At 43.1% G+C, this 57,671-nt stretch carries 59 protein-coding genes (2 of these 59 only partly in view); 37 read left to right on the top strand and 22 right to left on the bottom strand.

The window, feature by feature from the left end; genetic code table 11:
* The 6 genes from C1A47_RS01695 to C1A47_RS01670 form a co-directional block, all read right to left on the bottom strand.
* On the bottom strand, positions 1-677 hold the 5' portion of the coding sequence (locus C1A47_RS01695) for a CysB family HTH-type transcriptional regulator (RefSeq protein ID WP_111891787.1). Its footprint begins 247 nt before the window's first position; 677 of the gene's 924 nt are visible here — the first part of the coding sequence; the start codon lies at positions 675-677; its stop codon lies off the left edge, out of view.
* 39 nt (positions 678-716) lie between these two features.
* Complete coding sequence (locus C1A47_RS01690; RefSeq protein ID WP_111891785.1) at positions 717-1,772, bottom strand: sulfate/molybdate ABC transporter ATP-binding protein; 1,056 nt, start codon at positions 1,770-1,772, stop codon at positions 717-719.
* A gap of 15 nt (positions 1,773-1,787) precedes the next feature.
* Positions 1,788-2,675 carry a sulfate ABC transporter permease subunit CysW gene (gene cysW / locus C1A47_RS01685; RefSeq protein ID WP_111891783.1) on the bottom strand — a complete coding sequence of 296 codons (888 nt, stop codon included), beginning with the start codon at positions 2,673-2,675 and terminating at the stop codon, positions 1,788-1,790.
* Positions 2,672-3,505: a sulfate ABC transporter permease subunit CysT gene (gene cysT / locus C1A47_RS01680; protein WP_111891781.1), complete on the bottom strand. Its 834-nt coding sequence runs from the start codon at positions 3,503-3,505 to the stop codon at positions 2,672-2,674. The genes cysW and cysT overlap by 4 nt, the downstream gene beginning before the upstream one ends.
* Positions 3,506-3,569: 64 nt before the next feature.
* Positions 3,570-4,163 carry an RBBP9/YdeN family alpha/beta hydrolase gene (locus C1A47_RS01675; RefSeq protein WP_111891779.1) on the bottom strand — a complete coding sequence of 198 codons (594 nt, stop codon included), beginning with the start codon at positions 4,161-4,163 and terminating at the stop codon, positions 3,570-3,572.
* A gap of 27 nt (positions 4,164-4,190) precedes the next feature.
* Positions 4,191-5,204 carry a sulfate ABC transporter substrate-binding protein gene (locus tag C1A47_RS01670; protein WP_111891777.1) on the bottom strand — a complete coding sequence of 338 codons (1,014 nt, stop codon included), beginning with the start codon at positions 5,202-5,204 and terminating at the stop codon, positions 4,191-4,193.
* Between the two features lie 168 nt (positions 5,205-5,372).
* Between C1A47_RS01670 and pabC the strand changes: the two genes are divergently transcribed.
* The 7 genes from pabC (at position 5,373) to C1A47_RS01635 (ending at position 11,441) form a co-directional block, all read left to right on the top strand.
* A complete protein-coding gene (gene pabC / locus C1A47_RS01665; RefSeq protein ID WP_111891776.1) occupies positions 5,373-6,188 on the top strand; it encodes an aminodeoxychorismate lyase in 816 nt (271 codons plus the stop codon).
* A gap of 3 nt (positions 6,189-6,191) precedes the next feature.
* Positions 6,192-7,259 carry an endolytic transglycosylase MltG gene (mltG, locus tag C1A47_RS01660; protein ID WP_111891775.1) on the top strand — a complete coding sequence of 356 codons (1,068 nt, stop codon included), beginning with the start codon at positions 6,192-6,194 and terminating at the stop codon, positions 7,257-7,259.
* Entirely contained in the window at positions 7,259-7,864 is a 606-nt protein-coding gene (gene tmk / locus C1A47_RS01655) for a dTMP kinase (RefSeq protein WP_111891774.1), read from the top strand. The genes mltG and tmk overlap by 1 nt, the downstream gene beginning before the upstream one ends.
* Before the next feature lie 326 nt (positions 7,865-8,190).
* Positions 8,191-9,084 (top strand): amino acid ABC transporter substrate-binding protein, encoded by an 894-nt coding sequence (locus C1A47_RS01650; protein WP_111891773.1) that lies wholly within the window; start codon positions 8,191-8,193, stop codon positions 9,082-9,084.
* 75 nt (positions 9,085-9,159) lie between these two features.
* Positions 9,160-10,002 (top strand): amino acid ABC transporter permease, encoded by an 843-nt coding sequence (locus C1A47_RS01645; protein ID WP_111891772.1) that lies wholly within the window; start codon positions 9,160-9,162, stop codon positions 10,000-10,002.
* Position 10,003: 1 nt separating this feature from the next.
* On the top strand, positions 10,004-10,681 hold the full coding sequence (locus C1A47_RS01640) for an amino acid ABC transporter permease (protein WP_111891771.1): 678 nt from the start codon (positions 10,004-10,006) through the stop codon (positions 10,679-10,681).
* A 16-nt stretch (positions 10,682-10,697) separates the two neighbouring features.
* Positions 10,698-11,441 carry an amino acid ABC transporter ATP-binding protein gene (locus tag C1A47_RS01635; RefSeq protein ID WP_111891770.1) on the top strand — a complete coding sequence of 248 codons (744 nt, stop codon included), beginning with the start codon at positions 10,698-10,700 and terminating at the stop codon, positions 11,439-11,441.
* A gap of 70 nt (positions 11,442-11,511) precedes the next feature.
* Here C1A47_RS01635 and C1A47_RS01630 read toward each other — a convergent pair whose 3' ends face one another.
* Positions 11,512-12,102 (bottom strand): uracil-DNA glycosylase family protein, encoded by a 591-nt coding sequence (locus C1A47_RS01630; RefSeq protein WP_111891769.1) that lies wholly within the window; start codon positions 12,100-12,102, stop codon positions 11,512-11,514.
* 77 nt (positions 12,103-12,179) lie between these two features.
* Here C1A47_RS01630 and C1A47_RS01625 point away from each other — a divergent pair, with 77 nt between their 5' ends.
* The 10 genes from C1A47_RS01625 to C1A47_RS01580 all read left to right on the top strand — a co-directional run bounded on the left by C1A47_RS01625 (position 12,180) and on the right by C1A47_RS01580 (position 19,945).
* Entirely contained in the window at positions 12,180-12,635 is a 456-nt protein-coding gene (locus tag C1A47_RS01625; RefSeq protein ID WP_111891768.1) for an acyl-CoA thioesterase, read from the top strand.
* 148 nt (positions 12,636-12,783) lie between these two features.
* On the top strand, positions 12,784-14,604 hold the full coding sequence (gene lepA / locus C1A47_RS01620) for a translation elongation factor 4 (RefSeq protein ID WP_111891766.1): 1,821 nt from the start codon (positions 12,784-12,786) through the stop codon (positions 14,602-14,604).
* Between the two features lie 19 nt (positions 14,605-14,623).
* Positions 14,624-15,487 carry a signal peptidase I gene (gene lepB, locus C1A47_RS01615; protein ID WP_111891764.1) on the top strand — a complete coding sequence of 288 codons (864 nt, stop codon included), beginning with the start codon at positions 14,624-14,626 and terminating at the stop codon, positions 15,485-15,487.
* Between the two features lie 21 nt (positions 15,488-15,508).
* Complete coding sequence (locus C1A47_RS01610) at positions 15,509-15,883, top strand: DUF4845 domain-containing protein (RefSeq protein WP_111891762.1); 375 nt, start codon at positions 15,509-15,511, stop codon at positions 15,881-15,883.
* Positions 15,855-16,556 (top strand): ribonuclease III, encoded by a 702-nt coding sequence (gene rnc, locus C1A47_RS01605; protein WP_111891760.1) that lies wholly within the window; start codon positions 15,855-15,857, stop codon positions 16,554-16,556. The genes C1A47_RS01610 and rnc overlap by 29 nt, the downstream gene beginning before the upstream one ends.
* A gap of 2 nt (positions 16,557-16,558) precedes the next feature.
* Positions 16,559-17,578, top strand: a complete 1,020-nt coding sequence (era, locus tag C1A47_RS01600; RefSeq protein ID WP_171294319.1) for a GTPase Era — start codon at positions 16,559-16,561, stop codon at positions 17,576-17,578.
* A 24-nt stretch (positions 17,579-17,602) separates the two neighbouring features.
* Positions 17,603-17,821 carry an NF038104 family lipoprotein gene (locus C1A47_RS01595; protein WP_111891756.1) on the top strand — a complete coding sequence of 73 codons (219 nt, stop codon included), beginning with the start codon at positions 17,603-17,605 and terminating at the stop codon, positions 17,819-17,821.
* Positions 17,822-17,829: 8 nt separating this feature from the next.
* A complete protein-coding gene (gene recO, locus C1A47_RS01590) occupies positions 17,830-18,546 on the top strand; it encodes a DNA repair protein RecO (RefSeq protein WP_111891754.1) in 717 nt (238 codons plus the stop codon).
* A gap of 14 nt (positions 18,547-18,560) precedes the next feature.
* Positions 18,561-19,289, top strand: a complete 729-nt coding sequence (pdxJ, locus tag C1A47_RS01585) for a pyridoxine 5'-phosphate synthase (protein ID WP_111891752.1) — start codon at positions 18,561-18,563, stop codon at positions 19,287-19,289.
* Positions 19,289-19,945 carry a tRNA-(ms[2]io[6]A)-hydroxylase gene (locus C1A47_RS01580; protein WP_111891750.1) on the top strand — a complete coding sequence of 219 codons (657 nt, stop codon included), beginning with the start codon at positions 19,289-19,291 and terminating at the stop codon, positions 19,943-19,945. Before pdxJ ends, C1A47_RS01580 begins: the two co-directional genes overlap by 1 nt.
* 87 nt (positions 19,946-20,032) lie before the next feature.
* Here the strand turns inward: C1A47_RS01580 and C1A47_RS01575 are convergent, their stop codons facing one another.
* From C1A47_RS01575 to C1A47_RS01565, 3 genes are all read right to left on the bottom strand, one after another.
* Complete coding sequence (locus C1A47_RS01575) at positions 20,033-21,349, bottom strand: ammonium transporter (protein WP_111891748.1); 1,317 nt, start codon at positions 21,347-21,349, stop codon at positions 20,033-20,035.
* Between the two features lie 307 nt (positions 21,350-21,656).
* Positions 21,657-22,973, bottom strand: coding sequence for an ammonium transporter (locus tag C1A47_RS01570; RefSeq protein WP_111891746.1), 1,317 nt, complete (start codon positions 22,971-22,973; stop codon positions 21,657-21,659).
* A gap of 109 nt (positions 22,974-23,082) precedes the next feature.
* Complete coding sequence (locus tag C1A47_RS01565; protein ID WP_264756252.1) at positions 23,083-25,488, bottom strand: DUF1989 domain-containing protein; 2,406 nt, start codon at positions 25,486-25,488, stop codon at positions 23,083-23,085.
* 174 nt (positions 25,489-25,662) lie between these two features.
* Here C1A47_RS01565 and C1A47_RS01560 point away from each other — a divergent pair, with 174 nt between their 5' ends.
* The 13 genes from C1A47_RS01560 (at position 25,663) to C1A47_RS01500 (ending at position 37,869) form a co-directional block, all read left to right on the top strand.
* Positions 25,663-26,838 carry a sensor histidine kinase gene (locus C1A47_RS01560; protein ID WP_111891744.1) on the top strand — a complete coding sequence of 392 codons (1,176 nt, stop codon included), beginning with the start codon at positions 25,663-25,665 and terminating at the stop codon, positions 26,836-26,838.
* Positions 26,839-26,850: 12 nt separating this feature from the next.
* Complete coding sequence (locus C1A47_RS01555) at positions 26,851-27,531, top strand: response regulator (protein WP_111891742.1); 681 nt, start codon at positions 26,851-26,853, stop codon at positions 27,529-27,531.
* A gap of 7 nt (positions 27,532-27,538) precedes the next feature.
* The gene (locus tag C1A47_RS01550) at positions 27,539-28,312 is read left to right on the top strand and encodes a PAS domain-containing protein (RefSeq protein ID WP_111891740.1); all 774 of its coding nucleotides are present in this window, start codon (positions 27,539-27,541) and stop codon (positions 28,310-28,312) included.
* Positions 28,313-28,431: 119 nt separating this feature from the next.
* A complete protein-coding gene (locus tag C1A47_RS01545) occupies positions 28,432-28,929 on the top strand; it encodes a cytochrome b (RefSeq protein ID WP_111891738.1) in 498 nt (165 codons plus the stop codon).
* A 239-nt stretch (positions 28,930-29,168) separates the two neighbouring features.
* Entirely contained in the window at positions 29,169-29,912 is a 744-nt protein-coding gene (locus C1A47_RS01540; protein ID WP_111891736.1) for a hypothetical protein, read from the top strand.
* A 25-nt stretch (positions 29,913-29,937) separates the two neighbouring features.
* Positions 29,938-30,222 (top strand): hypothetical protein, encoded by a 285-nt coding sequence (locus tag C1A47_RS01535; RefSeq protein ID WP_111891734.1) that lies wholly within the window; start codon positions 29,938-29,940, stop codon positions 30,220-30,222.
* Between the two features lie 209 nt (positions 30,223-30,431).
* On the top strand, positions 30,432-31,799 hold the full coding sequence (locus tag C1A47_RS01530; protein ID WP_111891732.1) for an NAD(P)-binding domain-containing protein: 1,368 nt from the start codon (positions 30,432-30,434) through the stop codon (positions 31,797-31,799).
* A 790-nt stretch (positions 31,800-32,589) separates the two neighbouring features.
* Positions 32,590-33,102: a dimethylamine monooxygenase subunit DmmA family protein gene (locus C1A47_RS01525; RefSeq protein ID WP_111891730.1), complete on the top strand. Its 513-nt coding sequence runs from the start codon at positions 32,590-32,592 to the stop codon at positions 33,100-33,102.
* Positions 33,090-34,031, top strand: coding sequence for a PDR/VanB family oxidoreductase (locus C1A47_RS01520; RefSeq protein ID WP_111891728.1), 942 nt, complete (start codon positions 33,090-33,092; stop codon positions 34,029-34,031). The genes C1A47_RS01525 and C1A47_RS01520 overlap by 13 nt, the downstream gene beginning before the upstream one ends.
* A 10-nt stretch (positions 34,032-34,041) precedes the next feature.
* Positions 34,042-35,055, top strand: coding sequence for a heme-dependent oxidative N-demethylase family protein (locus C1A47_RS01515; RefSeq protein ID WP_111891726.1), 1,014 nt, complete (start codon positions 34,042-34,044; stop codon positions 35,053-35,055).
* A 55-nt stretch (positions 35,056-35,110) separates the two neighbouring features.
* On the top strand, positions 35,111-36,241 hold the full coding sequence (locus tag C1A47_RS01510; protein ID WP_111891724.1) for an aminomethyltransferase family protein: 1,131 nt from the start codon (positions 35,111-35,113) through the stop codon (positions 36,239-36,241).
* A 483-nt stretch (positions 36,242-36,724) separates the two neighbouring features.
* On the top strand, positions 36,725-37,303 hold the full coding sequence (locus C1A47_RS01505) for a helix-turn-helix domain-containing protein (protein ID WP_111891722.1): 579 nt from the start codon (positions 36,725-36,727) through the stop codon (positions 37,301-37,303).
* A 20-nt stretch (positions 37,304-37,323) separates the two neighbouring features.
* Positions 37,324-37,869, top strand: a complete 546-nt coding sequence (locus C1A47_RS01500; RefSeq protein WP_111891720.1) for a GNAT family N-acetyltransferase — start codon at positions 37,324-37,326, stop codon at positions 37,867-37,869.
* 50 nt (positions 37,870-37,919) lie between these two features.
* Here C1A47_RS01500 and C1A47_RS01495 read toward each other — a convergent pair whose 3' ends face one another.
* From C1A47_RS01495 to purU, 8 genes are all read right to left on the bottom strand, one after another.
* The gene (locus tag C1A47_RS01495; protein ID WP_111891718.1) at positions 37,920-38,474 is read right to left on the bottom strand and encodes a GNAT family N-acetyltransferase; all 555 of its coding nucleotides are present in this window, start codon (positions 38,472-38,474) and stop codon (positions 37,920-37,922) included.
* A gap of 225 nt (positions 38,475-38,699) precedes the next feature.
* A complete protein-coding gene (locus C1A47_RS01490; RefSeq protein ID WP_111891716.1) occupies positions 38,700-39,038 on the bottom strand; it encodes a P-II family nitrogen regulator in 339 nt (112 codons plus the stop codon).
* A gap of 64 nt (positions 39,039-39,102) precedes the next feature.
* A complete protein-coding gene (locus tag C1A47_RS01485) occupies positions 39,103-39,768 on the bottom strand; it encodes a sarcosine oxidase subunit gamma (protein WP_111891714.1) in 666 nt (221 codons plus the stop codon).
* The gene (locus C1A47_RS01480; protein WP_111891712.1) at positions 39,768-42,668 is read right to left on the bottom strand and encodes a glycine cleavage T C-terminal barrel domain-containing protein; all 2,901 of its coding nucleotides are present in this window, start codon (positions 42,666-42,668) and stop codon (positions 39,768-39,770) included. The genes C1A47_RS01485 and C1A47_RS01480 overlap by 1 nt, the downstream gene beginning before the upstream one ends.
* Positions 42,665-42,982, bottom strand: a complete 318-nt coding sequence (locus tag C1A47_RS01475) for a sarcosine oxidase subunit delta (protein ID WP_111891710.1) — start codon at positions 42,980-42,982, stop codon at positions 42,665-42,667. Before C1A47_RS01475 ends, C1A47_RS01480 begins: the two co-directional genes overlap by 4 nt.
* A 10-nt stretch (positions 42,983-42,992) precedes the next feature.
* Positions 42,993-44,231, bottom strand: a complete 1,239-nt coding sequence (locus tag C1A47_RS01470) for an FAD-dependent oxidoreductase (protein WP_111891708.1) — start codon at positions 44,229-44,231, stop codon at positions 42,993-42,995.
* Between the two features lie 27 nt (positions 44,232-44,258).
* A complete protein-coding gene (gene folD, locus C1A47_RS01465; protein WP_111891706.1) occupies positions 44,259-45,167 on the bottom strand; it encodes a bifunctional methylenetetrahydrofolate dehydrogenase/methenyltetrahydrofolate cyclohydrolase FolD in 909 nt (302 codons plus the stop codon).
* The gene (purU, locus tag C1A47_RS01460) at positions 45,164-46,033 is read right to left on the bottom strand and encodes a formyltetrahydrofolate deformylase (RefSeq protein ID WP_111891704.1); all 870 of its coding nucleotides are present in this window, start codon (positions 46,031-46,033) and stop codon (positions 45,164-45,166) included. The genes folD and purU overlap by 4 nt, the downstream gene beginning before the upstream one ends.
* A gap of 323 nt (positions 46,034-46,356) precedes the next feature.
* Between purU and C1A47_RS01455 the strand changes: the two genes are divergently transcribed.
* Both C1A47_RS01455 and C1A47_RS01450 read left to right on the top strand, forming a co-directional pair.
* Positions 46,357-47,208 carry a 3'(2'),5'-bisphosphate nucleotidase CysQ gene (locus tag C1A47_RS01455; protein ID WP_111891702.1) on the top strand — a complete coding sequence of 284 codons (852 nt, stop codon included), beginning with the start codon at positions 46,357-46,359 and terminating at the stop codon, positions 47,206-47,208.
* A gap of 56 nt (positions 47,209-47,264) precedes the next feature.
* Complete coding sequence (locus tag C1A47_RS01450; protein ID WP_111891700.1) at positions 47,265-48,008, top strand: histidine phosphatase family protein; 744 nt, start codon at positions 47,265-47,267, stop codon at positions 48,006-48,008.
* Between the two features lie 44 nt (positions 48,009-48,052).
* Here the strand turns inward: C1A47_RS01450 and rpsT are convergent, their stop codons facing one another.
* Positions 48,053-48,319 carry a 30S ribosomal protein S20 gene (rpsT, locus tag C1A47_RS01445; protein ID WP_004900852.1) on the bottom strand — a complete coding sequence of 89 codons (267 nt, stop codon included), beginning with the start codon at positions 48,317-48,319 and terminating at the stop codon, positions 48,053-48,055.
* A gap of 203 nt (positions 48,320-48,522) precedes the next feature.
* Here rpsT and C1A47_RS01440 point away from each other — a divergent pair, with 203 nt between their 5' ends.
* The 5 genes from C1A47_RS01440 to C1A47_RS01420 all read left to right on the top strand — a co-directional run bounded on the left by C1A47_RS01440 (position 48,523) and on the right by C1A47_RS01420 (position 55,386).
* Positions 48,523-49,203 carry an NAD-dependent epimerase/dehydratase family protein gene (locus C1A47_RS01440; RefSeq protein ID WP_111891698.1) on the top strand — a complete coding sequence of 227 codons (681 nt, stop codon included), beginning with the start codon at positions 48,523-48,525 and terminating at the stop codon, positions 49,201-49,203.
* Positions 49,200-49,706, top strand: a complete 507-nt coding sequence (rraA, locus tag C1A47_RS01435; protein ID WP_111891696.1) for a ribonuclease E activity regulator RraA — start codon at positions 49,200-49,202, stop codon at positions 49,704-49,706. The genes C1A47_RS01440 and rraA overlap by 4 nt, the downstream gene beginning before the upstream one ends.
* A 117-nt stretch (positions 49,707-49,823) precedes the next feature.
* A complete protein-coding gene (mfd, locus tag C1A47_RS01430; RefSeq protein WP_111892177.1) occupies positions 49,824-53,288 on the top strand; it encodes a transcription-repair coupling factor in 3,465 nt (1,154 codons plus the stop codon).
* A gap of 143 nt (positions 53,289-53,431) precedes the next feature.
* Positions 53,432-53,866 (top strand): HIT domain-containing protein, encoded by a 435-nt coding sequence (locus C1A47_RS01425; RefSeq protein ID WP_111891694.1) that lies wholly within the window; start codon positions 53,432-53,434, stop codon positions 53,864-53,866.
* A gap of 41 nt (positions 53,867-53,907) precedes the next feature.
* Positions 53,908-55,386, top strand: a complete 1,479-nt coding sequence (locus tag C1A47_RS01420; RefSeq protein ID WP_171294314.1) for an adenylate/guanylate cyclase domain-containing protein — start codon at positions 53,908-53,910, stop codon at positions 55,384-55,386.
* Between the two features lie 3 nt (positions 55,387-55,389).
* On the opposite strand, the gene fdx is transcribed toward C1A47_RS01420, so the two are convergent.
* The 3 genes in view from fdx to hscB are tightly spaced (at most 25 nt apart) and all read right to left on the bottom strand, a layout consistent with a single transcriptional unit that may run on beyond the window.
* Positions 55,390-55,728: an ISC system 2Fe-2S type ferredoxin gene (gene fdx / locus C1A47_RS01415; protein WP_111891692.1), complete on the bottom strand. Its 339-nt coding sequence runs from the start codon at positions 55,726-55,728 to the stop codon at positions 55,390-55,392.
* A 9-nt stretch (positions 55,729-55,737) separates the two neighbouring features.
* Positions 55,738-57,603 (bottom strand): Fe-S protein assembly chaperone HscA, encoded by a 1,866-nt coding sequence (gene hscA, locus C1A47_RS01410; RefSeq protein WP_111891690.1) that lies wholly within the window; start codon positions 57,601-57,603, stop codon positions 55,738-55,740.
* Between the two features lie 25 nt (positions 57,604-57,628).
* On the bottom strand, positions 57,629-57,671 hold the final stretch of the coding sequence (hscB, locus tag C1A47_RS01405; RefSeq protein ID WP_111891688.1) for a Fe-S protein assembly co-chaperone HscB. Its footprint extends 473 nt past the window's final position; only the last 43 of its 516 coding nucleotides appear in the window; the start codon falls outside the window, past its right edge; its stop codon occupies positions 57,629-57,631.

Below are 57,671 nucleotides of genomic sequence, written 5' to 3'. Positions count from 1 at the left end.
TCGAGAGCAGACATCACAATATCCACATCAACTTGAGCAGCCTCGAAAGCTTGGTCAATTTTGGAACGACCTGTAAAACCGCCATGATAGGTAATCACAGGGTATTGTGCTACATCTTGCAGCGTGACTTCTTTGAGTTGAGTCAAAGGATGGTCAAAGGGCGTAATCAGACTGTGTTGCCAGTTATAGTAAGGCACGCTGGACAAATTATCTTCGGCAGTCAGGGATTCGGTTGCAATCCCGATATCTGCTTCACCCTGTAGCAGCATGTCGGCAATTTCCGCAGGGCTGGCCTGTTGCAGAACCAAGTGAACCTTGGGAAATTCCTGCTTAAATAGGTTCACAATCGGTGGTAATACATAACGCGCTTGTGTATGGGTTGTTGCAATGGTGAGTGTACCTTCATCGACTTTGTTGAAGTCGTCAGCAAGGCGTTTGATATTTTCAGCGTCAATCAACATGCGTTCGACAATGCCAAGTAACGCCTGACCTGGTTCAGTGAGGCCAAGCAAGCGTTTGCCTTTACGAATAAAAAGTTGAACGCCAAGCTCATCTTCCAAATCTTTAATATGTTTACTGACACCTGACTGGGAGGTGTACAGTGCTGCGGAAGCTTCCGTCAGGTTAAAGTCTTGACGGACTGTTTCACGAATAATGCGTAATTGTTGAAAATTCATAATTGCTAACCACTAAAAAATCTTAAATTGGGCAAATTGTTATGCCGCATGATGCTCAAATAAATGTAAATGGTGGGCTTTCACCCAAACAGTTTGATTGGCTTGGAAATTCTGAAGCTTGGCTTGTTCGGCTGTTAATACTGCTTCAATAATCTTGCCTTGTCGATCCTGTAGTTCAAGAAAAACTTTACCTGCAACCCAAACTTCACGGACAAATGTTGCCTGAATAGCATTATCGACAGGATGTTGATAGACACTCAATTCATGGGGGCGAGCAAAAGCAATCAATGAACCTTGTGGATGATGCGCTGCTAAATCCAAATGATCTTCACCCAAGATCAGTTTGCCTTGTTGATGCTCACCTTCAAAGCGGTTGGCATGTCCCAAGAAATCAAACACAAAAGGCGTTGCGGGTTTTTCATACACTTCGCGTGGTGAACCAATCTGCTCGATATTGCCCTTATTCATTACCACGATTTGATCGGCAACTTCTAAAGCTTCTTCTTGGTCATGGGTCACAAAAATCGAGGTGATATGCAGTTCATCATGTAAATGACGTAACCAGCGACGTAACTCTTTACGTACTTTAGCATCGAGTGCGCCAAAAGGTTCATCGAGCAGTAATACGCGGGGTTCAACTGCCAGTGCGCGGGCAAGAGCAATACGCTGACGCTGCCCCCCTGAAAGCTGCGCAGGATAGCGGTCTGCCAAGAAGCCAAGTTGTACCAAGTCGAGCAGGGCATCGACCCGTTTTTTAATTTCACTTTCCGATGGACGTGTTGCACGTGGGCGGACATGCAGACCAAAGGCAACATTGTCAAACACACTCATGTGACGAAACAGTGCGTAATGTTGAAATACGAAACCAACTTGGCGTTCGCGCACATGGGTGTTGGTGGCATCTTCGCCTTCTAAAATCACCTGACCTGAGTCAGCACTTTCCAGTCCAGCAATAATGCGTAGCAAGGTGGTTTTACCGCAGCCCGATGGGCCGAGTAAGGCCACCAGTTGACCTTCGGGGAAGTCGAGGCTGATATTGTTGAGTGCATGAAATGCACCAAAGTTTTTTTCAATATTTTTAACTTGAATACTCATGAGGGCACTCCAAAATTAGTTCGATTTGTTGAGCTCAGCGTTTTGTTTTTCTTGGCGTAATTCGACCCATGTTTTAATGATCAGGGTGATAATCGCCAGAAATGCCAGTAACGATGCCACGGCAAAGGCTGCACTATAACTGTATTCGTTGTAGAGAATTTCAACATGTAACGGCAGGGTATTGGTCTCACCACGGATATGCCCAGACACCACCGACACCGCACCAAACTCGCCCATTGCACGGGCATTACACAAAATCACACCGTAGAGCAGACCCCATTTAATATTTGGCAGGGTGATTTTCCAAAAGGTTTGCCAACCTGATGCACCAAGTAAAATGGCGGCTTCTTCCTCTTCAGTGCCTTGAGCTTGCATTAATGGAATCAGTTCACGGGCAACAAATGGCACAGTAATAAATACAGTGGCTAACACGATTGCAGGAACGGCATATAAAATTTTAATATCATGGTCGAGTAACCATTCACCTGCCCAACCTTGTGTCCCAAAAATCAGCACCAGCATTAAACCCGCAATCACAGGCGATACCGAAAATGGCATATCAATAATAGTGGTTAAAATGGTTTTGCCTTTAAACTGGAACTTCGCCACCGTCCACGCTGCTGCTACTCCGAACACGACATTGAGTGGGACGGCAATTGCCGCGGTCAGTAAGGTCAGTTTGGCTGCTGACAATGTATCTGGATCGACCAAGGCTTGTAGATAAACCTGAACCCCTTGGTGGAATGCCTCAACAAACACCAAAATCAGCGGTAAAATCAGTAAACCTAAAAAGCTGATCAGGGCAATACTCAATAACAGGTAACGTACCCAAGTCGGTTCACGTGTTGCATCGCGTTTTTGCAGTTGTGCAGCATAATCTTGACTATTGGCTAAACTACTCATGATGCCACTCTCCCTGTGCGACGTGTTGCCCACGCTTGTAAAATGTTAATCAAAAATAAGATGGCAAAGGAGATCAACAGCATAATCACGGCAATGGTGGTTGCAGCAGCATAATCATATTCTTCCAAACGGGAAATGATCATCAGTGGTGCAATTTCGGTTTTAAAAGGTTGATTTCCTGCAATAAAAATCACTGAACCATATTCACCCACACCACGCGCAAAGGCTAAAGCAAAACCTGTAAAGATCGCAGGGAGAACAATCGGGAAAATCACATGCCGAATGGTTTGCCAACGGTTTGCACCGAGTGCTGAAGCCACTTCTTCGAGTTCGGTTTCCAAGTCGCTAAGTACAGGTTGTACGGTACGTACCACAAAAGGTAGACCAATAAAAATCAGGGCAAGCGTAATCCCAAGTGGGGTGTAGGCAACCTTAATTCCCAAGGATTCTAAATATTGACCCAGCCAACCTGTTGAGGCATACAGCGAAGTCAGTGCAATCCCTGCCACTGCTGTCGGTAAGGCAAAGGGTAAATCAATCAAGGCATCGACCACACGCTTACCAAAAAACTGATAACGCACCAGACACCATGCCAACAGTAAGCCCAGAAAGACATTGATGAGCGCAGCAACCAGTGCAGTGGTAAAGCTCAGTTGTAAGGCTTTCAAGATTCGTGCTGAACTGAGGATGTCCCAAAGACCGCTCCAGTCAATGCCCATAGATTTAATAAACACTGCCGATAATGGCACAAGCACAATGATGGATAGATACAGCAGGGTAAACCCCAAAGAAAGTCCAAAGCCGGGCAATACCCGTTTACCGTGTGACATGGAATACCTCAATGATGATGAATCATCATCACAAAAAAAATCAGATCAGATATAAAGTGCAGAATTAATGTGACAAAGCCTGAGTTGAGCAACGCATTCGCGTACAAGGACTGAAATAAGGCTGTTCAATAAAAGGTAAAATTTGTGGGAAAGCCCCAAAACCAGAAGCGACATTGATATGTCCAACCTGACCCATATTGAGATAAGGAAATTTCCAGAGTTCTGCCAAATGCAGTGCATCATCCAATGCCAACCAAGGGTCATTTTCACTAATCAACATCAGGCTAGACAATTCGAGTCGAAGCTGTTCAAAGTATTGCAAATATGAAGCTTGCTCTGCCTGAGCAAAGCCTGTTGAGCTAAAACGTGCTGGATTGGCAGGTGCAACCAAAATCAGATTATTGATTTTTTCTTGCAATGCAGGATATTGCACCAATGCAGCTAAACTGGTCAGGCAACCAAAACTATGCGCAATCACCTGAATCGGTTCCTGAATTTGCTCGACGTGAGCGACCCATTGTTCAATCCATTCTTGCAAAATCGGTTGCTGCCAATCTTGTTCTACACGAGAGCTGTTGGGTAACTGGCGTTGCAGCCAAGATTGCCAATGTTGTTCGTCACTTCCACCGACACCCGGTACGATTAAATGATGAATCATGTGCTTACTCCCGTGTAGCTGTACCGATTATTTCTTCGCGTTATTGCTTTGAACGATTTGGTCGAATACACCACTATTTTCAAAGTGTTCTTTTTGAACCTTTTTCCAGCCGCCAAATTCCTGATCAATGGTTACCAGTTTCAGTGGCTTAAACACATTGCTGTATTTTTTCAATACTTCAGGGCTACGTGGACGATAGAAATGACGTGCAATAATGTTTTGTCCTACAGGTGAATATAAAAAGTTCAGGTAGCCTTTTGCGACATAATAATTGCCATCTTTCTGAACATTTTTCTCAACAATCGCAACAGGCGGTTCAGTCAAGATTGATAGAGATGGTGTGATAATCTCAAATTTCCCCGGTTGTTCACGCACAGCGAGGTAGGCTTCATTTTCCCAAGCCAGCAATACATCGCCAATGCCACGTTCAGCAAACGTTGTGGTTGCACCTCGCGCACCTGAATCGAGGACTTTGGTGTGCTGATAAATCTTGGCAACAAAATCACGTGCTGTTTTGTCATTGCCATTGGGTTGATGTTTTGCCCATGCCCAAGCCGCAAGATAGTTCCAACGTGCGCCACCTGAAGTTTTCGGGTTCGGGGTAATGATATCGACATCTGGTTTCACTAAGTCATTCCAGTCTTTGATGTGTTTCGGGTTGCCTTTACGTACTAAAAATACAATTGTTGAGGTATAAGGCGTTGAGTTTTGTGGTAGTTTCTTTTGCCAGTCTGGTGGTAAAAGTTTGGCTTTATTAGCAATCACGTCAATATCCGCAGCCAGCGCCAAAGTCACTACATCTGCATCCAAACCATCAATCACCGATCGAGCCTGTTTACCTGAACCACCATGAGATTGACGGAAATTAATATCTTCACCTGTACGTTTTTTCCAGTACGCGCCAAATTGTTTGTTGATATCGACGTACAATTCGCGTGTTGGGTCATACGATACATTTAAGAAATCTTTTGCGGCAAAGCTGACTGATGAAAACGAGAGGAGTGCTGCTAATAACCCCAGTTTTAATTGATTTCGTTGCATTTTCTTTTCCTTCATATTCGGTGCATCTTTCATGCAAAAAAGAATACGCTGAGTCTAAAATCTAAAAAAATAATAAAAACAGAATTTGATATGAATAAAAAAGAATTAGAATTTGGATATTCGTTCTTAAACTAAGCCACAAAATCAATTATCTAGCAGACTCATTTCATGCAATGCTTTAAAAATGCACAAGCTCAACCACAAATTTCTTTGCTAGATCGCGCACTTCATTATGGGGATGGTTGCTTTACCACAGCCCAAATTGTTAAAAATAAAATTCAATTGTGGAACAGACATTTACAACGGTTAAATGACTGCATGCAGCGCATGGCACTGGATGTTGATTTGACCTTGATTGAGCAAACTTTGCAGAAATTAAGTTCACAAGCCGAGCTGAATGGCACGCTGAAAATTATCATCAGTCGTGGAGAGGGACAGCGTGGTTATGCACTGCCTGATCATGCTGCCGATGTGTATGTATTTTATTATCCGCAAAACCAAACCGTGAAAAATGAATTGAGTTATCTTGATCAAGTTGCTGTTCTGGAGCAGCGGATTGGCTTAACCATGCCAACGCTATGTGGATTAAAGACGTTAAATCGCTTGGAACAAGTGCTTTTAAAGAAGGAAGCGGTCGAAAAACAACTGGATGAAGCACTGGTTTTAGATATTCGAGGGCGGATTGTTGAAGGAATCAGCAGCAATTGTTTTATTCTGATGAATAATCAGTGGGTCACGCCAAATCTTGAGTATAATGGCGTGCGTGGTGTTATGCGTGCAGAAATCTTGCAGCGCATGCAGCATGCAGGAATTGAATGTTCCGAAATTGAGTTACTTCAATCGGATATTGACCAGATACAAGCCTTATTTTTTTGTAATGCGCTGCATCCGATGCAGATTGCACAACATTTAAATCATGTCGAACTCAGTCTGACGCCTGCAATTCAGTTGTTTAAAGCCCTTCAACTTGATCAGATCCAATGAGCTATGGCAAACCTAAATTCGAAAAAATCTCGGAAAAAGCCAACCCCCTTTTTCAAAACAAGAAAATTCATTGTGGCGTGTATGGTGGCAGTATTTGCCATCATGCTGTTGGTACTCTCGTCAAGTTTGTGGCGTGATTATCCCATCCAAGGGGAAAAGCAGTTTGTCTCAATCAACCCTGGCGATAACTATTCGCGTTTGATTGATCGATTGAGTAAGCAAAACAAAGTTCATTTTGCTTGGGTGCTTAAGATTTATCAAAAGCTCATGATTCATGACACCTTGAAAGCAGGGGTGTATGAAATCAAACGTGGCATGAGTGTGCGTCAAGTTTTAAGCATGATGTCAAATTCAGACAATGCTCAGATGAGTCGTATTTTGGTCATTGAAGGCACAACTTTCCAACAGTTAGTCGACAAGTTGCGTAAAGATCCACTGATTGAAAAAACTGTGGTGAATCTACCACATGATCAAATGATTCAGGCACTTGGTATACCTTATTCGAATCTTGAAGGATTATTTGCACCAAATACTTATTTTTATAATAAAGGTGAAACGGATAAAAAGATTTTGCTGGATTTGTATCAGCACCAAATGGAAAACCTCGATGCAGCATGGGCAAAGCGAGATCCAAATTTACCGTATAAAAATAAATATGAAGCGCTCACGATGGCTTCAATTATTGAAAAAGAAACCAGTCTGGATAGTGAGTTGAATCAGGTTGCTGGCGTATTTATTCGTCGTTTACAGCAAGGCATGCGACTGCAAACCGATCCGACCGTGATTTATGGCATGGGTAATAAATACACGGGTAAACTAACCAAAGAAGATTTGCATACGCCAACCGCATATAACACTTATACCATGGCAGGTCTGCCACCAAGCCCAATTGCACTACCTGGTAAAAAAGCAATTATTGCGGCTCTGCACCCAGATCATTCAGACAATGTCTATTTTGTCGCAACAGGCAATGGTGGGCATAAATTTAGTGCAAACCTGACCGAGCATAATCAGGCGGTTCAAGCGTATTTAGCAGTATTACGAGAGAAGAAAAGTGGAGCAACGCCATAATGTTTATTAGTTTTGAAGGTACTGAAGGCGTTGGTAAAAGTACGCTGATTCAAAGAATCCATGCGTATTTTGAACAGTTGGGGCGCGAGGTTGTGTTAACGCGTGAACCAGGAGGAACTCCACTCGCTGAAAGAATTCGAGACCTGTTGCTTGCCGTTAACCATGATGAACGTATGTGTGCAGATACTGAACTCTTACTGATGTATGCAGCTCGTAGCCAGCACTTGAATCAGGTGATTTTACCTGCTTTGGCACAGGGTAAAATTGTGCTGAGTGATCGCTTTTGCGATGCGAGTTTTGCCTATCAGGTCATGGGGCGTGGTCTGGATGGTGACAAATTGGCGCTTTTAAATCAAAACTTTGTAAGCTGCATGCCAAATGTCACATTTTGGTTAGATGCACCAATTGAATTAGGTATGTCCCGTGCTCGAGCAAGAGGTGAGTTAGACCGTTTTGAGCAAGAGAAATTAGAGTTTTTCAATCGTGTTCGTCAGGGCTATCAAGTTCTACATGAAAAAGAGCCACAGCGAGTTTTTCGTTTAGACGCAACACAAGCAGCAGATGGTGTTTTTGAACAAGCGGTTAATATTCTGAATAAAATTTAATCTGATTGGTTGTGAAAGAGAGCACTATCAACAGTATAAGGCTCTCTTTTTTATTTCAAATATAAGAAGAATTACATGAAAATTACCTTATTGTTTTTAATAAGGAAAAATCAACATAAATAAAATAATTAGACTAAAGTCTAATGCTGCAATATTTTGGTTCACACTGTGCACCAAATTGGGTATAAAAATAAGATTAGTAATTTCAATTAAATAATTACTAATGTAATTGGCTTGATATTTGCTAGGGATATGTAGGTATTTAGCCAAGTCGATCAATTCGATAAACCAACGCTAAAACAAATAATTAATCACAGGAATGAATAATGAAACTTTCTACTAAATCAGCACTTACCTCAACCTTAATGCTTTGTATGATGGGGGGAGCGAGCCAAGTTCAAGCAGCAGATACTTTAGCGAAAATTAAAGCGACTGGTAAAATTGTGATTGGTCATCGTGAATCTTCAGATCCGATTTCTTATGTTGTAGCAGGAAAACCAGTCGGTTACGCGATTGATATTTGTAACAATGTTGCAAATGAAATCAAAAAAGAATTAAAAATGCCAAACCTTAAGGTTGAGTATAAGGCTGTAACATCTTCAACCCGTATTCCTGAGTTGTTGGCAGGCAATATTGACATGGAGTGTGGTACAACGACCAACTCTTTACAACGTCAGCAACAGGTGAGTTTCTCAACAAACTATTACGCAACAGAAGTGCGTATGGCGGTTAAAGCGGGTTCTCACATTAATAAAATTGGTGATCTGAACGGTAAAGCTGTAGTTACTACGCAAGGTACAACATCAGATAAATACATCAAAATGAATGAAAAAGGTCAGTCTGTAAACGTGCAAAATGTTTACGGTAAAGACCATGCTGACTCTTTTGCAATGTTGGCCTCTGGTCGTGCAGCGGCTTTCGTTATGGACGACAACATCTTGGCTGGATTGATTGCAAAATCTTCAAATCCTAAATCATTTGCAATTGTTGGGCCTGTTTTATCATCTGAACCTTACGGTATTATGTTGCCAAAGGATGACCCGAAATTTAAAGCAGTAGCAGACAAAGTAGTCACAGGCATGTGGAAAACTGGTCAAATGGATAAACTCTACAAAAAATGGTTCCAGTCTCCAATCCCACCTAAAAATGCCAACCTAAATATGGCATCAAGTACTTCTCTTAAAAAATTAAAAGCTCGTCCTACTGATGCAGGAATTTAAATTGCCATAACAGGATGCACTGATCACTCAACTTGGTTTTGGGTGATCAGCTTATAATTTTTATAAGGGGAATGTATGTCTCTTGGCTCATTAAATTGGACAACTTTTTGTTCAGCATCAAATGAATATGGTACAGATAAAGCACTTTGGGCTGAAAAAATCTGCCAGCATATTGGTGGTGCAAGTTATTCACAATTTGCTGAAGCACCAACGTGGTTGCAAATGTTAGGTAACGGGGTCGTTACCATGGTCTGGACGGCCTTACTGTCATTTGTTATTGCATTTTTATTGGGGTCATTACTCGGTGTAATACGAACTTTACCCAATAAGCCACTTGCCATGATTGGCAATCTTTATGTCGAAATTTTTCGTAATATCCCGTTAATTGTTCAGCTTTTTTTCTGGGCATTTGTCTTTCCCGAATTTTTACCGCAAAGCTTAAGTGCGGGCAGTGGTGAAGTGGTTGCAGGTGGTTGGTGGAAAAATTTACTGAATCAGAACCCAGCCAGTATTGGTGTGATGGCGTTAGGTTTGTATACGGCTGCACGTGTGTCTGAACAAATTCGTGCAGGTATTTTAACTGTGCCACGTGGTCAAAAATTTGCAGCTTCTGCAATGGGTTTTACCACAGCACAAAGTTACCGTTATGTGATTCTGCCTGTTGCTTATCGTATTGTTTGGCCAACTATTACCTCTGAGTCAATGAACATTTTCAAAAACTCAGCGGTGTTATATGCCTTAAGTGTCTTAAATTTCTTTGCCTATACCAAAACCATGCGTGAAGAAACCTCACAAGATATCGTCATTTTGATCTTATCAACGCCTGTTTATCTGATTATTACCTATAGCATTAAGGCATTTATGGCATGGATTGAAAAACGCATGTCTGTGCCAGGTCTAGGCTCAGGAGGTAAATAAGATGGACTTTAGCTTATTACAACATCCTGATGTGACCCAGGCCTTGCTAAAAGGTTTGGGATTTACCCTGACTGTATCAATACTTGCGATGGTTGGCGGTATCATGATTGGTACACCACTTGCGATGATGCGCTTATCTAATAACTGGTTTGCTCGTAATTTCGCTAAGCTGTATGTCGACTGCTTTCGTGGTATTCCACTGATTCAGGTTATTTTTATCTTTTACTTTTTATTGCCAAAAGTTTTTGATTTTCAGTCGGATACTTATTATGGGCCACTCTTTTCGAGCGTGGTGACTTTTGCAGTTTTTGAAGCTGCATTCTTTTCGGAAATTGTACGTTCGGGGATTCAGTCAGTTTCTAAAGGACAGGTATTTGCGGGTTATGCACTGGGTTTTACCTATGGGCAGTCCATGCGTTATGTTGTCTTGCCACAAGCTTTTCGCAATATGATTCCAGTTTTGCTAACTCAAACCATTATCTTGTTCCAAGACGTGTCATTGGTTTATGTGATTAGTGCACCTGATTTCTTGGGTAATGCAGACACACTTGCCAATACTTATGGGCCAGAAACCAAAGCAACTTTCTATTTGATTGTGGCTATTGTGTACTTCTGTACATCATTCTGCTTGTCCAAACTCGTCAAACGCTTACAAGAAAAAATTGCCATTATTCGCTAATTCAGGAGATAGCAAAATGCCTATGATCGACATTCAACATATCTCTAAATGGTATGGTGATTTCCAAGTTTTAACTGACTGTACAACGACAATTGAAAAAGGGGATGTTGTGGTGGTTTGTGGGCCTTCGGGTTCAGGAAAATCAACACTGATTAAAACGGTGAATGCGCTTGAGCCATTCCAAAAAGGCGACATTATTGTTGATGGTGTTTCACTCAAAGACCCAAAAACGAATCTTGCTCAATTCCGTTCACGTGTGGGAATGGTCTTTCAGCACTTTGAGTTGTTTCCGCACATGACTGTGTTAGAAAACTTGACGATTGCACAAGTCAAAGTCCTTAAGCGCAATATCGCTGATGCACGTGCCAAAGCCACTCAGTACCTTGAACGTGTAGGCTTATTGGCACATAAAGACAAATTTCCAGGTCAGCTTTCGGGTGGTCAGCAACAACGTGTCGCAATTGCACGTGGTTTATGTATGGATCCAATCTGTATGTTGTTTGATGAACCAACGTCAGCACTTGACCCTGAAATGGTGGGTGAAGTTCTTGATGTCATGGTGCAGCTTGCCAATGAAGGCATGACCATGATGTGTGTTACCCATGAAATGGGCTTCGCTAAAAAAGTCTCCAATCGTTTGATTTTTATGGATCAGGGTCAGATTCTGGAAGACTGTGCTACATCTGAGTTCTTTGGGAATCTGGATGCACGCCATGAACGTGCCAAACAGTTTCTAGATAAAATTCAAGCTGTTCACTAAGCTGAAAGCTTGATGGGGAAGAAACCACAATATGTGAAAATGTATTGTGGTTTTTTAATGTGCAGTAGATTTAAATTAAACCAATTTTGTTGAAAAAATCAGCATAAATTTCAGCTTTCTTCTCTAAAGCAAGCGGATATGCGCGTGAACTAGAAGGTAGTCGATATAAATTTAATGACCTATCAAGAAAATTGACCTGACTCGGCTGGTTAAATTGAGGCTTAACAATGTCTTTCGGGAAATTGGTCATCAATGTATCTGTGGCTTTGTCACCGGTGGTCATGATGCTATGACATTCAGGGATTTGCTTGAGCAAAACAGATAAGTCGGTTGCTTGTACAACCTGTAAAAACTGATCTGAAGCATTGCCCTTGAGTCGTATGACTTCACAAGCTGCATCAAAAATGGCGATGCCTTTTTCATTGAGAAAATCTTCAATCTGCTGCTGAAAGAAATTTTTATTGGCGAGATCTAGAAAATGATTTTTATCGTTAAAAAAGCAGATTCCCATAATTCGCCACATATCGTTTTGAAAATTTGGGTAGTAGAACTGCATTTTCCATTTATTTTGTGGCGGTGGAAAACTGCCAAGCATCAATAACTTGGCTTGTTGAGGCAGAAAAGGTGTTAAAGGATGTGTTTCAGTCACAGAGATAGACATGATTTTGTTCAATTCTTGCAGAAGCCATAAACAGTGTAGCAAAATAGCGGCTTTGATAAAAAATGATGATAAGGGATATGACCACTTTTTTTGATTTGCCGATACAGGTTCAACCTGAACACATTGACTTGCTTGGGCATGTGAATAACGTGGTGTATGTCAGTTGGATGCAAGATGTTGCTCATGCTCATATTGCGGCTTTAGGCGTAGGACTAGAGCAATATATTCAAATGAAACATGCAATGGTCGCTGTTGAGCATCAAATGCAATATCGTAAGGCAGTTTTAGCGGGTGAAGAGCTGATTTTAAGAACGTGGTTTTCTGATCTCAGTCCGATGTATTCATTTCGCGAATATGCGTTTTTTAGACCAAGTGATCAGGCAGTTGTTTTTCTGGCTAAAACCAAATGGACGTGTATCGAAATTTCTACAGGTCGTCCAAAGCGGATGTCTCCAACATTTTTAAATGCGTACCAACCGCTTGACCCAGAAATTAATCCTTATGATTTTTCAGATAAAACTGAAGCTTCTTAATTTTTCAGCGAATCAACGCTGTCCGTTTAAATAATGGATACTTTAAAATATCCATCTGCTATAATCCTCGCAATTTCGTTAACAGTTTGTGCTGTGTACAACATGATTTTTAGCGTACATAGCGATTTTCAATTTCTTAAGGTAGCCCATGGCGCAAGCTAAAAAATCTGTTGATATCAAAAACATCCGCAACTTCAGTATCATTGCACATATTGACCATGGTAAGTCGACTTTGGCAGACCGTTTCATTCAAATGTGTGGCGGATTACAAGAGCGTGAAATGCAGGCTCAAGTCTTAGACTCGATGGAGCTTGAGCGTGAACGTGGGATTACCATTAAAGCGGCTTCTGTAACACTGTACTATACGCATCCAAATGGTCAAGAATACCAGCTGAACTTCATTGACACGCCAGGACACGTCGACTTCTCTTATGAAGTTTCACGTTCTTTGGCTGCATGTGAAGGTGCATTGCTGGTGGTTGATGCGGCGCAAGGCGTTGAAGCTCAGTCTGTTGCAAACTGCTATACCGCAATTGAGCAAGGTCTAGAAGTTCTCCCTATTCTCAATAAAATTGATTTACCGCAAGCTGAACCTGAGCGTGTCATTCACGAGATTGAAGAAATTATCGGGATTGAAGCGACTGATGCACCAACCTGTTCAGCAAAAACAGGCTTAGGGGTTGAAGGTGTATTGGAGCGTCTCGTTGACGTGATTCCTGCACCTGAAGGTGAGCGTGATGCGCCACTACAAGCTTTAATTGTTGACTCATGGTTTGATAACTACTTGGGTGTTGTGTCACTTGTTCGTATCAAGCAAGGTCGTATCCGTAAGGGTGACCGTATGCTAGTCAAATCGACAGGTCAAGTTCACCCTGTAACATCAGTCGGTATTTTTAATCCCAAACATACTGAAACAGATATGCTTGAAGCGGGTGAAGTAGGCTTCGTCATCGCAGGGATTAAAGATATTTTTGGTGCACCAGTGGGTGATACCATTACACTCGCATCGACTCCAGAAGTAGCAACTTTACCTGGTTTTAAAAAGGTAAAACCTCAGGTTTATGCAGGTTTGTTCCCAATCGATTCAAGTGATTTTGAACCGTTCCGTGAAGCTTTACAAAAACTTCAAATCAATGACTCAGCTTTGTTCTTTGAACCTGAAAGTTCAGATGCTTTAGGTTTTGGTTTCCGTTGTGGCTTCTTAGGCATGTTACACATGGAAATCGTACAAGAGCGTTTAGAACGTGAGTATGATTTAGACCTCATTACTTCAGCACCTACCGTAATTTATGAAGCTGTGACCAAAGCAGGCGAAACGATTTATATCGATAGCCCATCTAAAATGCCAGATGGTTCAACTGTTGAAGACTTGCGCGAGCCAATTGCTGAGTGTCATATCCTAGTTCCTCAAGAATATTTGGGTAACGTCATGACGCTATGTATTGAACGTCGTGGTGTTCAAAAAGATATGAAATTCTTGGGGAATCAGGTTTCAATTACCTTTGATATTCCAATGGCTGAAGTGGTTATGGACTTCTTTGACCGCTTGAAATCATGTTCACGTGGTTTTGCATCTTTAGACTACAACTTTGCACGTTTTGAAAGTGCAAGCTTGGTTAAAGTTGATGTCTTGATTAATGGTGATAAAGTTGATGCTTTGGCCATGATTTGTCACCGTAATGATGCACGTTACCGTGGTAATGCTCTCGTTGAAAAAATGAAAGAGTTGATTCCACGTCAAATGTTTGATGTTGCCATTCAAGCTGCAATTGGTGCACAGATCATTGCGCGTTCAACTGTGAAAGCAATGCGTAAGAATGTGTTGGCAAAATGTTATGGTGGTGACGTATCCCGTAAGAAAAAATTGCTTGCGAAACAAAAAGAAGGTAAAAAACGTATGAAGCAAGTGGGTAGTGTTGAAATCCCACAAGAAGCCTTCTTAGCCGTTTTACAAGTTGATAAAAAGTAAGTGTCTTTAGGAAAAGTCCATGGATTTTGATTTTAATTTGATCCTCGTTCCCGTTACCTTGATTTTGTTCTTTGTCTGGTTACTCGACAAAGTTAAATTAAAACAGAGAGCGAACAAAGGAAGAGGGAATGAGCATTTCATCATCACATGGGCATATGACTTTTGGCCTGTACTTGCTGTCGTGTTGATTTTACGTTCATTCTTATTTGAACCATTTAATATTCCATCAGACTCCATGGTTCCAACCTTGGAAACTGGTGACTTTATTTTGGTAAATAAGTTTGATTATGGTGTTCGCCTACCTTTAATTAATAAAAAAGTGATTAATGTAGGTGAACCACAACGCGGTGATGTGATTGTATTCCGCTATCCACTACAACCAAGTATTAGTTATATTAAGCGTGTGGTGGGTTTACCTGGTGATCATGTTGCTTATCATGATGGTAAATTGTTTATCAATGGTCATGCTGTAGCGACAACTGTCACTAAATTCACACGTGAAAAAGATCAACTTTCTTCTTTCCAAACACAATATACCTACGAAACGTTAGGGACACACAAGCATTTGGTTCGTCATCTTGAAGGGCGTGATCCTTTAGTAGAGCAATACAATTATGCAATGAGTGCGAACCAAGCTAGCGCAATTCCTTTTGTTGCAAATGTGAATAAAACCTTTGTACAAAATGATGGTAAGGCTTGGGAAGTGACTGTTCCTCAAGGACATTATTTTGCTATGGGGGATAACCGTGATGAAAGTGCAGACAGCCGTTTTTGGGGCTTCGTACCTGAGGAAAATTTAACAGGTCGTGCTTTTTATGTCTGGATGCATAAAGAACCAGGTTTACATCTTCCAAGTTTTTACCGAAATGGTAAAATTGATTAAAAATCAAACTGGACAATAACAATGCAAAAGTCTCAACGTGGGGTATCGTATAGCACTTTTTTGTTAGTGCTGATTATTTTATCGATTGTGTTAAAAGTGGCAGTGGTAATTTGGCCTGCTTATTGGGATGACTATGTCATTAATAAGCAGATAAAGTCAGTTTTAGATGAAAATCCTGCTTTAACTTCTGCTAAATTCAACTCGGCTATGGAAGAGCGTTTATCAATGAACAATATCGATGATCTCAAGATCGAAGATATTGCCAAAGTGTCGAATGATGGTGGACAATTACATGTGGCGAAAAGCTACGAGGTACGTAGCCATTTGTTATTCAATATTGATTTAGTTTTAAGCTTCGAGAAGAATTTTGATCAAAGGACAGTCCAAGCTAAGTAATTTCCGCTTAGCTCAACAAATCGGTTATGAGTTTAAACAACCTGAATTATTACAGCTTGCTTTAACTCACCGATCAGTGAGTCACAAATATAATTATGAGCGCCTAGAGTTTCTAGGCGATTCATTGTTAGGAATGATGATTGCACATTATTTATATCATGCATATCCGCATGAAAATGAGGGACGCCTAACGCGTATGCGTGCGACGTTGGTCAGACAAGAAGCTTTGGGAAAAATCGCCAATGATTTGAAGCTCAGCCAGTATATGATTATGAGTACAGGCGAGTTAAAATCAGGTGGACATCACCGTGAATCTATTTTAGCCGATACAGTTGAAGCCATTATTGGTGCAATTTATCTGGATTGTACTGATTTGGAAGTACTGAAGAAAATCGTTTTAAAATGGTATGCACCTTATTTTAGTCATATTGAACCAACTGACCAACTGAAAGATCCAAAATCTCGTTTACAAGAATATTTACAAGCACACAAAAAACCTTTACCTGTGTATGAAGTGACTGATATTCAAGGTGATGCACCGAATCAGCACTTCAAAGTAGTGTGCAAAGTGGAAGATTTTCCAATAACACAGGGCGAAGGTAGCAGTCGACGTTTTGCAGAGCAGTCTGCGGCGGCTGAAATTTTAAAATTATTGGAGCAAAAAACAGCATGACGATGTCATCTGATCAACCAGACGATCAACCTGTGAACCCTGAAAATTCTGATTTGATTAATCAATTTTTTAGTTCACAAAGTGCCGCGCTTCCTGCTGACTTCCGAAGTGGTTTTGTGGCAATTGTTGGGCGTCCAAATGTCGGCAAGTCGACTCTTATGAATCACTTGCTAGGACAAAAACTATCAATTACTTCACGTAAGCCACAAACAACACGTCATAAAATTATCGGCATCGACACTCGTGAAAAGTCACAAGCGGTTTATGTCGATACCCCTGGGATGCATAAAAAAGAAGTCCGTGCCATCAATAAAATGATGAACCGTGCTGCACATTCAGCATTGCGTGATGTGAATCTTGTGCTATTTGTGGTTGATGCACAAAAATGGACACAGAATGATGATCTTGTCCTTGAAAAATTACAAAATGCGCAAATGCCTGTCATTTTGGTCATCAATAAAGTTGATACGCTTGAAGATAAAAAAGCACTGTTACCTTTGATTCAAGAACGTACCAAGCTGATGAAATTTGCGGAGATTGTTCCAGTGTCTGCATTACGTGGTGCAAACCTTGATCATTTACGTGATACGATCGAAAGCTATTTGCCATTTTCTGAACCATTGTATTCACCAGACCAGATCACGGATCGTTCAGAGCGTTTCTTGGCAAGTGAAATCATCCGTGAAAAAATCATGCGTCAATTGGGGGAAGAACTTCCTTACGATTTGACTGTGCAGATCGAATCTTTCCGTACCGAAGAACCGACAGTACATGAAAAAACAGGTCGTTTAAAGCCTGCATGTACTTATATTGATGCGACAATTTTTGTAGAACGCCAAGGTCAAAAAGCCATTGTCATTGGTGATAAAGGTGCAAAACTGAAACGTATCGGTATGGATGCACGTGTTGATATGGAAAAAATGTTTGAGCAGAAAATCATGCTGACACTTTGGGTGAAAGTCAAAGGTGGCTGGTCTGATGATGAACGTGCTCTGAAAAGTTTAGGCTACAGTGATATTTAATCGCTGAGTTAAGAGGGAGCGGTTATGAAACGACTATGCATCATTTTAGCAACTGTAGTTTTATTACAGGGGTGTATTACAAGTTTAGTGACTGTTCCCGTCAAAATTGCCTATGAGGCCACCAAAGGTGTGGTCAAGGGCACAGCCGCCGTTGTGCGTGCTGTGACTCCAGATAAGGATGATGACAAAGATAAAAACAAAACCAACGATCAAGAAAAGCAAAAAGATCAAGAGAAAGATTAAATAACGCCATGCGTAATGAAGTCCTACATGGATATTTGATTCATCATCGAAAATACCGTGAACGTAGCCAGATTGTTCATATTTTTAGTCAGGAATACGGACGAATAGATGGAATATTGCGTCAGAACCCACCTCCTCAATATCAACCGTTGCGCTTGCAAGCTTCTGGAAAATCAGAATTAAAAAACTTTAGTCAGCTCGAAATTCAATCACAGCCGATTTTCTTTCATGGGGATGCCTTTTTTTGTGGCTTTTATCTGAATGAATTGATTTTAAGATTATGCCCATTAGAAGAAGCATTGCCGCAGAGTTTTTTGCAATATGCATCTGCAGTACAAAATTTACAACACCTGAATACCTATGCCGAAGCACAGCGCCCTGAAGTTTTAAAGCAGATTTTGCGTCAGTTTGAGCATGTGCTTTTGCAAGAATTAGGCTATGCAATTGATTTTTCGAAAGATGCCAACCAAAATGATGTGCTGCCAAATGCACATTATCAATTTCAACTGACAGAAGGTTTTTTACCTGTCGTCAGCCGAAGTTCAGCAAGTTTGCAAGGCGAGCTAATTTTAAGCATGCAAACACATATTCAGGGTAGGGATTTTTCTGCACAGCAGTTACAATGTCTCACCAAGCTTTACCGACAAATGATAACCGCACTTTTGGGTGATCGACCCTTAAAAAGTCGGCAGTTGTGGATACAGCATCGTCAAGTTCAGAACTAAATAGGAAATACGTTATGGCTGCCTTACTGGGTGTAAATATTGACCATGTCGCGACTTTAAGACAAGCTCGCGGAACTCAATATCCTGATCCTGTCAAAGCTGCACTGATTTGTGAGCAAGCAGGTGCAGAAGGAATTACTTTGCATTTGCGTGAAGATCGTCGTCATATTCAGGATGATGATGTACGCCGCATGCGCCCAGCATTAAAAACACGTATGAACTTGGAACTGGCTGTGACCGATGAAATGGTGGCATTTGCTAAAGAAATTCAGCCTCATCATGTGTGCTTTGTTCCTGAAAAACGTCAGGAATTGACTACAGAAGGTGGTCTGGATGTTGTGGGTAACTTTGAACATGTCAAAGCCGCTACCCAAGAACTGACTGCAATTGGCTGTGATGTGTCATTGTTTATTGATGCGGATGTTGCACAAATTGATGCAGCGGTTGCCTGTGGTGCGCCAACCATTGAACTACATACAGGTGCTTATGCCGATGCAGAAACCCCCGAAGCACAGCAACATGAATTGCAACGTATTATTCAGGGCGCTGAATATGCGGCATCAAAAGGTTTGGTGGTCAATGCAGGACATGGTTTGAACTTGGAAAATGTGGCACCAATTGCAGCGATTCCACAAATTCATGAATTGAACATCGGACATTCAATTATTGCAGACAGTATATTTGTGGGCTTGGAGCAAGCCGTACAGCACATGAAAGCCGCAATTCAGGCAGCGAGCGTATAATGTCTACGCCAGATTATGACGAATTGATGCAGTCAGTGATCGGTTTTTTGGGCTGTGAAACACCCAAAGCATGGCTTGATGAAGCACTCAATAATCTAGAGTTGTTGATGCAAGACCATGCTAACTGCGAAAAGAAAGCTGCGGGAACAGCTATGAACCTGATGTTTCGCTATAGCTTCTTTACCGATTTGCAAGTAAAACTGGCACAGTTGGTTCGTGAAGAAATGCTGCATTATGAACAGGTGTTGGAGTTCATGGCAAAGCGTGGTCAGGAATGGAAAGCGGTCAGTGCAGGGCGTTATGCGGGCGGTTTGCGTAAAGAAATTCGTACCTATGAGCCTGAGGCTTTGGTGGATGTTCTGATTATCGGTGCATTTGTGGAAGCGCGTTCTTGTGAGCGTTTCTATGCTTTGGCACCCTTGGTGGATGAAGAGTTAGGGCGTTACTATCGTTATTTGCTTAAGTCTGAGTCACGCCATTATGAAGATTATTTAGCGCTTGCGCTCGATGTGGCAAAAACGGCGAAAATGAAAAATCCTGAAGAGGATATTCAGCAGCGGATTGCTCAAATTCGTGAAGTTGAGAAAAATTTGATTCTCAGCTCCGATGATACTTTCCGTTTCCATAGTGGTGTGCCTGCAACAGTTGCGGCATAAGTCAGACATAAAAAATCCTCTCCATGTGAGAGGATTTTTTTATGCGGTTTAATTTAAAAGAGCGGCATAGCCCACTATAACAAGTAATTAAGGATTATAGGCTTTCTCATTGTGATCACTCACATCAAGTCCTTGCTGTTCTTCTTCAGCGCTGACACGTAAACCGATGGTTTTATCAATAACAGTCAAAATGAGCCATGTAAAGAAACCACAATAGACAACGGTTAAACCAATTCCCATCAGCTGGATAACCACTTGCGAGCCGATGACCAAATTGGCAATGTTACCGCCTAAAGACGGTGCAGCAAAAATACCTGTTAGCACGCCGCCGACCATACCGCCAATACCATGCAAGGCAAAGACATCGAGTGCATCGTCAAAACCAAATTTACGTTTTAAACCAGTGACTGCAAAGAAACAGCAAACACTGGTGATGATACCGACAGCGATTGCACCAAACACACCGACATAAGCTGCGGCAGGGGTGATACCAACCAAGCCCGCAATCGCGCCAGATGCGAGACCAAGTGAAGTAACGTGACCAGCCACCATTTTTTCAATGAACATCCAGCCGACGATTCCACCGCATGTTGCAATCATGGTGGTCATGAGGACTAAACCTGCTGTGGTATTGGCTGCTAGTGCCGAGCCGACATTGAAACCAAACCAGCCCGCCCAAAGTAGTGCAGCGCCAATCATGGTAAAGACCAGATTGTGTGGTGGCATAGAGGTGTTTGGCCAGCCTTTTCGTTTGCCGATAATGAGTGCACCGACCAAGGCTGCAACCCCAGAGTTGATATGTACCGCTGTACCACCTGCAAAGTCGAGGACACCCCAGTTGTGCATGATTGCACCAGCACCACCCCAAACCATGTGTGCCAGTGGGCCATACACAAGAATGAGCCAAAGAGCGCCAAATAAAACCACTGCGCTAAACTTCATGCGCTCTGCATAACCACCAACGGCAATTGCAGGGGTAATCATGGCAAAAGTCATGCCGAACACAGCAATCACATATTCGGGCACACCTGCAATTAACGTATTTTCATTAATCCCGACCATAAAGGCTTTGCCAAAGCCCCCAACAAAACTGTGTAGATTGAGGGAACCTTCGGTCATGCCTGTGGTATCTGCTGCAAAGCTGTATACAAAGCTGACCCATAAAATGCCGACAACAGCCGCGATGGCAAAAAACTGCGAGAAAATGGACAGGATGTTTTTAGAGCGAATCATCCCGCCATAAAACAACGCTAGGCCAGGAATAAACATGATCAGTACCAAAATCGCTGAAATCATGACCCAAACGGTAGATGCAGCATCGAAGGGTGCATCGGCAGCAAATGCGTAGACAGGGGTAAACAGCAGGCTCCCCAAAGCCAGTTGAATCAAAGAACGGGAATTCATAGATCCCTCCTGTTTTGCGATAAATAAGCGAGATGCGGATTATTTTTAAATATTCTTTTAAAGAATATTAATTTCATTTTGGTTATAAGCAATTCTTGTACCAGATTTTATAAAATCTTAATTTAATAGAATGATTTATAAATCAAAGGCTTGTTTTGTGTGATGTGGATATAAGATAGATTAAAAGTGTGACAAAGAAAGGACAAAAAATGTGCATAAATCAGAAGGTATTCAGTGTGTGCAACCAATTGGCGCAAAAAAATCGGGCAGAAGTAAACCTCTACCCGAAAGAAATAATAACTGAGTTTTAGTTATAGGCACGCTCGTTATGATCACTGAGATCAAGACCTTTTTCCTCTTGTTCATGTGAAACACGTAGGCCTACAGTCAATTCAATCACTTTGAAAATGCCCCATGTGCAGACTGCGCTATAGACGACAGTCACCACAATACCAATCATTTGCGCAATAAACTGCGTACCAAAATCAAGACCTGTGATATTGCCGCCCAAGAGTGGTGAAGCAAAAATACCCGTTAAAATTCCGCCAACCATCCCGCCAATACCGTGTAAAGCAAAGACATCAAGAGAGTCATCAATATTGAGCACATTTTTAAGGCGAGTGACTGCGTAGAAGCACACCATGCCTGTGATTAGTCCGATGGCTGCTGCACCAAATACGCCAACATAAGCCGCCGCAGGCGTAATACCCACTAAACCTGCAATTGCACCAGAAGCAAGCCCTAATGAGGTGGTGTGTCGATCAAGCACTTTTTCAATGATCATCCAGCCCACAATCCCTGCACATGCTGCGACTTGGGTATTCATCATGATTAAGCCAGCACTTGCATTGGCTGCCAGTGCCGAACCGACATTGAAACCAAACCAGCCTGCCCAAAGTAAACCTGCACCGATGAAGGTATAGACCAAGTTGTGTGGGGCAATATTTTGGGTTTTCCAGTCTTTACGACGTCCGATGATCATCGCACCAACCAGTGCAGCAATGCCTGAGTTGATATGTACGGCTGTCCCGCCTGCAAAATCGAGTACACCCCAGTTGTGCATGGCAGAACCGACACCGCCCCAAACCATGTGCGCCATTGGGGCATAGACAATGGTTGTCCATAAAATCACAAAAATGACCATGGCACTAAATTTCATGCGTTCTGCATAGCCACCGACCACAATCGCAGGAGTGATCATGGCGAAAGTCATGCCAAACACCGAGGTTACATATTCAGGAATATCGCCCATTAACGATTGGTCGGTCACACCATGCATAAAGGCTTTATCGAAACCACCGACAAAACTGGCAAGGTTAAATGTCCCTTCTTGCATGCCTGTAGTATCGACAATCATGCTGTAAATATGGGTAATCCACATCAGCCCGATAATGCCTGCAAAGGCAAAAAACTGGGTACAGATTGACAGGACGTTTTTACTGCGGAGCATACCGCCGTAAAACAAAGCCAACCCTGGAATAAACATGATCATGACAAAGACGATCGATGTCATGACCCATGAGGTCGATGTTTGGTTCAATGTTGCTGTTTCTGCTGCCTGTGCAAAGTGTGGCGACAACAATAAACAACCCAATACTAAGCCCGAAATAGAACGAATATTCATATTTCTCTCCTCGTCTAATGATCACAATACGTTGCGTTTTGCCGAAACAAAACATCCATTTTTTGCAGATTGCCCAGTTCATACTCGGCAATCAGGAGAATTAAAAAACTTAGGCACGAACCCGAGTGCGTTCAGGATCGTAAAACGGTAGATTGACAACTTTGGCTTTGAGGCGTTTCTTTTGCCCATCGAGCTTGCCAATTTCTAAAGTAGTCTCAGCACTGGCGTATTGCGGGGCAACCCGACACAATGCAATCTGTTTTTTCAGTAAAGGGGAATTGGTGGCACTGGTAACCACACCAACAGGGTAACGATCGACATAAATCAGGTCGCCGTGTTCAGCTGCTTCATTTTGTTCTAAAACCAAGCCCACCAATTTGTGCCGACTTTGTGTGGTTTGATTTTGCATGGCTTGCTTACCCAAGAAGTCTTCTTCTTTACTTTTTAATGGAACGGTAAAACCAATGCCTGCTTCAAAAGGATTGGTTTGAGCATCGAACTCATGTTGTGCAAAAATCAGACCTGCTTCGATTCGGAGCATATCTAGTGCGGAAAAACCCATTGGCGCAATCTCAAAGGCTTGTCCTGCCGACCAGATTGCATCCCAAACCTGTTCAGCATGAGTCGGATGACACCACACTTCAAACCCCAGCTCACCTGTGTAGCCTGTGCGTGACACCATGACGGGAATGCCTTGGGCATTGCCCAAACGTCCGAGCGTGAAATGGAACCATGCCAGTTGATCGAGGTTGGGTTGATGTTCAGGTGTCCAGATCAGTTGTTTGAGCAGTTCACGACTTTTTGGCCCTTGAACGGCAACATTGTGAATCTGATCTGAAGAGTGGCGAATACTGACCCGATAACCCAGTTGCTGGGCTTTTTGTTTCAGCCATGTGCCTGTGTATTCATCACCACAAACCCAGCGAAAGTTGTTTTCACCCAAACGGAAAATCGTACCGTCATCGAGCATACCGCCTGTTTCGAGGCAAATCGCAGAATAGACAATTTCACCAATTGCGAGTTTGCGGACATTGCGTGTCAGCATATATTGCAAGAAACTTTCGGCATCGGGCCCTGTAATTTCAAATTTGCGTAAAGCAGTGAGGTCAATCATCGCCACGCGTTCACGACACGCCAGATACTCGGCCTTGGCACCCCAACCATGATATTCATCAGCCACCCAATACCCATGATATTCAACGAGGTGCGAGGTCAGGGCAGCAATACGCGAATGAAAGCCACTTTGTTTGGTCATGCGGGGCATCTCCTCAGGATGAGTACGGTACAGTTGGGAACGTGAAAATTGTTCGGATTCGGCATAAATTCGGACATGAATATCACTCGGTACCCAGCCGTTGGATGGGTCGATGTCGTCAGGGCATGCCGATGAAGCACAGAGCAGGTCTTTGTGTGCGCGCAGCAAAATATAGTCGCCTGCACGTGACCACGGTTCATCCATGCTGATGCTGCCGCAAGCTTCAACTTGGGTGTTGTAGAAAAAATTGATCGCAGGCCATGCGGCTTTAGGGCTCAAGCCCAGTGGACTTAAAATACGGTTAAAGTTATCGGTACAGGAGATGTGTCCAAAGTAGCCACTGTCTTCATAAAATTTCGGGCTACATGCAGTTAGAAACATATCATGTCGCCCCACAGTATCTTGAACCACTTCAACTAGGGCTTGCATGTCTGTGCCATAAAAGCGTGAGTGAATGCCAGGCGTTGGGGTGCTGTGTCCAAGTAGGGTGCGAGTTGCAACAGCATCCAGTCCAATTTCCTGACCATATTCCAATGCTTTGGCATCGAAGGCGAGAAAGTCTGAACACTGCTTGCCTGACACATCAATAATCTGAATCCATTGTCCTGCTTTGACGCTATAGGTTTTGGCACTGGCTTTGCCCACGCGGATCTCCTGAATCGGCTGTGCCAGTGGTGCAGGTAAGTATTCAGTTTGGGCTTTGGCTTTATGGATGATGGCTTGGACTTCATCAATTGCATCTTGCTGATCAACTGACATGTTTTTACCAGTATTGAGTAAAATCACAGCAATGTTTTCGGTGGTACGAAAACGAACATGTTCAGTCTGTTGTATGCGAAGTACCACGTCTAAATCGGTTTGAGCAATATTGAATTTTTGCAATTGGTATTCAAGACGCTGAGCAACGCTGTCTTGTTGTACAAGTTGTTCAAGCGTTTGTATGGCTGTTCCAAAGCTGATAATGCCATTGGGGCTGACCAGTTGTAGTAAGGGTAACTGGATTTTACCTTGTGCATTTCGCACCAAGATTTCGATCCCTTGACCTGCTGGAAGATTCAGTTCTAATTCATCCTGAGCTTCAAGTGACAACAGCAGAGCCGATTGCGGATCAACCCGTAACTGGATTTGTTGCAGCGGAACCTGTAAATGGAAAAACTGCTCAGTTTCGACTGAGAGATGTTGTGGTAAATTGCCCATATGCATTGCCTTTGCGCTGTTGTCCTCACTCGCATCACCACATGCAGATTTGCCTGTCGCCATGCCTGAATGAAATTCAATATCGCCAGTTCAAAAACAGATCACAATTGCCCAGAATGATTACCCCCAATGAGGTAAAGCCTGATTTTGGCATGAATAATGCTCAAATTTTATAACTATTAAGAATAAAAATGGGGCAAAGATGCAGTGGATTGGGCAATACGATACGGAGCGGCAATGAAAGCTTGGCAGTCTTGGTCACAGGTCTGGCACAAGCGCCGTACAGCGACAGATGCAGCAGAAACCTCGCTGCAACAGCAGCTCTTTGCTGCACGATATGAAAGTCTGCTGCTTCGACTGATGCTGAATATTGCCCGTGTCGAGCAACCCAATTCACAATTGCCTGAGTTACTGCATGACTTGCAACAGCAGCTCAATGGCACTTTTGCAATGCAGCATGTGCCAAAACTGTGCCTTGTGTTGTGCTATCCATTTACGCAGGAATGTTTTATTTACCATGCTCAAGAGACTCAACTTGAGCGACAGGATTTAAACCAGATTCAGTCGGTTTTACTGAATCAAACTTACTATGCACAGTCTAAGGTTGAAAACCTGCTACAGATTCAAAACCATCAGGCACGTTTGTTGGTACTGGGACAAGAAGTGGTGGTCTGGCGGGTCTATGTGCAGCAGACGAATACGTTTAATCGTGATATGCAACCCTATCTGCAGCAACTGGATGATGCCTTGCAACAGGGCTTTCAGCACTGGATTGAGCAACAACAAAAACGGCAGGCGATTTTACTCAAAGAGCGCCGTGAATTTGCCGCAGAACTACATGACAGCATTGCACAAGTTTTGGGCTTTTTACGCTTGAAGTCAGCACAGCTACATAGCCTGTGTAAGAACCAGTCGGCTTATAGCGCCTTGTTGCCACTCAGTGAAGACCTTGCCAGTTATACCCATTACGCCTATCAGCAGACACGAGAGCTGATTACCGCCTCACGTTTGGCCTATCAAGAACTAGATTTTGCTTCGGCACTGAATAAAGTCATGGATGAGTTTTCTCACCAGTCCAGTATTTCCTTTGAATTGGACAATCGGGTAGCACATTTCAAAGTCAGCGCCAAACATGCCATGCAACTGCTCTACATTATTCGGGAAAGCCTAAGCAATATCGTGCGGCATTCTCATGCGTCAAGTGCGCAGGTACGCATTGAGTATTTGAATTCGGGAGCGTTGCAAATCTGTATTTGTGACAATGGGCGTGGCATTCAGTTACAAAATAAACGTAGTGACAGTTTTGGTTTAGAAATTATGCAGGAACGGGCGGAACGGATTGGCGCAGAACTACGTTTTGTTGCCAATCAGCCGCAAGGCACCTGCGTCATATTGCTTTTGGAACAACATTAGAGGAAGGTCGTCATGTGTAAAGTCAGTATTGTAGATGATCATGCGTTATTTCGCCGTGGGGTTGCAGACATTATTCGGCAGGAACAAGGTTACGATGTACTTGCCGAATATGCTTCTGGTGCCGATTTTTTGCAAGGCTTAGCTGAACAGTATCCCGATGTGGTGCTGCTCGATTTGCAAATGCCGAACGAATCGGGCTTGGAGATTTTAAAGCACATTCGTCAGACCGATCAGGAACTCAAAGTCATTATCTTAACGGCCTGTGAAGATGAACAAGTGGTGATTGATGCGATTCAACTGGGGGCAAATGGCTTTTTGCCGAAGGACACATTGCCTGAAGTGATTTTGCAAAAATTGCACGATGTTTTAGATGGACAGATCATTTTACATGGGCAAGGTGTGAATATTTTGGCACGACAAGTGCGCCGTGTGCAGCCGCAGCTCAGTGAAACCGAATCTTGGGAAATTGAACAACAAGAACAACAGGATTTGGCGGACATGACTGCAAGGGAAAAAGAAACCCTGTTGCTGATTGCCAAAGGACTGAACAATAAACTGATTGCACGCGAACTCGGCATTAGTGATGGTACGGTCAAAGTCTATGTGAAAAGCTTGCTGCGTAAACTCAGTGTACATTCACGGTTGGAATTGTCAGTGTGGGCGCATCAGCATTTGAAATCATTGCGAAGTTGAGGTGACTATGCTGAAACTGTTTCGCCGTCCTGCACAGGTTTATCCCTTGCAGTTGTTACACACCTATTGGTCACCTGTATTTGACCGTTTTGCCGAAGTGGTGCTGATTGTAGATCAGTACCTGAATATTTATAAAAGTAATATTACGTGGCAGCATTTTAGCCAAAGTGACATGCAAGACCTGAGTTTGTCTTTATATCCAGAAGATGTGCATAAACTGAAAAGTCTGCTGAGTTCACCACAGCTTACGGAAAGTTGTCGGATTCGCCTGAGGGATGCACAGCAGAATTTACGCTGGTTTGAACTCTCCGCCAATTATTTAGTGAGTCAGCCTGAAACACAGCAATATTATTGGTGTTTGTTGCTGTCCGATCAGACTGAAAAAATTAAACAGCAATATCTACAATCGGCACAGCAGCGCAGCTTGAATGATCTGATCAAACGTTTACCGATGATGTTGTACCGTTCCCGCAATGATTTTGACTGGACAATGGAATATCTGAGTGATGGCTGTGTGGATGTGACAGGGTATCCCCCAGCAGAGTTACTCAATACGCCTCGCTATGGGCAGATGATTCACCCAGATGATGCAACTTATGTCTGGTCATCCGTACAAGATGCGCTGAATCAAAAAGGGATATTTGATGTGATCTACCGAATCTTGCCTGATGGTGAGCAGGTGGTTTGGGTACGGGATCTTGGTTGGGGAGTTTATTCGGAAAGCGATATGATCTTGGCAGTTGAGGGAATTATTTGGCATACACAGCCACCTCAGCCCTAAGAAAGCCTTAAGAATTAAGCTGATATGCTTTCAATTTGTATATTTTTATTAAAGTTAATTTTATTCGTATATTGACCGTGATTTAATCAAACTATAAATGTTGAATTCAAGAAATCACCATGATTAAAAAATATCCAAGAACCATGATGGCGATTCACTGGATTACACTGATTGCCGTTGCAACAGCTTATATTACCAGTGGAAACCCGATCAAAGAGCCTCAACTTGGAACAATCCATCTTCTTTCTGGTGGAACCGTATTTGTTCTATTTTGCTTGAGATGTATCGCTTTTTTAGCGTTACATAAAGATTTTCCAAAAAATCAAATTTTGGGCAAGTTTCAGCATTTTGCCTTTAAAAGTGTCAAAGTGCTCTTGTATGCATTATTAATTATTGTACCTGTTTCAGGGTTTATTGCCTTGTCGAGCATTACTCAACACTATGTATTCTTTGGTCTCAACTTACCTTTAATATTTTCAGTCTATGGCATTCATGGATTGGGTAATATTCATCAGGTCTTAGGTAATATCTTTATCTATCTGGTGGGGTTACATGCTTGTGCCGCATTATTTCATCACTTTGTTGTGAAAGATAATGTACTGAAATCGATGTTATAAATCGTATTTAAAAAATCTAAGGCTGAGCTTATAGAAATGAATCTATAAGCTCAGCTTTTTTTATGTAGTAAAAAATAAAGTCTTTCATCAACAAGGATATAAAGCATGAAGGATGTAGAAATATGATGAAACATTAAATTGTTCTTTTTTTAATCAAACTAAATATTATAATTTTTGAAAGCGTATCTGCTTTTAAGTTTGCAAATAATAAGGAATGTCTTAATGAAAGGAGCATAAAAATGCCAATTTTCGCTTTAAATCAATTCCGTTGTTTCATGGCACTGAGTGCTTTAGTCAGTAGTAGTTTATGTTTTGCCGCAAATGATATCCGAACGCAACGGGTACAATTTCCGAAAGGTAGCAACAGTACAGTCATTACCTCCAGTATTCGCGGTTATGAAATTGTTGACTATGTGGTAAGAGCGCAAGCAGGTCAGTATATGAATACCAGTTTAGCCACCCGACATGGCGCAACCTATTTCAATATCCTACTTCCATATGAAAATGAAACTGCAATGTTTATCGGTTCTACGAGAGGTAAGCAATTTGAGGGAACACTGCCGCAAACAGGGGATTATAAAATCCGTGTTTATATGATGCGCTCCGCAGCACGTAGAAATGAAGTTGCCAATTACCGACTTGAAATTATCATTGCAAGCCCACGAGATCATTTCGATAAAAAAGTGCCTGGAACGAGTTATCACGCGACAGGGAAAATCCGATGTTCGATGTATCGGCATCAATCCATGGGGAACTGTAATTTTGGTGTAAAACGTGAAGGCTATGGAAATGCAACGGTCAGCATTACCAAACCTGATGGTATGAAACGCCAGATCTTCTTTAAACGCGGAAATGCAATTGGATATGATCAAAGTCAGGCCGATTCTTCACGGTTTAGAGCCGAAAAAGTTTCTGATGTTAGTATCATTTATATCGGTCATGAAAAATACGAAATCCCTGATGCTGTGGTTTCAGGCGGATAGTGTTTAGACCTGAACAGGTGCATGTATGGAAATGCTTGCAAGATTTTTAGTGGGTCAACCATTCAATATCTTTGTGGTTGCCTGCCTGTTTTTTGCCCGATATTTGTACCTAAAGTTGTACAAAACGCAGAAGAAAGGGCATGTCATCTTTTTGGTCAGTGGTCTGGCATGGCTGTTTTACGCACTTTGGGAATGGCTAATAAAAGTTAAAACGCCTGAAGCTGATATTCGTGTGGATTTATTATTGATTTGGCCTGTATTACTGGTTTTGTTGATCTGGGCGGTGATTTCTTCATTGAAAAATGATTAAAACATTAACCCACAGGATATAAGCGCTTTATTTTAAAAGCATCATTGAACCTGTCTTTGGCGGGTTTTTTTATTTTCAAAATTTGATGCGTGGTATCTCATTTGTAATACCCCATCTTAGGAATTTCACGACCCGCAACTTCGTCCTATGTTAATTGCATGGTGCTAAGCACTGTCACTTTTTAAAATAAATTACATGGGGATACAGCCATGACACGAGTTGCAATTATCGGTGCGGGTCCAAGTGGGATGGCACAGTTACGAGCTTTCCAATCGGCACAGGAAAAAGGTGCAGATATTCCAGAAATCGTCTGTTTTGAAAAACAGGCGGACTGGGGTGGCTTATGGAATTACACATGGCGTACAGGGATTGATGAAAATGGTGAACCTGTACATGGCAGCATGTATCGTTACTTATGGTCAAATGGGCCGAAAGAGGCGCTTGAGTTTGCGGACTATAGTTTCGATGAACACTTTGGCAAAGCGATTGGCTCGTATCCTCCGCGTGCAGTGCTTTGGGACTATATTAAAGGGCGTGTAGAAAAGGCCAATGTGCGTCGTTATGTGAGATTTAACAGCGCTGTGCGCCATATCGAGTTTAATGAACAAACGCAGCAGTTTTCAGTCAGTGTACATGACCATAACCAAGATGTCGTTTATACCGAAATTTTTGATTATGTTGTGGTGGCGAGTGGGCATTTCTCGACCCCTAAAGTACCTGAATATGATGGCTTTAAAACTTTCGGTGGGCGTATTTTACATGCCCATGATTTTAGAGATGCGCTTGAGTTTAAAGATAAAACGGTTCTCGTCGTTGGTAGTAGTTATTCTGCGGAAGACATTGGTTCACAATGCTATAAATATGGCGCAAAACAGATCATTAGCTGCTACCGAAACAGTCCAATGGGCTATAAATGGCCAGAAAACTGGTCAGAACGTCAGAAGTTATTACGAGTCGATCAGACACATGCTTACTTTGCTGATGGCAGCAGTGCCGAAGTTGATGCCATTATTCTATGTACAGGCTATTTGCACCATTTCCCATTTATGGCAGAGTCGATCCGCTTAAAAACCGATAACCGTTTGTATCCGCTTGGTTTGTATAAAGGTGTGGTTTGGGAGAAAAATCCGAAACTGTTTTATTTGGGCATGCAAGATCAGTGGTACACCTTCAATATGTTCGATGCACAGGCATGGTATGTGCGCGACATTATTTTAAATCGTATGACATTGCCAAGTTTGCCAGAAATGCAGGCGCATACATTGGCATGGCATGAAGAGGAGAAAACTCTGACGGAAGCGGGGCAAATGTATAAATTTCAGGGCGATTATATTTTAGAGTTGATTGAGGCGACAGATTATCCAACCTTTGATATTGAAGCGATGCGTCTGATTTTCCTTGAATGGAAAAAACATAAGAAAGAAAACATCATGACTTTCCGCGATCATATTTATCGTTCAGCGATTACAGGCACACTGGCAGCACCACATCATACGCCGTGGTTGGATGCACTGGATGATTCGCTTGACGCTTATTTGACGGATACGCCTGAAGTGCCACAGAAAAAAGTCGGGTAGATTGAGTGTCTCTGTAAACTTATGCTTAGGGTATTGAAAGTTATTGCATAGTGATGATGGAGTATGATGTATTTGACTCATATTTCAGCATCAACCCACTACGTCTTGCACATCGATTGAAATATATTTCAATCTTGTTCAGGTTCGACCTGAGAAGCACTGCTTCGCAAGGCTTTTGGGAAAAGTAGGCAAAACCATTTGTCAGTCGCAAACTCGGTCAAATACCATCACTGTTTTAATGTATTGAAAAACATCATTTTTAAATATAGTCCTGACCTCAGACATGCAACTGACGTTTCCATGTATCTTATTGTGTCTATCAATTTGATGTTGACTCAAGTTAATTGGTAAAAACTAATTCGTTGTATGTAATTATCTTTGATATTTGCTCGTGCTGAATGTCATCCACTTTCCATTATTCAAATGAGAACAACTCGGCATCTGGTGGTGAGTACATCAAGGAAGTTTTAGCAGTGATGTTACTTTTTTAAAAAAGTAACCAAAAACTTTGTCATCCACAAAACCTATTCAATATCGGCATTAAATCAATAGTGTTGCAAAAACAACATTCAGCAAAGACCACGCAGGTTGTGGATGACCTCTGGCACGAGCAGATACAGAGGATATTCTCCAACGCTTTCAAAACCAGTCATCAACTTGACTGGTTTTTTGCTTTTTAAGGAAAAACTTTGCATTACCCCCTTGGAGGTATGTTTTAAAGGGAATTGATCGAAAAAATAAAATAATTTAAATATTTGATTATATTAATTTATTCATTGGAGTAACTGCCATGCAAGAAGCAATGCTTAGCACTCCGAGCTATCGGCAGATACAGGAACTTCAACCTGTACACGGGGGGCAATACCTGCTGATTTTACAGCATGCCCATTCCCCAGAGGCACAGCAGCTCAGTGAGCAGTTTGCAGCATGTCCAACATTGCTGGTCAGTTCAGATACATTTTCAAATGAACTCAAAGACCAGTTACAACAGGCACATGCAGGGTTACATACCGTGGTGTGTGGTGATGAAATTTTTTTGTGGCAGATGGCGCAAAACTTGGTTGCTCAAGGATTGATGCAAGATGAAATCGAACTGGTACAAACCCAGCCTGAACTTAAAAAAGTCTATTGCGTACATTGTGGTGAAACTCAAACTACAACAGCCGAAGAGTTTTGCAGTTGCGAACATTGCGGTGTGTCTTTGCTGATTCGCAGCCACTTTTCCCAACGTCTAGGCGCGTATATGGGCGTCTGTGCCAACCCAGACCAACCGATGCAAGCGGAGGGCGTATGTCTACATTAATTCCTGTGCGAGTACGCAATATTCAACAAATCACAGCGCTGATTCGTGAGTTTACCTTTGAAGCGCTCGATCAGCCTTTACCTGCATTTTCATCGGGCAGTCATGTGGTGGTTCAGTTGCCTTTGCCTGATCGTATGTTACGCAATGCCTATTCACTGACCAATGATCCTGCCCATGATGATCACTACAAAATCGCAGTACGTTTGCAGGATGACTCGCGTGGCGGCTCTCGATTTTTACATGAACAGGTGATGATTGGCGATGTACTGAATATCTCTGCACCACTGAATTTATTTGCCCTGCATTCACAAGCACAAAAGCATGTGTTTATTGCGGGTGGCATCGGCATTACACCATTTCTGTCACATATCCGTGAACTGATGCATACAGGTCAAGCCTTTGAGCTGCACTATGCCTGCCGTGATCAACTCAGCAATGCCTATGAAACATTATTGACCGAGTTATTTCCTGAACAGGTACACATCTATTCTGAAAAAAACGCGCGCCGTTTGGATGTGATGCAACTGCTTCAACAGCAAAGTTTAAATAGCCATGTTTATGTCTGTGGCCCAGAACGTCTGACCGCAGCCGTACAAGATACCGCAGAAACTTTGGGCTGGTCAAAAAAACGGGTACATGCTGAAGCTTTTTCAGCACCTCCAGCAGGGGCAGCATTTACAGCCTATCTCACTCAAAGCCAACAGGAAATCGAAGTTTCGAGTGATTACAGCCTGCTCGAAGCCTTGGAAAAACACGAAATTCCTGTGACCAGTTTATGTCGTGGTGGTGTGTGCGGGCAGTGTGCCACCAAGTACAAAGGCGAGGTGGAGCACCATGATCATTATTTAAATTCACAGGAACGTCAGGAACAGCTGATGCCGTGCGTATCACGAGGCAAACAGGGCTGTCGTATCGAGCTTGAGCTATAGGAGAGTTGCCATGACCGTACAATTTAACCCTGCGGAAAATATGCGTGATCAGTTTCATTATCACAACAGTGCCAAAGCCATTGCGCGTTTTCCATTTCCATTTCCTGAAGACAGCTACATGTATTCGGTGAATATTGAGCCTGCATTGTCTAAGCCTGACACGATTTTTGAGCACTGGTTCGATATCGACGAGCATTATCTGACTGAAATGAATGAACGTGCCTTAACGCTGGCAAGTGATCCGAAACGCTGCATTGTGTTGCCACATATGCAACAGGCTGCATGGGACTTTCTGGAAATGGCGATGCTGCATTTATCGGCAGATTATCCTGAACATTTTCAACTAGAACGGCAAGGGAAGGCGTGGCACTGGATCAATCGCCCGATGAATATCGATGTGCATTTCCAGTTTGGGGATGATGCGACTCTGCCACTACCGCCGTTTGAGTTTATTTCACGTCAAGTACAAGGTGACATTGCCTTACTCGATCAGCGTGAAGGCGACCTGTTTATGGATGCAGGCATGATTACTGGCCCTGCGGACTGGTCTCTGAACTTCGATGCAGGCATGAGCTTTAAACAGTGGCATGCCCCTGTTCCGAAACTGGCACACGATGCAGGGGTGTTTGAACGTGCGCTGAAATTTTTGCTCAACATTCAGGTCGGGCATCCGTACCGCCGTTTGAATTGGACGATGACCATCAACCCACGTATGGACACCTCTTCGGAAACGTTCCATGTGTGGGGACATGAGCGCGGTTTAGTCACCAAAGACAATGCAGGCGAGTTGGTGCATTTGCGAGTCGAACTGCAAATGATGCCACGTCTGGCTCGCAGCAACGCGCTGTTATTTAGCATCCGTACTTATCTGATTAGCCTAAATGATTTAGTGACCAATCCTGAGTGGGCAAAACGTCTGCATCGGGTGATTCGTGACTTACCTGAGCCAATTGCCGATTACAAAGGCATTAGCCGTTACCGTGAACCGTTGGTGCAATGGCTCAGCCAGTTTGACCCAGAATGATGTTGATTAGGCAACTTATTTTACTGATATAGATACACAATGAAGGAATAGATGTATGGCAAATTTATGGCGTATTTCAGCACTGGCAGAACGTCACCGTCAGCTTGGCTCAAACTTGGAAGACTGGAATGGCATGGGGACGGCATGGACTTATGCCAGTGATACGGCCGAGCATTATTTGGCGATTCGAACCAAAGCAGGTTTGATGGACGTTTCAGGCTTGAAAAAAGTGCATTATGTGGGGCCACATGCAGAAAGCCTGCTTGAATATGCCACCTCACGCGATATTTCCAAGCTTTACCCTGGCAAGTCAGTGTATGCCACCATGCTCAATGAAGAAGGCAAATTTGTCGATGACTGCGTGATTTACCGTACAGGGCCAAATGCTTTTATGGTGGTGCATGGCACAGGGATTGGTCTAGAAATGCTGACCCGTTCGGCAACAGGACGCCAAGTTGCTGTGCTGTTTGATGATGATTTGCATGATCTATCGCTTCAAGGGCCTTTGGCGGTAGATTTTCTGGCGGAATATATCCCTGATATTCGCAACTTGCCGTATTTTCACCATATTCAGACCAAACTGTTTGGTTGCCCTGTGATGATTTCACGCACAGGTTATACAGGCGAGCGTGGTTATGAAATTTTCTGTAAGGCGATGGATGCACCACTGATTTGGGATACGATTTTAGATAAAGGTGCGAAATATGGCATTGTCCCATGCTCATTTGTCACTTTGGACTGGTTGCGTGTGGAAAGTTATTTACTGTTTTATCCTTATGATAACTCGGAATATTTCCCATTTAAAAATGACAAGTCTGGCGATAGTTTGTGGGAGCTTGGACTCGACTTTACTGTTTCACCGACGAAGGGCGAGTTTCGTGGCGGCTATGAGCATAAACGCTTGCAAGGCAAAGAGCGCATCAAGATTTTTGGGGTGATGCTTGAAGGGGAGCAGGCTGCGCAAATGGGCGATACCTTATGGGATGGCGACACCCAAATCGGTGTGATCACTTGTGGTATGTATTCGCCCATCAGCAAGAAGTCAGTGGCTTTAGCCCGTGTTGATGTGCCGTATGCAGTACAGGGATGTGAAATTCAGGTCAAAGGCAGTTTGGAAGTGAACGCGATCACGCACACCTTACCGTTTGATGATCCGCAAAAGTTGAAAAGAACAGCCAAAGGTTAATTTATCTAAGTTAGGTGATCGTTTTTCCTAAATATATTAAAAATAAATAAACTATGATGACAGAGTCTTATTAGTTTGACTCATATTTCAGCAATAGCCTTCAGCTAGACCTACTTTTCTTTCGGGAAAAGTAGGCAAAACCATTTGTCAGTTGCAAACTCGGTCAAAAACCATCATTGTGTTGATATATTGAAAAACTATATTTTAAAAATGCAGTCCTGACCTCAGACATGCAACTGACGTTTCTACATATCTTATTATGTATATAAATTTTATATTAAATTCGGGCTAATTCTAATTTTTCATATCAAAATCCTACATCAAGCAGGATTTTTTTATGGGTGTTGATTAGTGATTTAAATAGCCTAAGCATTTCAAGACATTCAATGAATAAAAAAACCATCCAAAATTCACTTGCATCTGATTTTTATATTCTAGTATATTGGATATAAATTCTATTATATTAAAAATGAAAGGGGTGTTATGAGCGATCAGCAACCTGATATCAATCAGCACATTGCCCAGCATATTCGTGAACTACGCCTTGCCAAAGGTTATTCGCTCGATCAGTTGGCGGCACGAAGCGGGGTCAGTCGTTCCAGTATTTCCCTGATCGAACGTGCTGCAACCAGTCCTACCGCAGTGATTTTAGAGAAGCTTGCCGCAGCGTTGGATGTTTCCTTAGCCAGTTTATTTGTCTTTGATACTTTAGCGAATCAACCTCAACCATTATTACGTTATGAGCAGCAAAGTCAGTGGCGTGATCCTGCATCGGGTTATTTACGACGTAATTTATCACCCGTGAGTGTGGCATCGCCCATGCAACTGGTGGAAGTCACTTTCCCTGCACATACGCAGGTTGCCTATGATTTCGTGCCGCGTGAGGTCAAGGTTTACCAACAAATCTGGTTGCTGCATGGGCAAATGCAGATTCACTTAGGCGAGCAGAGCTATACCTTGCAGCAAGGTGATTGCTTGTCCATTCAGCTGAATCAACCCATTGTTTTTCAAAATTCCACCGCAGATGAAGCCCGCTACTTGGTAGCGGTGTGTGAAGTGTAATGACAACAGGAATACATACTATGGACGAAAGTCAAAATATCCAACTGATTGAATGTAATGAAGCTGAACATGCCCAAGCGATTTTGGATATTTTTAATGAAGCGATTTTAAACTCAACGGCACTCTATGACTACAAACCACGAACCTTGGAAAACATGCAGGCATGGTTTGCCCATAAACGTGAACATGGTTTTCCAGTGATTGGTGCAGTGGATATCGATGGTAATCTACTCGGCTTTGCCAGTTGGGGCAGTTTCCGTGCATTTCCTGCCTATAAATATACGGTTGAACATAGCATTTATATTCAGCATGAACAGCGTGGGCGTGGTTTAGGAAAGTTGCTACTGCAAGCCTTGATTGAGCGTGCTAAACAAAATGGGCAGGTGCATGTACTGATCGGCTGTATTGATGCGAGCAATCAAGCAAGTATTGCCTTGCATCACCGTTTAGGTTTTGAACACTCAGGCACATTTCCACAGGTGGGTTTTAAGTTTGGGCGCTGGCTAGATGTCGATTTTTATCAGTTGATTTTGCAGACACCATTCGATCCGCAAGATGATATTTGATCGCTATAATTCAAGAAACTTGAATGCGCAGGTTTCTTTATCTCAAAAACTTAATGCGCTTTCTGCAATAAATCCTGCAAATGTGCTTTGATCTCTGCCCATTCCCCAGCGCGAATACTGTACATGACAGTATCGCGTACTGTGCCATCTTTACGTAGTTGATGATGACGCAGTACGCCATCTTTTTTTGCACCTAGACGCTCAATCGCACGTTGACTGCGGTAATTAAAATTATCGGTACGAAAGCCCACAAGCTGCGCGTTTAGATCTTCAAAGGCATGGCTTAACAGCAGGAATTTACAGGTGGTATTCACATGAGTGCGCTGTACTGAAGCTGCATACCATGTATAGCCAATTTCAAGTCGTTGAATGTTCGGCACAATATCGTGATAACTGGTGGTTCCAAGTACCTTGCCTGTTTGCGTGTTAATAACGGAAAAGGCTTGGCGTTGTTGCTGTTCACATTGCTGCAAGGCTTGTTCAATATACGCGATAACCTGATCGGGATGGGGTGCGGATGTTACGCGGATATACCATAGTTCGCCATCTTGTGTGGCATCGACTAAACCTTGGGTGTGTTCGATACTTAACGGTTCAAGACGAATGTTGCCATGTTAAAGGATCGGTGCAGCAGCTAACCAGTTCATTGTGTTTGTGCTCGATGAAGTCAGAATCTACAAAATAGAAATCAGGAGATGAATAGACTTCTTTTTACGGCGCCGTATTTCATATTCGAATGAGAAAAATACAAATCAATATGAATCAAAGAAGTCTAATGAAAAACAACCCAAAGCGTTAAACAAGTCTGACGGACGAATGCAAGACTCAACCTATAAGGCATCGACCCCAGTTTCACCTGTACGAATCCGAATGACTTGCTCCAGATTGGAAACAAAAATTTTCCCATCGCCAATTTTACCTGTAGAGGCGGCTTGGCTAATCGCTTCAATCGCCTGATCAAGTGTTGTGCTGTCGAGTGCAATTTCAATTTTGACTTTTGGCAGAAAATCCACCACATATTCTGCACCGCGGTACATTTCGGTGTGTCCTTTTTGTCGGCCTGCACCTTTGACTTCAGTCACGGTGATGCCTTGTACCCCAAGTGCTGCCAGTGCTTCACGGACATCATCGAGTTTGAATGGTTTTATAATTGCAGTAATGAGTTTCATTGTTCTATCCCCTAAAAGAAAAAAGACACCTGAAAATTTCAGATGTCTGGTTGATTGTTATGATTTAAATTAGCCCTTCAATCCCGCTTATCTCACCGCCAAATTCAGAAATGGCATCTTGCAGAACTTGCCACAAATAAAGTGCTGCGGCACGGTCACATAAGATATTCAGTTTTTGGGTTTGCTGATCGCCGACATTCATCACAATGGCATTGACCCGTCCCACCGAGGTTTGTGCCACTTTACCGACGGCAAAGGCTTCAGGTGATAAATCAACCGCACAGAGTTTTGCCATAATTTCAGTATTGAACTGACCTGTGAGTTGAATCCATGCATGACTGTCCTGACGAGGCAGTAAATAGTTGGCATATTGCTCATCGTACTGCCAGTCGTTTTCGAGTTGGGCAACCCGATCACCAAAATCATGCAGGCTGCCTAAAACTAAATATTCAGTCATCGACAGGCGGGCAATCCAGCTACCATCAACCTGTGCAAGTGCATGGTTTGGACGTTCAGGCAGACTAAAACCAAACTGGTGTAAGTAGGCTGCACTGTCTATGCCACGAAAACCGACACGGGACAAATTGGTCAGATCCACCACCGCACAGTGCTGAATTTTACGTTCCGCCTGTGATGTCGCTTCGCTTAAAAATTCGCGTTTGCTCCGCCCAAAAGCATTGTAAGGTTGTTGTGCAATCGGGCTGCGTTCTGTTGCTAGAGTTTGCATCATCAAACCTCCTGCCGTTGGTTGTCTGGATCATAAAAAGGCGCTTTGACGACTTTGGCTTGCACCATTGCACCGTGTTCTACCCGAATCGGGAAATTTTGTCCGATTTCACTTTGTTCAATGCCGACATAGGCCAAGCCAATAATCTTGTCGAGCGTTGGTGAGTATTCACACGAGGTAATGTTGCCTGTGATCTTGTCACCATTGAGAACAATATGCCCTTCAAGCGGCTGAGTCTGATGCTTGTCCAGTTCAAAGGCCACCAGTTTGCGTTTCAATGGCTGAGCTTCCAAAATCGCAATGGAGCGTTTGCCGACAAACCACGGTTTTTTGCGTGCCACTGCCCAGCCCAAATCGACTTCTTGTGGATGAGTCATACCGTCGGTGTCTTGGCTAATGATAATGTGACCTTTTTCAAGACGCAGTAAACGCTGGCTTTCTACCCCAAATGGCTGCATGTTAAATAGCTGACCTGCCTGCATCAGAGTGTCCCACATATACTCGCCAAAACGTGCAGGGAAATGGATTTCATAGCCGAGTTCACCGACAAAACCAACCCGTAAAATCCGTACAGGAATGCCATGAATCGTGCCAGTACGGACACCCAAATAAGGGAATGCTGCATTGGACAAGTCCACGTCCTGACAGACTTTCTGCATCACTTGGCGTGAATTTGGCCCCGCAATATTGAGTGCAGCAAGGGCAGTAGTGACATTGGCGATATCGACACTGAGACGCCATTGGGCATTCCATTTCAACATTTGCTGATAAATTCGATCGACACCACTGGTGGTTGCAGTCACATAAAAATGGTTGTCGCTCAGGCGTGCAGCTACACCATCGTCAATCACCACGCCATGTTCATTTGCCATGACCGCATAACGGGTTTTTCCAACCGCAAGTTTGGCGAAACCAAAGGTATAGAGACGATTTAAGAACTCGGCGCTGTCTGGCCCACGGACATCCAAACCACCGAGGGTAGACACATCAATCATGCCGACATTCTGATGCACGTTGAGCACTTCACGAGCAATGTGTTGCAGGCGTTGTTCAGGATTGCCATAAAATGCAGGACGTTGCCAGTTGCCCGCAGGCATCATTTTTGCACCCGCAGCAAGGTGGCGAGCATGCATTGGGGTTTGGCGAAATGGGTCGAAGCCGCGCCCCGCAACATGTGCCAGTTTCTCGACCGTAAACGGAGGACGGGCTGTCGTCACACCTGTTTCACTAACACTGCGTTGGGTGGATTTTGCCACCAAACGTGCGGTTGGCAGTGCAGAATGACGTCCTTGAGACGGTCCCATCCCCACAGTCGAAAAGCGTTTAACCAGTTGCACATCGCGATAACCACTTTTGGTTGCATTCACAATGTCGCGAATTTGCAGGTCTTCATCGAAATCGACAAATTCCTTACCTTTAGGATGTTCAAAGATCGGCCAAGGAAAATTCATTGAGCTTTCTTTAAAGTTTGGCGCAGCAATTTGACTTGCATCTTCACCACGTAAAGCAGCCACCGCAACTTGGGCAATGTAGCTGGCATCTTGTAAAACATGCTCAATCTGGTGAATGCCATTGACCGAACCAGTAATCAACAAGCCTTTTGGCAAGCCTGAAATTTTAAAGGCAGCCTTTTGATCGTCATAACTGAGTTTGCCACCTGCCTGACAGAGCAACTGATATACAGGCATGTAACCTGCCGACATGCACAGCACGTGACAGTCAATTTTCTGAGCGTGAGCATCGACTTGACCTTCAGCCACAATACGGCGCACATCTACACCCGTCAGGTGCTGCATGCCACTGCTGTGTAAGGCTTCATAGACAGTACTACTCAAATGGCAGGGAATGCCTTTGGCTTTGACCGCACTTAACAAGCTGGTATCCGATGCCACCGGGCGCATATCCACCACAGCTTTAACGTTGACACCTGCTTCAGCCAAATCCAGTGCAGTCAAATAACCATCATCATGCCCAGTGAGCACCACCACGGTTTGGGCAGGTTTCACTGCATAGAGTTTCATCAGGCGTTGTGCTGCGCTCGATAGAATGACACCAGGCAAGTCATTGTTACGGAAAATCACAGGTTGATCGAAGCTACCGCTCGCCACAATACATTGCGCTGAACGGACTTTGTACATGCGTTTGCCTTGAATAATTGGCAAATAATGGTCGGTAAACCATGCATTACAAGTGGCTTCAGTGAGTACCGTAATCTGTGGATGGCGTTCAACCGCACTCACCAAACGTTGTTTGATTTCAGCGGCTTTCTTGCCTGAAGCATCCAGACGTGCATAGTTCAGACTGCCGCCCAAGATTTTCTCTTGTTCAACCAGTAAAACTTTTGCACCTAACTCTGCTGCGGTCAGCGCGGCTTGTAAACCCGCAGGGCCTGCACCAATAATGGCAACATCGGTAAACAAATAGGCTTTGTCGTAATATTCAGGCTGAAAGTTCAGATCAAGAATACCCAAGCCTGCTTTTTTACGAATCAGGGGTTCCCACAGTTTCCAAGCGCCCTTCGGTTTATAGAAAGAGCGATAGTAAAACCCGACAGGCATAAATTTGGAGAATTTACCCAAAAAGGCATCGGAGTCTTTTAAGAGTGAACCCGAAAAGTTTTGTCCAGTGACCTGCATATTTGGTTTGATCACTGTGGTATCGGCAAGCACATTGGCTTCTTCAGGCAGTTGTACCAAGGTATTGGCATCTTGTCCTGCCATGGTCAGCGGTGCGCGTGGACGGTGATATTTAAATGAGCGTGACATGATCCAGCGTTGGTTGGCGACAAGTGCACTGGCAATACTGTCACCTGCAAAGCCTTGGAAACGGCTGTGGTCAAATTCAAATTCGACAGGCTGTTGGCGATTGATTAACAGCCCATAAGGGAGAGGTAATCGGTTCATGTCAAAGACTCCTTGTGAACTGAAGATGGGCTGCTTTCACTAAATTCGACCCGTTGCTGAAACAGCTCTTTGGGGTCATAGGTTTTTAAAATTTCATCGGTGATGGTGTTACGTTCAGCAATAAACCAGTAACTGCTCGGGGCATGCATCCACCATTCACGCACTACACCTGCAAGGTTGTCGCAGTTAAAGACATAATCTGCCCACTCTAAATCGCTACAGTGGTTCTGGTCAGGCATCTCTTTGAGTTCGCCACCATAGACAAATTCACTGATATTGCGTGGACCATTGAGTGGACAAGGCATAATTTTCATCAGATTCTCCTTAGTGGCTTGCTGCTGTTGCGCCCATTTCGTTGACTTGCTGGAAGGTGCTGAAACGTTCCAGTGCAAAAGGTTCAATCAGGCGAGGGGTTTTGCCTGTTGCCACCAGTTCCGCCATGGTCTTGCCGCAGATAGGCGTGGCTTTAAAGCCCCATGTGCCCCAGCCAGCATCGAGGTAGTAATTGTCTACAGGGGATTTCCCCATAATCGGGCTGTAGTCAGGAGTCATGTCGGTAATCCCTGCCCATTGGCGCATGAGTTTGACATTTGCCATGAACGGGAACATTTCAATGGCATGTGCCAGCAAACTTTCTTTCAAGTCCAATGTTGAACGGGTGTTATACAGCGGGTATGGATCGGAACCACCACCAAATACAATTTCGCCGCGGCTGGTTTGTTGCACATAACAGTGCAAAGCCGATGAACTGACCAAAGGTGTCAGGAACGGTTTAAATGGCTGAGAAACCATGGCTTGTAACGGGAAAGTCTGAATTGGCGCACGGATTTTGGCTTTTGCCATCAAAATCGAAGATGCCCCCGCAATCGCCTGAACGGCACAGCCACATTGCACTGTGCCACGATTGGTTTTAATGGCTTTGATTTTGTTGTTCTCAATCACCAAATCTTGTACTTCGGTCAGCTGATGAATTTCTACACCACGTTTTGCCGCTTCTTTGGCATAACCCCAAGCCACAGCATCGTGACGCGCAGTTGCCCCATCGATATGCCAAAGCCCAGCCAATACAGGCAAATGTGCAGGATCGAGATTTAAGCAAGGCACGAGTTCTTTAATCTGTTGACGATCCAGCATTTCAGTACGACCACCAAAATGCTTGTTGACTTCGGCACGTTGACGGAAAGCACGTACAGTCGAGTCGGTGTGTGCCAGTGTGAGCTGTCCGCGCTCAGAGTACATAATGTTGAAATCAAACTCGTTGGAGAGATTTTTAAACATTTTGACCGATTCTGAATAAAACTCGACGCCTTCAGAAGTTAGGTAGTTGGAGCGAATCACGGCAGTATTACGTGCAGTATTTCCTCCACCTAAATAGGCTTTTTCTAAAACCGCAATATTGGTAATACCGTGATATTTAGACAGGTAGTAGGCTGTTGCAAGACCATGCCCACCACCACCAATAATCACCACATCATAGTGCGGTTTCAAAGCTGTCGGTGGAGGTAAATCCACTTCGACAGGATATTCAGAACTTAATCCATATTTCAGTAGACTAAATGGCATGAGTCCTCCACAGCGCTCGGCATTGACTTAAACGGAAGTTGAATGGGTTTGTGCATGCTGCAACTGTGCGGCATGGACGGTATTTTTCATGAGGTAGGCAATGGTCATTGGGCCAACACCACCAGGGACAGGGGTAATGGCACTGACCATTGGCAGGACATCTTCATAGTCCACATCGCCGACCAGACGGTTCTTGCCATTTTCCTGAATGCGGTTAATGCCAACATCAATCACGACTGCATCTGCTTTTAAATAAGACGCATTGATCATGCGTGGGCGTCCGACTGCCGCAACAACAATGTCACCCAACTGACAAAGCTGTGCTAAATCCTGACTTTTGGAATGCACCACAGTGACAGTGCAGTTTTCCTTGAGCAGTAAAGCCGCCATCGGTTTGCCGACAATATTGGAACGTCCAACCACAACTGCGTGTAGCCCAGATAAATCACCCAAAGTGTCTTTTAGCAGGCGAATACAACCTGTTGGCGTACACGGGGTGAGCACATCACGTCCCTGACTTAAACCACCAACATTTTCACTGTGGAAACCATCGACATCTTTTTTCGGATCAATCCGTTCCAAAACAGCGATTTCGTCGATATGTTTTGGCAATGGTAGCTGTACTAAAATGCCGTGTACGCTTTGATCAGCATTGAGTTCATCAATTTTGGCAAGCAGTTCTGTTTGGCTCAGTTCAGCAGGGAAGCGGAATTCCAGTGAACGGATGCCAACCATCAGGGCTTTTTCGACTTTGTTACGCACATAGACCTGACTGGCAGGGTCTTCACCAACCAACACCACAGCGAGGCAAGGACTAATGCCTTGCTGCTGTAATGCGACGACATCATGTTTCACTTCTTCGAGGACCTGTGCAGCGGTGGCTTTACCATCAATTACGGTACTTTCAGATGCAGTAAATTGGCTGAGTAGACTCATTTGAATACCACCGTACGGTTATCGTTGAGGAATACACGGTGTTCGACAAAATATTTCACCGCTTTAGACAGCGCGATGGTTTCAGTGTCACGACCTAAAGACACCAGATTTTCTGGCATATAGGCATGGTCTACACGTTGCACAGCCTGCTCAATAATTGGGCCTTCATCTAAATCACTGGTGACAAAGTGCGCTGTTGCACCAATCAGCTTCACACCACGGTCAAAGGCTTGGTGATAAGGTCGTGCGCCTTTAAAACCAGGCAAGAATGAATGGTGAATGTTGATGGCACGACCCGATAACTGTTTGCACAAGTTATTGGAAAGAATCTGCATATAACGCGCAAGAATCACCAATTCAGTACCCGTTTCATCCACGATTTTGATCAGTTCTTGTTCTTGCTGAGACTTATTGTCTTTGGTCACAGGTAAGTAAATGAAGCGGATGCCTTCACGTTCTGCAACTGAACGTAAATCGAGGTGATTCGATACAATCGCGGTGATTTCAAAATCAAGTTCACCTTTGTGATAGCGATACAATAAGTTTAATAGACAGTGGTCAAATTTACTGACCATAATCAATACCTTAACAGGTTTACTTTGATCATAAAAAGTTGCTTGCATGTTAAAGCTTTCACCAATCTCCTTGAAATTGGCTTTGAGTTGTTCAAGATCCCCATCAACCCCAGCATTGAAACGGAACACAGCACGCATAAAGAAATGCCCTGTAGTTTCATCATCGAATTGTGCCATCTCACTGATATAGCAACCGTTACTTGCTAAATACCCTGAAACCGCTGCAACAATTCCAGATGCCGCAGGACAACTAATTTTTAATACATATTGCTCAACTTGCTTGTGTTCCATGGTGGTGCTTCCTCGCCGTGTGGTCTTTAGGAAAATTCCCCTTTAAAATTCTTCGTGGGAAAAATATTTTCTTCAAGGTAATTTATATAAAAATTTAACCACGCCGTCTAGCACTTTTTGAATTATTTTTTCCTGACAGGAAACTTTTGTGAGGTATCTCATTAGGAGTAGAGCATCATATTATTGTGCAATATTTTTTCTTTTAAGGAATAAAGCAAAGACTGTGCCGAGATTTTCAGCAACCTCAAAAAATCTAATGAATTGAGCTGTATTTCAAAAGATGAAGGGTTATGATAAGCGTATTTTGGAAATGAGAAGCAATCATGTTCGTGCCAAGTGCCCATCCCAATGATGAATTAATACAGACAGTTGTGCAGATTTTGCAGCAAGCTAGCGAAATTATTCGGCAGGAATACCTGACATTCTGTCAGGGTGAGAAATTTCATGTGCAGACCAAGCACGATGATTCGCCTGTAACTCAGGCCGATTTAAAAGCCAATCAGTTTATTGAAACAGCATTACAAAAGCTCACGCCAGCACTGCCACTTTTATCGGAAGAAAATGAACATCATGAACGGCATACTTGGTCACGTTGTTGGGTACTTGACCCTTTAGATGGCACCAAAGAATTTTTGCATCAGCGCCCAGAATTTACCATTAATCTCAGCCAGATCGAAAATGGTAAAACCTTATTTTCTGCAATAGCCATTCCCGCACAGCAATTGATTTATATCGGTTATTTGGATCAGCATCCTTATAAGTACGATGCCGAGCAACAGCAGTGGTTTGCCTATCAAGCGCCTGAAGTGCAGCAGATTGAGCCGATTCAAGTTGGGCTGAGTCATCGTAGTAAACAGCCAGAGTATCAAGAATTTATCGAGATTTTGCAGCAAAGCCATGCGATTGAAACCTCTCAGGCAGGCAGTGCTTATAAATTTTGCATGATGCTGGAAGGTAAAATCGACATCTATCCACGTTTTCATCCGACTTCAGAGTGGGATACCAGTGCAGGGCAAGGTTTGCTCGAGAGTGTTGGCGGTGGATTGGTGAGCTTGGCAGGAGAACCTTTCATTTATAATCAGCGTCGCCGTTTACTCAATGATGGTTTCATTGCTTTCGCTCAGCCTGCATATCAGGAAATCGCGCTGAAAGCACTTCGCCTAATGACGAAATGATTGCAGTCCAAAAGCAGCATGATATAGTGCACAAGTAACCACTTGAATCTAGAAGAATGTCATTACAGTTATTACCTCAAAGTATGTATCAGGCAATCGAATTACTCCCTGATAGCATCACGCCTGTGACTTTATTTACACGACATTCGGTTCGTGAAATGGTCGCTGGGCAGGGACTTGCTGGATATGACCTGCAACTGACAGATGAAGGACGTGAGCTTGCACAAGCATGGGGACGTTACCTGATTGAAAATACAGGGCGAGTCATTGAACAGTGTATGTCGAGCCCGATTCAGCGCTGTGTCGATACTGCTGCATTGATGATTCAAGGGGCAGATCAGGTCACACAGCGTCCAAATACCCATAATATTGAAATTGTTGAGCAGGGCTTACTGGTTGAACCAGGAAGTTTTGTCCTCGATATTCAGCAGGCTGCACCATATTTTAGACAGCAAGGTGCTTTAGGCTTTATTAACAGTTTTGTGAATAATGCCTTACCTGGTATGAAGCATCCGATTACGGGTGTCGCGGATGTGTTGGAGCTGCTATATAACGCGCATCCACAAAACAGTGGTGGTCTAACGCTTGCAGTTAGTCATGATACGATTATTGCTGCGATGCTTGCAGTGATGCGAAACCAGATGCAGCTTGAGAAAAGCGACTGGCCTGAAATGATGGAAGGTGTATTTGTCTGGTTTGAAGGTGATAATTTCACAGACAGTGTTTTGAAATGGATTTGGCGTGGCAAGATTTACCAGTTATCCATTCGCGAATTTGTTCAGCAAAAAGATAATTCATAAGCAATAAAAAAGCCCCAAATTTGGGGCTTTTTTATAATGCAAAATTAGTTAGCTAACGCTTTAACTTGTGCATTCAAACGGCTCTTATGACGAGCAGCTTTGTTTTTATGGATGATGCCTTTATCAGCCATACGGTCGATTACAGGAACAGCTTTTTTGTAAGCTTCTGTAGCAACAGCATAATCACCAGCTGCAATTGCACTTAAAGTACGTTTGATGTAAGTACGAACCATAGAACGCAAGCTTGCGTTGTGTTTGCGCGCTACAACGTTTTGACGCGCACGTTTTTTTGCCTGAGCAGAGTTTGCCACTCTTGCACTCCTTCAAATAGATTGGTCTGGGCGGGCTGAAACAATACTGAAACTACTCAGATCGCTTTCACCAGCCCGTAAACAAGTGCAATATTTTGATGAATCAGCGTAATGAAGTCAAGTATTATCAGGGTTTGATCGACTTTTGCTGATTAAAACAGTATAAAATATAAGCATAATTAGGGTGATAGATGATCTCAAGCATGCAAAAACTAAAAATCCAAAGTGCAATTGTGATTGGCGCAACAGGTTTGGTGGGGCGGCAACTCGTAGAACAGTTGCTACTGCTTCCCGAATGCCAAAAAATAACCCTCGTTGTTCGTCGTGAACAGCCTCAATATCGTACTTTTAGTCAGATTCAGCAGCTCATTTTAGATGATTTTTTATTGCTGAATGAAGAAGATGTCAGTCAGCATACGCATGCTTTTAGTTGTTTAGGCACAACACTAAAACAGGCGGGTTCACGTCAGGCTTTCTATGATACTGACTATACTATCAACATGCATTTTGCTGAGTTGTTACAGGACAAGCATATTCATTATGTCTTGGTGAGTGCCGCAGGTGCATCTGCCAGTTCGCATTTTTTCTATAATCGGGTGAAGGGAGAGCTAGAACGCGATGTGCAGGCATTCAATCTCGACACCATTTCGATTTTGCGTCCATCGTTGTTGATTGGTGAGCGTTCGCAGTCCCGTTTTTTTGAAGGTCTCAGTCAGAAATTTTTTCATTTGACGGAGCGATTTTTACCTGCGCATTACACATATAAGCCTGTTACAGCATCACAAGTGGCTAAGACTATGGTCGCGGCTGCAATGCTACAAACGGAGCATATTCGAATTTATAATAACTTAGACATACAAAACACAACATGGAGTACAAAATGACAGCATTTGTAACGTGTGATTTACTGGACGATCACCCTGAACAGAATATTCAGGTACTTGGGCCAAGTTTAGACAATAAATTCTTTAAAAGTTATGGTGGCCGCAAAACCTTTGGCGGGCAAATCGTGACAGTCAAATGCTATGAAGATAACTCTCGTGTTAAAGAATTACTGGCGAGTGATGGCACAGGTAAAGTTTTGGTGGTCGATGGTGGCGCATCGATGCGCTGTGCGCTCATGGGCGATCTGATCGCAGAATCTGCGGTACGTAATCACTGGAATGGTGTGGTGATCTATGGTTGCGTGCGTGATGTCGATGCTTTGGCAGAACTTGATTTAGGGGTACATGCTTTGGCTGCTATTCCACAAAAAAGTAACCGTCAAGGTGTGGGCGTTGTTGATGTTGCCTTGCATATTGGTGGGGTGATGATTATTCCTGAGTCTTATCTGTACGCAGATAACAATGGCATTATTATTTCAGAAGAAAAGTTGGTTGATCTTTAATCTAATCTGCTGAATTTAAAAATGAATCTAAATTTTAGCGGATTATTCTGACCAGCCTAGAATAGACATGGTAGTATTTGGCCTATGAAAAACGGGCTAAAACTTGATTCCATGTCTATTTTTACCAAAGAAATTTCTGCATTAAAACTCAATCAGTTTAAACAACATGAAAAACGCTGGATCGGTGGTTTACTCGGTTCGGCAGGTGCGCTTTTATTTAAAGAAATTGCTGTGCAGTTCCCTCAGTTATTTGTGCTGATTGCACGCAATAACCAGCATTTGGCGCAGTTGGAAAGTGAACTGGAATTTTATGGAATAAAGCCGACCATTTTTCCAGACTGGGAAATTTTACCTTATGACCGTTTATCGCCTCATCAGGATATTGTTTCCGAGCGCTTAGCGATTTTAGCAAATATGCCTCAGCAGGGTATTTTACTGGTTTCAGCTTCGACCTTTGCTCAGCGCGTTGCACCTGTGTCTTGGGTGCTTGGGGCGCATTTCGACTTAAAGGTCGGGCAAAAATTTGACTTAGAACAACAGAAAAAACGTCTGATTCAGGCAGGCTACCAACTGGTCGATACTGTGTACGATCATGGTGAGTTTGCAGTGCGTGGTAGTATTGTTGATGTGTATGCTTCAGGTCAGGACGCACCGATTCGTATCGATCTGTTTGATGATGAAATTGACACTCTTAAGTATTTTGACCCTGAAACCCAGCGCACCACGCAGACCATTCAGCAATTTCGAATTTTACCTGCCAAAGAATTTCCACTCAAAGAAGCGCGAGCATTATTCCGTGAGCGTTATGCTGAGAGTTTCCCAACGGCAAATCCAAAGAAAAACCCGATTTATCAAGATGCGTTAGAAGGAATCGCATCTTCGGGTTTAGAGTTTTATCTCCCGTTATTCTTTGACAAAAAGGCTATGCAACAGGAAAGTATGCTGAGCAGTTACTTTCCTGAACAGACCATTGTCATCAATACCGATGATCTCGATGAAGGGCTGACCCAGTTCTGGCAAGATGTTTATCGACGTTATGAAGATCGTCGTCACAATGTTGAACAGCCTTTATTGGCACCTGAAGAATTATTTTTAAAACCACAGCAGGTGTTGGAACAGGTCAATCAATTTCGTCGTATTGTGGTTTCAGTCGAACCGATTGCTGAAAAAGCAGGTGCGATTAATCTGAGTACCGATGCACCGCCTAAACTGCCTGTCGATGCCAAGTTAGAGCGACCATTCAGCCACGTCAAACAGTATGTCGATGCCGTGAGTTATCCTGTACTGTTGGTTGCGGAAAGTGCAGGCCGACGTGAGACTTTAAAAGATGCCTTGCGTCCAAGCTTTGGTGATATTCCACAGGTTGAGTCTTTTCAGCAGTTTTTAAAAGAACAATATTCAATTGCAATTACCAATGCACCACTGGATCGTGGTTTGGTGATTCATGATCAACTTGCGGTGATTTCCGAAAATCAGTTGTATGAGCATCGGGTGGTACAGCGCCGCCGTAAGCGTCAGCAGGAAATTTCTGAAGAATTTCTGGTTCGGAGTTTAACCGAGCTGAGTATTGGTGCGCCTGTAGTGCATATTGATCACGGGGTGGGGCGTTATGCGGGCTTGGTCAATTTAACCATTGATGATCAGGAACATGAGTTTTTGCAGCTTGATTATGCCGATGGTGCAAAAATCTATGTCCCTGTATCGAATCTGAATTTGATCAGCCGTTATAGTGGTGGTGACCCTGACCTAGCGCCTTTGCATAAACTGGGGAATGATGCATGGAATAAAGCCAAACGTAAGGCTTTAGAGCAAATTCATGACGTTGCTGCTGAACTTTTGCATATTCAGGCACGTCGTCAGTCTAAACCAGGTTATGGTTTTGAACTGGATCAAAGCTTGTATATGCAATTTGCCAGTGGTTTTGCTTATGAGGAAACCCTCGATCAAGCCAATGCTATTGATGCGACTTTGCATGACATGCAACAAGCCAAACCGATGGATCGTTTGGTCTGTGGTGATGTTGGTTTTGGTAAAACCGAAGTGGCGATGCGGGCAGCATTTGTCGCTGTACAAAACTCGAAACAGGTTGCAGTGCTCGTACCTACGACACTTTTGGCACAGCAGCATTATGAATCGTTCAAAGACCGTTTCGCCGACTGGCCAATTCGGGTTGAAGTATTATCACGCTTTGGTTCAAGTAAGACTCATCAAAAAGTCATTGAAGATTTGGCACAAGGCAAGGTTGATATTGTGATTGGTACGCACAAAATCTTGCAGGAAAATATCCAGTTCAAAGATTTGGGCTTGATGATTGTCGATGAAGAGCATCGTTTTGGTGTACGCGATAAAGAGCGGATTAAAGCCTTGCGTGCCGATGTCGATATGCTGACTCTAACTGCGACACCTATTCCGCGAACTTTGAATATGTCGTTCAGTGGTATGCGTGATCTCTCGATTATTGCCACGCCACCTGCACGCCGTTTAGCCGTTAAAACCTTTGTGCAAGAACACACCGATGCCACCATTAAAGAAGCGATTTTGCGTGAGTTGCTGCGTGGCGGTCAGGTGTATTTCTTGCACAATGAAGTCGATACCATTGAACGTGCTGCAGAAAATATTCGTGTACTTGTGCCAGAAGCACGGGTGGCAGTCGCGCATGGACAAATGCGTGAACGTGAACTTGAACAAGTCATGCAGCAATTCTACCACAAGGAATACAACGTTTTAGTCTGTTCAACCATTGTGGAAACAGGGATTGATGTCCCGAATGCCAATACCATGATTATTGAACGTGCGGATAAACTGGGACTGGCTCAGTTACATCAGCTACGTGGTCGTGTTGGGCGTTCACACCATCAGGCTTATGCCTATCTCATGGTACCTTCACTCAAAGGTCTGAAAGGCGATGCAGAAAAACGCCTAGATGCCATTCAACGAGCATCCACTTTAGGTGCAGGCTTTATGCTTGCCACTGAAGACTTGGAAATTCGCGGAGCAGGTGAGTTGCTGGGTGAAAAACAAAGTGGTTCAATGCAGGCGATTGGTTTTAGCCTGTATATGGAAATGCTCGAAAAAGCGACTAAGGCGATTCAAATGGGTCGAACACCGAACTTTGATGCACCGCTCAGCTTGACTGCGGAAATCAATCTGCATATGCCTGCCTTGATTCCAGATGAATATTTGGGTGATGTACATCAGCGCTTGTTGTTCTATAAGCGCATTAGTAATACCAATGCCCAAGAAAAACTCGACAATATCCGCATGGAATTAATTGACCGTTTCGGAATTTTACCAGTCGCCGTGAAGCAACTGTTTAGTGTGCATGAAATTCGGATACAGGCAGAGCAACTCGGTATAGTTAAAATCGATATTAACAGCAATGGTGGTTATATTGAGTTCGCACCAGACACGCCTGTACACGCCATCAGTATTATTCAAATGATGCAGCGTCAGCCGACGTATTTCCGTATGGAAGGTGGGCAACGCCTGAAAATCATGGTGATGCTTGAAGACTATGAAAAACGTATTGGTTTTATGAAAGAGCTTTTGGCAGGACTGATTCGAGAGCTTCCAACAAACTAAACTGGACAATATCGCTTGAGTGAGCTGGAGGGTTTATGCAAACCTTATAATTCGAGCGATAAAGCACAATCAGTTGATATTCATGGCAACATGGATATGGTAGTATTGAACCACTTTTCGTTATTTTTACCATTTATAAAGATATGTTTAGTTTACATCCGCAACTTGCGCAAGATACGTTTCTTGTTGGTGATTTTCCATTATCAACATGTCGTTTAATGAATGATATGCAATTCCCTTGGTTGATTTTGGTTCCACGTGTTCCAGGAGTTACCGAATTATATGAACTGAGCCAAGCTGATCAGGAACAATTCCTGCGTGAATCAAGCTGGTTGTCGAGTCAATTATCACGTGTATTCCGTGCTGATAAGATGAATGTCGCAGCGCTTGGCAATATGGTGCCGCAATTACATTTTCACCATATCGTTCGTTATCAGAATGACGTGGCTTGGCCAAAACCTGTATGGGGTTTGCCAGCAGTTCCTTATAGTAATGATGTTTTGGCTCACATGCGTCAAACATTGATGTTGGCACTTCGTGGACAAGGTGAAATGCCATTTGACTGGCGGATGGACTAACTTCACCGAGTAAAATTTTGCTGCTAAAGAGGTGAAGTGCAGTGCCATTGGAACGTAATATAAATAATAAATTTGTACTCGAAAGTGTTTATCGCTTTATTGCGTATATGATGCTTTCATTCGGGGTACTGCTGTATTATTTTCCAACGCCTCTTCAAATGCAGCATTATGTCGTTGCAGTTTTTTCAACCATTCTCTTTTGTGCGACACTTTGCGTATTTTTTCTTGCGAAACATAAATTTACCCGCCGTCAAATTAAACAGATAATTTTTGTTCTGGACTTGTGTGTCTTGGCGGCGGTTTTATCTGCGGTACATTTATCTTTTGTATTCAGTAGCTTGACGTTAGCATCCTTCTGGTACTTTTCTACGACCTTTAATAAAATTTCATTTGTTGGCTATAGTGTTGGCTTCTTATGTGCGGTCATGACTTTTTACGTCAATGCATTTTTATTTTACGGTTTTGAAAATTATTTTGAAGATACCAGTATTTATCTCACTGTTTATAGTTTCATCTGCTTTGCAGCTTGTTTTGGTGTAACCAATCATTTTAATAAAAAAGCATTACGAAACCTGATAACAACCAAAGATTATTATCAGGAACAGATGAATCGTTATATTCAATTTTCAAATCAGTTGAGTCGTTATGCACCGCTTCAATTGTGGCAATCAATCATGCGTGGCGATACTCAAGCTAAAATTGATTATAAGCGTAAAAAAATGACCGTGTTTTTTTCAGATGTGATTGGTTTTACTGAATTGGCTGAAAAACTGATTCCTGATGACTTGGCTTTTGTTTTAAATGATTACTTGAGCCACATGGCTGAAATCGCCAAACGTTATGAAGGTACATTAGACAAGTTCATTGGCGATGGGATGCTGATTTTCTTTGGTGATCCACAATCTCAAGGCGTTGCACAAGATGCTAAACGTTGTGTAGAGATGGCAATTGCCATGCGCCAGCAAATGCATGTACTGCGTGAGCGCTGGTTAAAGATGGGCTTTCCTGAGTTACATATTCGCATGGGCATCAGTACAGGTTACTGTCACGTTGGAAATTATGGTTCAGATTATCGAATGTCTTATACGCTGATTGGTCATGATGTTAATTTGGCAGCTCGACTTCAGGGCGCAGCACATCCCGATGAAATTCTGATTGCGAATGAAACCTATCGTTTAATTAAAGATGAATTTGTTTGTGTGCCAAAAGAACCAATGCAGCTTAAGGGTTTGAGTGAATCAATTCAAACTTGGCAAATTGTTGATAAATATACAGGTATTCGTTCAGATTTACAGCAGTGGTTTGATTATGAATATAAAGGTTTTCATTTATTGTTGAATTTAGATGAAGTTCAGCATTATGAGTATCAGCAATTGCTTGATGTATTAGAGCAAATGAAACAGCGTATTGAAACACAGCAGGATTTGACAACAGAACAGGGAATTGCACGTTTAGATCTGCAAGATGAGATTCAAAATCCAGATTCAAAGCTCGGTGGCTTTGAATCGGACAAGGTTTAAAACTTAGTGATTTTCTGATGCGTGATTGATCGTGTATTTTGGAATTTCGACTTCCAAATCTTCATTTTCAACATTTACCTGACAAGACAAACGTGAATCTGGCTCTAAGCCCCATGCACGATCAAGCAAATCAGCTTCGACATCATTCATTTCTTCCAAGCTGTCAAAACCACGACGTACAATCACATGGCAAGTGGTACATGCACAAGACATGTCACAAGCATGTTCAATTTTAATGCCGTTTTTGAGTAAGCTTTCACATAAGTTTGTGTTGTTTTCGACTTCAAACTCTGCGCCTTCAGGGCAAATTTGTGCATGCGGAAGAACTTTAATACGTGGCATATTCTTTACCTATTCAGAAGTTGAGTTTGACCAATCGTCTAATTTTGTGCCTTTGAGGGCATGGTCAATATGGCGGTTCATACGCAATGCTGCAAAAGCATCGCTGTGCACTTTAAGCTGATTAACAGCATTTTCAATCGCTTGAATATCTTGACCTTGTAATTGAGTATCAAGTTGCTGTTGTGCTTGTTGTAAGGCACTTAACTGCGATTCACTGAGCAAACCGGCATCAGCTTTCAGCGCTTGTGTTAAAGCTTCAAGTTCACGTTGTGCTTCAACTTTGGTTTCTTGCAAATGGCGAAGTTGTTTGTCTTCTTCAGCATATTGGAAGCCTTCAAGCAGTAAGCGCTCCATGTCGGTATCAGATAAACCATAAGATGGTTTAATGTCGATATGAGCTTCAACGCCAGAGGTTGTTTCACGTGCAGAAACTGCTAAAAGACCATCGGCATCGACTTGGAAAGTGACTTCAATCCGTGCCTGACCTGCGGTCATTGGTGGAATACCACGCAGCACAAAGCGTCCTAAAGAACGGCAATGTTCAACCAAATCACGTTCGCCCTGAACGACATGAATTAACATGGCAGATTGACCATCTTGATAGGTTGTGAACTCTTGGCGACGCGCAACAGGAATAGACGTATTGCGTGAAATCAGACGCTCTACCAATCCGCCCATGGTCTCTAAACCTAAAGACAGTGGTGTCACATCAAGCAATAATGATCCATCTTGGCTGTTGCCAACCAACTGGTTTGCAGTAATCGCAGCACCAATTGCAACCACTTCATCTGGGTTGATGGTACATAGAGGCTCTTGTTGGAAAACATCCGCTACGACTTTTTGAACTGCATAAGAGCGTGTTGAACCACCGACTAATACGACATTTTGAATGTCGCTAAGCTCAAGTTTGGCATCACGTAAAACACGTTTACAGACGGTAATGGTGCGGTCAAGTGCCACTTGAATAATCGACTCAAATGTTGGACGATCTAAAGTAATTACCTGATCAAGCAAGTGTAATTGAACGTGTTGCTGCTCAGAAAGCTGTTCTTTGGCTTTACGTGCAGTCACCATAAAGTGAGCATATTCAGCATCATCGAGTTCATCAAGATTAAGCTGTTTTTTTGCCCATTTTACAATGAGACGGTCAAGGTCATCACCACCAAGGGCAGTGTGTCCACCCGTAGCAAGCACTTCAAACACGCCTTGCGAGAAACGTAAAATTGAAACGTCAAATGTACCGCCACCCAAGTCGTAAATGACATAGTTACGGTCAGTTGATAAATTGGTTTCTTGGTCTAAGCCATAAGCAACAGCCGCAGCTGTAGGCTCATTCAATAAACGTAATACATTTAAACCTGCAAGCTGAGCAGCATCACGTGTTGCTTGACGCTGGGCTTCATCAAAATAGGCAGGAACAGTAATTACGGCACCAGTGAGTGGTTGTTGAATGCTGTCTTCAGCACGAAGTTTGAGTTGTTTTAAAATATCAGCAGAGATTTCAACAGGTGTTTTTGGCCCAGCATTGGTTTGGAATGCAGGCATTTCATTATCTGCACCAACCAGTTCATAGGGATGCTGAAATTTAATATCCGCTTTTGAACGTCCCATGAAACGTTTAACCGAAACAATGGTATTTTTCGGATCACGGGTAATGAATGGTTTTGCTTCTTCACCATACGCATTTTGCTGCTTGGCATAATGCACAATCGATGGCAATAACACTCGGCCATGTTCATCTTCTAAAACTTTAGCTTGACCTGAGCGTACAGTGGCAACCAAAGAGTGCGTTGTGCCTAAGTCAATCCCAATCGCAACACGATGTTCGTGCGGCGCACTTGACTGACCTGGTTCAGCAATTTGCAAGAGAGCCATCTGTTAAAATCCTTGAATATAAAAATTAAAATTCATCATCCAAATCGTACTGTTCATCATCAAGTAAG

It is taken from the genome of Acinetobacter sp. MB5, from assembly GCF_003261585.1.
GTDB lineage: Bacteria > Pseudomonadota > Gammaproteobacteria > Pseudomonadales > Moraxellaceae > Acinetobacter.
Note: the sequence above shows the minus strand (reverse complement) of the source record. Positions and strands in the feature narration are given on the sequence as shown.

Coding starts and splice junctions, on each gene's coding strand:
- C1A47_RS01440 (WP_111891698.1), top strand. CDS start 48,523: ATGCAAAAACTAAAAATCCAAAGTGCAATTGTGATTGGCGCAACAGGT.
- C1A47_RS01625 (WP_111891768.1), top strand. CDS start 12,180: ATGACCACTTTTTTTGATTTGCCGATACAGGTTCAACCTGAACACATT.
- C1A47_RS01675 (WP_111891779.1), bottom strand. CDS start 4,163: ATGATTCATCATTTAATCGTACCGGGTGTCGGTGGAAGTGACGAACAA.
- C1A47_RS01515 (WP_111891726.1), top strand. CDS start 34,042: ATGACCGTACAATTTAACCCTGCGGAAAATATGCGTGATCAGTTTCAT.
- tmk (WP_111891774.1), top strand. CDS start 7,259: ATGTTTATTAGTTTTGAAGGTACTGAAGGCGTTGGTAAAAGTACGCTG.
- C1A47_RS01565 (WP_264756252.1), bottom strand. CDS start 25,488: ATGGCGACAGGCAAATCTGCATGTGGTGATGCGAGTGAGGACAACAGC.
- C1A47_RS01645 (WP_111891772.1), top strand. CDS start 9,160: ATGTCTCTTGGCTCATTAAATTGGACAACTTTTTGTTCAGCATCAAAT.
- C1A47_RS01525 (WP_111891730.1), top strand. CDS start 32,590: ATGCAAGAAGCAATGCTTAGCACTCCGAGCTATCGGCAGATACAGGAA.
- C1A47_RS01455 (WP_111891702.1), top strand. CDS start 46,357: ATGTTCGTGCCAAGTGCCCATCCCAATGATGAATTAATACAGACAGTT.
- C1A47_RS01540 (WP_111891736.1), top strand. CDS start 29,169: ATGCCAATTTTCGCTTTAAATCAATTCCGTTGTTTCATGGCACTGAGT.
- C1A47_RS01635 (WP_111891770.1), top strand. CDS start 10,698: ATGCCTATGATCGACATTCAACATATCTCTAAATGGTATGGTGATTTC.
- C1A47_RS01555 (WP_111891742.1), top strand. CDS start 26,851: ATGTGTAAAGTCAGTATTGTAGATGATCATGCGTTATTTCGCCGTGGG.
- C1A47_RS01595 (WP_111891756.1), top strand. CDS start 17,603: ATGAAACGACTATGCATCATTTTAGCAACTGTAGTTTTATTACAGGGG.
- C1A47_RS01450 (WP_111891700.1), top strand. CDS start 47,265: ATGTCATTACAGTTATTACCTCAAAGTATGTATCAGGCAATCGAATTA.
- lepA (WP_111891766.1), top strand. CDS start 12,784: ATGGCGCAAGCTAAAAAATCTGTTGATATCAAAAACATCCGCAACTTC.
- C1A47_RS01475 (WP_111891710.1), bottom strand. CDS start 42,982: ATGAAAATTATGCCTTGTCCACTCAATGGTCCACGCAATATCAGTGAA.
- C1A47_RS01580 (WP_111891750.1), top strand. CDS start 19,289: ATGTCTACGCCAGATTATGACGAATTGATGCAGTCAGTGATCGGTTTT.
- purU (WP_111891704.1), bottom strand. CDS start 46,033: ATGGAACACAAGCAAGTTGAGCAATATGTATTAAAAATTAGTTGTCCT.
- C1A47_RS01520 (WP_111891728.1), top strand. CDS start 33,090: ATGTCTACATTAATTCCTGTGCGAGTACGCAATATTCAACAAATCACA.
- mltG (WP_111891775.1), top strand. CDS start 6,192: ATGGCAAACCTAAATTCGAAAAAATCTCGGAAAAAGCCAACCCCCTTT.
- pdxJ (WP_111891752.1), top strand. CDS start 18,561: ATGGCTGCCTTACTGGGTGTAAATATTGACCATGTCGCGACTTTAAGA.
- rraA (WP_111891696.1), top strand. CDS start 49,200: ATGACAGCATTTGTAACGTGTGATTTACTGGACGATCACCCTGAACAG.
- C1A47_RS01535 (WP_111891734.1), top strand. CDS start 29,938: ATGGAAATGCTTGCAAGATTTTTAGTGGGTCAACCATTCAATATCTTT.
- cysT (WP_111891781.1), bottom strand. CDS start 3,505: ATGTCACACGGTAAACGGGTATTGCCCGGCTTTGGACTTTCTTTGGGG.
- C1A47_RS01560 (WP_111891744.1), top strand. CDS start 25,663: ATGAAAGCTTGGCAGTCTTGGTCACAGGTCTGGCACAAGCGCCGTACA.
- C1A47_RS01640 (WP_111891771.1), top strand. CDS start 10,004: ATGGACTTTAGCTTATTACAACATCCTGATGTGACCCAGGCCTTGCTA.
- C1A47_RS01485 (WP_111891714.1), bottom strand. CDS start 39,768: ATGATGCAAACTCTAGCAACAGAACGCAGCCCGATTGCACAACAACCT.
- C1A47_RS01650 (WP_111891773.1), top strand. CDS start 8,191: ATGAAACTTTCTACTAAATCAGCACTTACCTCAACCTTAATGCTTTGT.
- C1A47_RS01500 (WP_111891720.1), top strand. CDS start 37,324: ATGGACGAAAGTCAAAATATCCAACTGATTGAATGTAATGAAGCTGAA.
- cysW (WP_111891783.1), bottom strand. CDS start 2,675: ATGAGTAGTTTAGCCAATAGTCAAGATTATGCTGCACAACTGCAAAAA.
- folD (WP_111891706.1), bottom strand. CDS start 45,167: ATGAGTCTACTCAGCCAATTTACTGCATCTGAAAGTACCGTAATTGAT.
- lepB (WP_111891764.1), top strand. CDS start 14,624: ATGGATTTTGATTTTAATTTGATCCTCGTTCCCGTTACCTTGATTTTG.
- hscA (WP_111891690.1), bottom strand. CDS start 57,603: ATGGCTCTCTTGCAAATTGCTGAACCAGGTCAGTCAAGTGCGCCGCAC.
- C1A47_RS01570 (WP_111891746.1), bottom strand. CDS start 22,973: ATGAATATTCGTTCTATTTCGGGCTTAGTATTGGGTTGTTTATTGTTG.
- C1A47_RS01480 (WP_111891712.1), bottom strand. CDS start 42,668: ATGAACCGATTACCTCTCCCTTATGGGCTGTTAATCAATCGCCAACAG.
- C1A47_RS01510 (WP_111891724.1), top strand. CDS start 35,111: ATGGCAAATTTATGGCGTATTTCAGCACTGGCAGAACGTCACCGTCAG.
- C1A47_RS01545 (WP_111891738.1), top strand. CDS start 28,432: ATGATTAAAAAATATCCAAGAACCATGATGGCGATTCACTGGATTACA.
- era (WP_171294319.1), top strand. CDS start 16,559: ATGTCATCTGATCAACCAGACGATCAACCTGTGAACCCTGAAAATTCT.
- C1A47_RS01690 (WP_111891785.1), bottom strand. CDS start 1,772: ATGAGTATTCAAGTTAAAAATATTGAAAAAAACTTTGGTGCATTTCAT.
- recO (WP_111891754.1), top strand. CDS start 17,830: ATGCGTAATGAAGTCCTACATGGATATTTGATTCATCATCGAAAATAC.
- C1A47_RS01505 (WP_111891722.1), top strand. CDS start 36,725: ATGAGCGATCAGCAACCTGATATCAATCAGCACATTGCCCAGCATATT.
- C1A47_RS01670 (WP_111891777.1), bottom strand. CDS start 5,204: ATGCAACGAAATCAATTAAAACTGGGGTTATTAGCAGCACTCCTCTCG.
- fdx (WP_111891692.1), bottom strand. CDS start 55,728: ATGCCACGTATTAAAGTTCTTCCGCATGCACAAATTTGCCCTGAAGGC.
- pabC (WP_111891776.1), top strand. CDS start 5,373: ATGCAATGCTTTAAAAATGCACAAGCTCAACCACAAATTTCTTTGCTA.
- C1A47_RS01550 (WP_111891740.1), top strand. CDS start 27,539: ATGCTGAAACTGTTTCGCCGTCCTGCACAGGTTTATCCCTTGCAGTTG.
- C1A47_RS01530 (WP_111891732.1), top strand. CDS start 30,432: ATGACACGAGTTGCAATTATCGGTGCGGGTCCAAGTGGGATGGCACAG.
- C1A47_RS01470 (WP_111891708.1), bottom strand. CDS start 44,231: ATGCCATTTAGTCTACTGAAATATGGATTAAGTTCTGAATATCCTGTC.
- C1A47_RS01490 (WP_111891716.1), bottom strand. CDS start 39,038: ATGAAACTCATTACTGCAATTATAAAACCATTCAAACTCGATGATGTC.
- C1A47_RS01575 (WP_111891748.1), bottom strand. CDS start 21,349: ATGAATTCCCGTTCTTTGATTCAACTGGCTTTGGGGAGCCTGCTGTTT.
- C1A47_RS01610 (WP_111891762.1), top strand. CDS start 15,509: ATGCAAAAGTCTCAACGTGGGGTATCGTATAGCACTTTTTTGTTAGTG.
- C1A47_RS01425 (WP_111891694.1), top strand. CDS start 53,432: ATGTTTAGTTTACATCCGCAACTTGCGCAAGATACGTTTCTTGTTGGT.
- C1A47_RS01630 (WP_111891769.1), bottom strand. CDS start 12,102: ATGTCTATCTCTGTGACTGAAACACATCCTTTAACACCTTTTCTGCCT.